Below are 57,671 nucleotides of genomic sequence, written 5' to 3' on the forward strand. Positions count from 1 at the left end.
TTTAATAACAAAATTATTATTTTAATAAAGAGTTGATAAGATCTCAAAGCATTAAAAAGCCGAGAATATTCGAATTCTCATTGAAATTTTAGTTTCATGACACTGTGATAGAAAATCACAGTATTTTAACGGACCCTAATAACTAAGGTAGTAATAATAACTTTTTTTACCAAATTAAAAATTTTCTTCCCAGTCTAAATGCCATAAATTTGTAGGTAACCGACCAATAAATTTCATGAATAAACGCGCTTTTCTGAAATCTCTGGGACTCTTAGCTGGGGCTGCTCCCCTTTTGTCCTGGAGTACTTCTCAACTTAATTTTGACCCAAAAACTCTTTTGCCAAAGGCTTTAATAAAAGGAGATCTAGTAGGGCTTATCAGTCCATCGGCTGCCACTTCAGATCGAATGCAATTCACTTTCGCGAAGGAGGCATTGGAAGCGCTGGGTTTTCAGGTGAAGTTGGGAGAAAATCTCCAAAACCGTCGTGGGCATTTGGCAGGAACGGATAAGGAACGGGCAAAAGATCTTAACGAGATGTTTGCAGACCAAAATGTGAAAGCAATAATCTGCATCCGTGGAGGTTCTGGAGCCGCTCGAATCCTCCCGATGATTGATTACAACTTGATCAAGAAGAATCCAAAACCTATCATGGGCTATTCTGACATCACGGCTTTGCATTGCGCAATTCACTCCCAAACCGGCTTAATCACTTTTCATGGACCAAATGGCACAGGGAGCTGGAATAGTTTCAATGTAAATCAGTTTGAGCAAATCTTCTTTGAGAAGGCTTTGGTCAACTATCAAAATGAGCAGCCAAAAGGAGATGATTTAGTAATAAAAGCAAATCGAATTCAAACTCTGAAAGATGGCGTAGCAGAAGGGAAAATTCTTGGTGGAAATTTGACTGTTTTAACTTCTTTGTCAGGCACTCCTTACTATCCGGATTTCAAAAATTCAATTTTATTTATCGAAGATATTGGAGAGGATCCCTATAAAGTCGATCGAATGATGAGTACCCTCAAGCTGAACGGAACCTTAGCTCAGATCAAAGGGTTTATTTTTGGTCAGTGCTCTGACTGCGAACCTGGAGGTGGCTATGGCTCACTCAGTGTAGATCAGGTGATGGATGATTACATTTTGCCTTTGAATATCCCTGCTTACACGGGAGCGATGATCGGTCATATCTCGAAGCAATTTATTATTCCCATTGGGGCAAGGGTCAAAATGGATGCTTCAACAGGCACATTTCAATTAATTGAACCAATTTTCCAATCATAAATTATAAATGAAAAGTTTATTAGCACTACTCGTAATGATGAGCTTTTTAGCCTGCTCAAATTCAGACTCAACTAGCAAAATGGGAGACAAAGAAAGACCTTTAAAATATTTAGCATTGGGAGACAGCTATACCATCGGAGAGGGAGTTCCAGAAAATGATCGCTACCCAAACCAATTGGTTAAGCGATTAAATGAGGAATTGGAGATAGGTATGAACGATCCAGTTATTATTGCCAAAACAGGCTGGACTGTAGATGAATTGGAAGAAGGGATTAATAAATCCAAGAACATTGCTCCGCCTTATGACTTGGTGACGCTTCTCATTGGAGTGAACAATCAATATAGAGGAAGATCAGTAGAAGAATTCAAAATTGAGTTTAAGCAAGTCCTTCTCCGAGCAATCGGCTTTGCAGGAAATCTTCCAAACCATGTTGTCGTTCTATCCATTCCTGATTGGGGAGTTACTCCTTTCGCAACAGAAAAAGGATCGGATAAATTAAAAGTGGCTTCAGAAATCGATGCATATAACGCTGCTAAAAAAGAAATTTGTAAGCAATTCGGTGTTTTCTTTATCGATATTACTGAACATTACAGAGCCGTAGGTGCACAAACCGAGATGGTTGTGGAGGATAAACTTCATCCAAGTGGATTAGTCTATTCGTATTGGGCAGATAAATTGTTTGAACAAGTGAAAGCTTTAAACTTAAAAGATTGAAAATTACCCTAATCTTCACTTTGCTAAGTTTACTAGGATTGGTTAACTGTACTGATTACAAGGAAAATCTTATCGTCGAGACTTGGTGGATCAATAGCTCCAAATTTGACTGCACTGGAGTTGCCCCAATGTCTTGTTTACAAATCCAAAAAGGGGAAATTATTGATTCTGAAAAGTGGGAATTTTTCTATTCTACCATTGAAGGCTTTGAATACCAACCTGGTTACATATACCAAATTAATGTTAGTGTGGAAGATCGACCAGCGCCGGTCCCGGCTGATGCATCTTCAAAAACCTTTAAATTAATAGAAGTGATAAGTAAGGAAATTGATAAAAGTTTAAGAATTACAAATATCTGGAAAGTGGTGGAAGTCGGTGAAATCAAAAATCCTGTCAGTTTCAAATCAAAGGAAGCATTGATATTCGAATTCAACGCAACTGCCAAAACTTATTTTGGAGATGCAGGATGTAATTCGATTCGTGGCTCAATTAAAGAAAATGATGGGGAAAAATTGCTTCTAGGCCCTGGAGCTACCACCATGATGGCCTGTCCGGATATGTCTGTAGAGCAAGCAATTGGCAAAGCGTTAACTGATTGCCGCAAATACCAGATAGAGAATAATCATCTCCTACTTCTAAATGAAGAGGGTAAAGTGCTGATGAAATTTATGGCAGTTGATTAAATCCGAAAAGTCTCAGTTTCTTTTTATCAACTTATTTCTAAGAACAAACCCATCTTTTGATATCTTTTCAAAATAACATTAACTTGATCATGAATTTATAACTATTTGATTATGAAAGCATATCACTATTTTTTGATTTATGGGATTCTAATTTTCACAAGTTGTAAGGAATCAGAATCACCAAAAACAACAGAGGAAACTTTTTGGGTTTGGACGTCGAGAATCCCTTGTGATTTCGATACCACGATTCGATGTCTTTACGTTCTCAAAGAAAATACGCTAGACTATAACCTCAATAATTGGATACGCTTGGATGAAAAATACATTCTTAGTGATTTTGATTATCAGTCAGATTATTTTTATCAGCTAAAAGTAGAAATACCAGAAGCAAACTCCCAAAATCCTTTTGAGTATAAGGTGATTGATGTAATCCAAAAAGTAAAAGACTTCAGTACGGAATTAAACGCTGGATGGGATATTTTACAAATCAATTCTTTTAAAGTGCCAGAGGATAAGTTTGCCTATTTTAAGATTAATTTTGAGGGTTGGAGAAGAATAATTTCTGCAAATACCGAATGTAAATTCTATAGTGGGAACCTTGGAAAGGTAGGAGAATCTGAATTTTCAGTCTTTTCTTTGTCAATAGATTATTTTACGGAAAATACAGAATGCGATGATTTCGGCTTGAAAGATGCTATACTGACAAGTAAATCATATAATTTGATAAACTCTGATTCTTTGATTTTAAAAGACCAAAACCAAAAAATCACCCTAATTTTAAAAAGATTACCAGGCTATAATCCCTACGGTCCAGGAAAAAAATGAAAATTATTTGCATTGGCCGAAACTATGCGGCACATATTGAGGAGTTAAAGAATGAAACTCCAGGAAATCCAGTAGTTTTTCTCAAGCCAGACACGGCTTTATTAAAAAACGGGAGTCCCTTTTATTACCCTGATTTCTCAAAAAACATTCATCATGAAGCCGAATTAGTTTTGAAAATTTGCAAGGAAGGCAAATACATTCAAAAGCAATTTGCGCATCGCTATTTCGAAGAGATTGGATTGGGGATAGACTTTACTGCTCGTGATTTACAAGACCAATGCAAAGCCAAAGGGCTTCCTTGGGAAATAGCAAAAGGATTCAACGGAGCTGCTCCGATTGGTGATTTTATGCCTGTTACAGAATTCAGTGATTTGAAGAATATTGATTTCGATCTGACCATCAATGGAGAGCTCAGGCAAAAAGGAAATACGGCTTTGATGCTTTTTGATTTCGGAACGATCATCGAATATGTTTCCCAATTTTTCACTTTGAAAAAAGGTGATTTGATCTACACAGGAACACCAGCCGGAGTTGGACCTGTTGCTGTTGGCGATCGATTGGAAGGATTTATTGGCTCTAAAAAAATGCTCGATTTTGAAGTTAAATAGATTCCACTGCCAGTTATTCCTATTCATTTTTTTTATTCCTTTAATTACTCTTTCTCAGGGGGTTGAGAAAGGTTACTTCAGGTCACCAGTGAAGCCTGGAGCGCGCAATTATCTTTCGGGAAACTTCTCTGAACTACGACCTAACCACTTTCATACGGGTTTGGATTTCAAGTTTGGAGGTCAGGAGGGCGAACCAATCTATGCTGCTGCAGATGGTTGGGTTCATCGTATTAAGGTATCCACTTTTGGGTATGGAAATGTCATTTATTTGAAGCACCCGTCTGGGCATATCACACTCTATGGACACCTGAGAAATTTCAATCCAAAGCTTGCTTCCTACATCCGAAAGAAAATGTATGAAGCCAAGGCAAATGATCTGGAAGTTTATCCAGAACCAGGAGAATTATCAGTAAAAAAAGGAGAACAAATCGCTAATGGAGGAAATACCGGATCGTCAGGAGGTCCGCATTTACATTTCGAGATCAGAGATAGTCTAGACCGCGCCATGGATCCGCTTTTATTTGGATTTCCGGAGATTATAGACAACACCCCTCCTACTCCTCAAAAAATCGCTATCGTCCCACTTGACATAGATTCTCGTGTTAATGGGAAATTTCAACGACTTGAAATCACCCCTATCGCTGCTGGTTCATCCTACAAGCTTCCAGCTACAGTAAAAGTCACCGGAAAAGTTGGGATTGAGATCCAAAGTTTTGATCAATTGGATGGAGCCAGCAATCGAAACGGTTTCCCCACTTTTATATTAAAAGAAAACGACAGCATTGTTTTTAAGCAAGTAGTGGATAAAGTAGATTTCAATTACAGCAGGCATTTTTTACTTTATACCCACCAGAACCGCTTCAGTAAATTGTACTTTCAGGAAAATCTGAAATTTGATTTTATTCATCCACAGCAATCAAATTCAGGTCATTTGGAATTAGAGCCAAAAGAGAAAAAATCATATACCCTTTCCCTGGTTGATGCCTATGGAAACGAACGTAAAATCAGTTTCACACTTCAGGGTCAAGACTTAGAGCACAATGTCAATGATGGCGGAGCTCCTGCAAGATCAACGGTTTACTATCTGGATGATATTTTAAAAATCAAAGCACCGATCTCACCGAATGGAGGATTGGCCAAATTTTACGTAGGTGCCAATTCCTTTGAAATGTTGCCAGCATATCAAGATGCACAAAGCAGGACTTATCTCTGGGATATGAATTTTGGAATTCCTGAGGAAATCGATGTTTGCTCTGAAGTAATTATCCTTCCAATAAAAGCAAAAATCCCCTTTGGAAAAGAGCATTACTTCGCAGATTCAAAGGTTCAGATCAAGTTTGATAAAGAGTCTGTATTAGACGATTTATTTTTGAGAATCAAGCATGAGGATTCCCCCTCGAATCCTAAACTTGAGATTAACGATGTATCAGATAACCTTTGGAATTCTATTGAAATCAATTGGGATCTTTCAGGATTTCCGGGTAATAAAACTGCCTATCAGGTATATCAACAAGCTACTAATGGAGGGAAATCATATGTTGGGGGAACTTGGGAAGGCAATTCCATCCGGTTCAAAACCAGAAATTTTGGTACTTTTGTTTTAGGCCAGGATTTACAAAAGCCAACTATCTCACCAGTACGAGTCACACCATCAGAACTCAGGTTTATCATCAAGGATGATTTATCAGGAATCCAAAGCTTTGAGGCAATGGTAAATGGAAAATGGGTTTTGATGCGATACGAGCACAAACAGTCGGTTATATGGTCAGAAAAATTAGATGAACAACCGTTTAAAGGGCCTGTTATTCTAAAAGTAACCGACCAAGCCGGGAATATTACTGAGTGGAAGGGAACACTTTAAATTATTATTCAATTGAAAAAATAACTAATATGTCGTTAGAAGTAGGCCAAAAGGCACCAGAATTCGAAGCAAAAATTGAAACGGGAGAAACTATCAAACTCTCAGACTACCTGGGCAAAAAGGTGGTCCTTTATTTTTACCCAAAAGACGCTACTCCGGGATGTACAGCTCAAGCCTGCAATCTGAGAGATAATTACGAAGCCTTGCAAAAAGCAGGATACATTGTTTTGGGAATCAGCTCTGACGCTGAAAAATCCCACGTAAAATTCATTGAAAAGCAATCACTTCCTTTTTCATTGATCGCAGATACAGACTTGAAAGTCCATGAAGCTTATGGCACATGGGTAGAAAAATCCATGTATGGCAGAAAATACATGGGCACAGCCCGAACGACTTTTATCATCGATGAGAAAGGCATAATCGCAGAGATCATCGAAAAAGTAAATACCAAAGATCACACAGCACAAATTTTAAAATAACCCAGCCCTAATGGAAAAACAATCAATCGAACAACTCCAGAAAATCGCTACTCAACTCAGAAGAGATGTGTTGAGAATGGTGCATGCAGTTCAATCTGGACATCCTGGTGCGCCACTTGGCTGTGCTGAATTCTTTGTAGCACTTTATTTTGACCAGTTGAGACACAACACAGATTTCAAAATGGATGGAAAAGGTGAAGATCTTTTCTTTCTTTCAAACGGTCACTTATCTGCAGGTTGGTATTCAGTCTTAGCCAGAAGCGGATATTTCCCAGTAGAAGAATTAAAAACCTTTAGAAAGTTGAATTCCAGACTTCAGGGCCACCCGGCTACAGAAGAACATCTCCCAGGTGTCAGAATAGCCTCAGGGTCATTGGGACAGGGACTGTCTGTGGCTCTTGGAGCTGCGCAAGCTAAAAAAATCGACGGCGATGATAAGCTAGTCTATGTCATGATGGGAGATGGAGAGCTTCAGGAAGGACAAGTTTGGGAAGCCGCAATGTATGCAGCGCATTATGGAGTTGATAATTTGATTGCCACAGTGGATTTTAACGGTCAGCAGATCGATGGTCCAACTCGGGAAATCATGGGCTTGAGGAGCTTAAGAGATAAGTTTGAGGCTTTTGGATGGGAAGTGATGGAGACTCCAAATGGAAACGATATGGAATCTGTATTGATAGGTCTGGAAAAGGCAAAAAACCTGACTCGCGAAGGCAAACCGGTAATGAACCTTTTGCATACCGAAATGGGCTATGGCGTAGACTTCATGGTTGGGACGCATAAGTGGCACGGTTCCCCACCAAATGACGAGCAACTTGCCAAAGCTTTGGCACAGCTTGAAGAAACCCTTGGTGATTATTAATTCCATTTTCCAAATTGACAAAAGATGAGCTTAGACTTAAAATATACTTACACAGAAAAAAAAGATACCCGTTCCGGATTTGGTGATGGATTTTTGGAAGCAGGAAGAAGAAATCCCAATGTAGTCGGACTATGTGCTGATTTGATCGGATCATTGAAAATGGGGGATTTCCAAAAGGAATTTCCTGAACGTTTCTTCCAGACAGGTATTGCAGAGGCAAATATGATTGGTCTTTCTGCCGGCTTGGCTTTGGGAGGGAAAATCCCATTTGCAGGAACATTCGCCAACTTTGCTACCGGGAGAGTTTATGATCAAATCCGCCAATCCGTAGCCTATTCCGAAAAAAATGTCAAAATCTGTGCTTCACATGCCGGCTTGACCTTAGGAGAAGATGGAGCTACCCACCAGATTTTGGAAGATCTTGGAATGATGAAAATGCTTCCAAACATGACAGTCATCAATCCTTGCGATTACAATCAGACCAAGGCTGCTACTTTAGCAATTGCAGAATATGAGGGCCCGGTTTATTTGAGATTTGGAAGACCAAGCTGGCCAATCTTCACTCCTGCTGATCAGAAGTTTGAAATTGGAAAAGCTTGGAAAATGATTGATGGCAAAGATGTAACCATTTTTGCAACTGGTCATTTGGTATGGGAAGCGGTAGTAGCCGAGGCGATGCTTCGCGAAGAAGGCATTTATGCCGAAGTGATCAATATCCACACCATTAAGCCTTTGGATGAGGAAGCTATTTTGGAGTCGGTGAAAAAAACCGGCTGTGCTGTTTCTGCTGAAGAGCATCAGATCAATGGAGGTTTAGGCGACAGTATCGCTCAGACTTTGACTCGAAATCATCCAGCTCCTCTCGAATATGTAGGTGTAAATGACAGCTTTGGTGAGTCAGGAACACCTGCTCAATTGCTTGAAAAATATGGCTTGAATGCGGAAAATATCGTGAAAGCAGCTAAAAAAGCTTTGGCAAGGAAATAGAAATAAAATCATTTGTTGCTTTGAAAACCACAGCTAAAAGGCTGTGGTTTTTTATTGTTTTCTATCTTACGCTTAGATTCAAATTTCAATGATTTACATTAATTCTAAGCTTTCACTCCGGCCTATTAAAATTGAGGATCAACCAATCCTTTTTACGCTAATGCAAGAGGTCTATACCTCTGCGTATCAGGATTTTTGGGAAAATGACTGTTCTTGGTATTTGGATCTTTGCTTTTCTACCAAAAATTTAAACAAAGAACTCAGCAGGGATACCTCACATTATTTTTTCATCGAATACAACGGATTGAAAGCGGGGATTTTGAAATACGATTTCCCATTTTCTCCCAAGCAAATCGAGATCCCAAATGCCATGAAACTTCATCGGCTTTATCTACATGAAGATTTACATGGAACGGGAGTTGCAAAGGCATTGATGGATTGGTTAGAAAAAATTGCTATTGAAGCTAAACTCGATTCAATCTGGCTCGAAGCGATGGAGCAAAAACCACAGGCTAGAAGATTCTATGAAAAAATAAGCTATGAATTAGTTTATTCGTATCAACTGGAATTTGAGCTACTAAAGCCTGAATACAGAGGTATTCAGGTTTATCAAAAGAAAATTACTGCGTAAAACCTTAAATTAGAAGTACTCTTATTGACTAAATTCTAAGACTATGAAGCCGAGATTTATTCTTTTTTTATTTTTTTCCGGATTGATTAATTCAGGCTGCGACTTCAGTTCAAAGCAAAATGTCACATCTGAGATCATAAAACTCCAAGCTGGTTTAATAAATGAGTACAATTCGATTTCAAACACCAAAGATGCCGAAGTAGAAGAATTAGTCGGAGTGTATTTCATGCCATCTTGGAACACCTCTCCTGACCCGGCTATTGATCGTGATAGTTTCTGGTCTTGCCTCCAAGATCCCGCCAATTGCTCGAGCCTACAAAACCCTGGAATCTGGGGACCAAAAGGCAGAATTTACAATGCCAAGTATCCCTATGAAGGCCCTTACCTCGACCGAAAGCCAATTGCCGAATTAAAAGGCTTCTATAAAAGAGATGACCCCGAAGTGATTCGGAAGCAACTTCAAATGATGAAAAGCTATGGCATTGATTTCTTTGCCTACAACTGGTTTTATGGAAGAAATTATTATTATCATTTATACTTTGGCCCTCAATCAAAAATCTACTATCCAGAAGGATGGAAAATAGATGCAAATCGCGACGGACGCGTAGCTGTTCCCGGACTTGAAGAATGGAGTGACCAGCTGAAAGTAATGCTGGAAGTGAATTCCAGCTTACCCGAAAAAGACCAAATGAAATGGGTGATCAACTGGTGCGATGACAGTCATGAGCGTTGGATGGCTTGGCTAAAAATCGGGTCTCCGGATGAAATGGCAAGAAAAGCGAACTATGAGGGAGAAAAACCAGACAAAGCACTTTATCTAAAAGTCCATGAGAAAATCACAAGACAATGGACTGATAATTATTTCAAGAGAAAGGACTATTTAAAGGCTCCTGATGGGCGGCCAATTATCTATTTCTATTTCCCACAAGACGCAGAATCACGGGCAGCCTATTATGGATTAACCTTAAAAAACCTCTTAGACCTTTCGCAGGAAGTCGCCAAAAAGCAAGGTTTTCCTGGGATCAAATTCATAGCTATCACAGCAGGTCCAATGATGCCTAACGAAAAAGCTTATGGTCTTCCTACCAAATGGGTAGCTAAAAACCCTCAAAGACCTTGGGAAGGTGGAGAATACAGGAATAAGCAATTACTACAAGAATACGTGCCTCGATTGAAAGGAATGGGCTTTGAAGGGATGACGGGGTATGTTTACCATAACTTCATGGAGAAGTCAAATAAATCCTTTGCCGATATGCGTGAGACCTACAAAGGGCATTGGAACATGTGGTCAGAGAAGTTTAAAGATGATTCGAACTTCGAATACCAGGTCCCTGTAGCTATGGGTTGGGATATGAGACCTGCTGGCGGCACTTGGCCACAGCAAAGCGGATTCCCCAGCGAACCTCAAAAGGATCGAGTTCACTCCGATAAAACTTCTTTTTCGGCAAAACTTCGTGATGCACAAGCTGTATCCAGAAAATACAGAAACTCCAACGGCAATACCGTGATGATTTGCTGCTGGAATGAATACCTGGAAGGTAATTACATTGAACCCACCGAAGGCCACGGATTTGATTATTTGGAGGCTATTAGAGAAACCTTCAAAAAATAAAAAATGGTCCTGAGCTTTATTCAGGACCATTATCATTTACATATTCTCAGAAAGCTCTTTCCTGATCTCTACCAATTTTTCTTTCAGTTCTTTTTCTGTTTTCTGATCACCGAGAGTGTGTAGCAGACAGTCAAAATGTTCTAATTCCGCCTGTTTTTGACCAAGAGTTCCCGCTTTTTTCCAAAGAAATTCATATGCTTCGGAAACTCTTTTATGGACTGTTGCGGTCCCTTCTATCAGCATTTGTGTAAGCAGAATATTTGCTTTTCCAGCTATATCCCAATAGGAACTTTTTGGGCTATAGCTATTCTCGAACTTATCAAGTAATTCTGCCATCGCATTTCGTGCTTTTATAGGCGTAAACTTCAAACCTTTTTTACCTTCTAATTCATTTCGTACCTGAAGAAACTGAAGCCAGTTAGTCAGGGGATAGACTTCTTCCAAATTTGAAAGTTCAGAAGCCCTTTCATAGGCATTAATAACCGCAGTAAGCATTTCCTGAATTTTACCAGAATCGTTCAACTGGATCAATCTTTTGTAAGCACTACCGATTAGACTCCAACGCTCAGCAGTCTCGCTAAAACGATTTAAGCTTTCAAGATCTTTCACAACCTCAGAGATTTCCTGAATCGCCTCCTTTTTAGAAATGGTTTTTGATTTGTATCGAAGTAGGCATTCCTTCACACGGATATTGCAATATTTCTCTAATGATTGAACCGAAAATTCATTTTTCTTAGACTTCATCATCACCGAGTAGATTCGAATTGCGTCTTTGTAGAGATTCAAATTACCGTAAAGTTTGGCCAGATACTCCAAAATTGTATCATTTCGCTCCGAACCTTTGAAGATCATTTGATCAATTTCCTTTACTCGATTTATGACTTTATCAACATCATAATTAGAGGTCTCAAGTTTATGAATCAAATTCAACAATTCTATTTCAATTTCTTCCAGAAGTAAAGGACTGTTGTTTTCTGATTTTGACTGCTTCTTATCAGTCAAAGTATAGAATGGATCACCGTAGCACTGGAATGCTCCCCAAGTATTAGTTCTATTTCCATAATCCTCATAAATCTTCTTTCGAGCTCTTTTCACTGATTCTCCAAATCCTAACCCAGAGAACATAAACTGATAGAATAGCTTTGCAAAATCATAAGCGGCAGAATCATCAACAGCCCAACCCGCTACAATAACAGCTCGGACTCCATTATTTATCAACTGAGTCCCGATATTCGCTGCAAAACGATTTCTATTCTGACTTCCTTTTTCCTCTGCTGAATCCATTTGTCCTAAGTAGCAGCAATTGACAAAAACCAATTCAGGAACATCTGACATTCCTGCCAATTGTCCAGGAAGCAAAAATGTATTGTTTCCGATGACCATTCCAGAATTTTTTTCATCTCCATAGTTGAAAAGGCCATGTCCTGCAAGGTGAATTATTTTGTGCTTTTTGGTAAGAAGTTTCAAAAGCACACTTTGAGCATCGCTGAAAATAAGACTTTCCGTTTCAAACTTTTCCTGCCGAAGAAGTTCTGTTACAAGCTCTCCTTCACGTCTCGCTCCAGGCAATTGCCCCATAAAACCTTCCAAGTTTGGATCACCTATGACTAAGGCACTTTTGGAAGATACACGCGAAATAGCCCCTCGTGAATTCTCAGTTGCCAATTGACGCACCATGCCGGAATTGATACAAAGCGGGACAGAATTGATGTCCTCTTGCATCATTTCCCAAGGAAACTCTGCTGTATCCAAGTCCAGAACCCATGAAATATTATTCTGACGCTTGAGCTCCTCTTTGAATTTCAATGGAATCAACAATTCATACATTGTTTTAGCAATCTCTGCTGAAAACATATTTTTATGTGTCATCCGATTCAAAAGCACTTCCAAAACTTTGGTATTGGAAGGCATATATTCTACACGCTCACTGGCGCCAGTTGTGGCTAGAGCCATTTTTATTTTCTTTCCCCCTGGAGATTCACCACGAACTTCAAATCCACTTTCTTCACAGACTGTAATTCTGGTCCACCAATCCGTGGAGTTTTCCTGAGGAATTCGCCACTGTCTTCCAATTTTGGTCTCCATTCCTGTTCCTCGGAATACAATATTGAATTCACGACTTTGATTGGCCTCAATGTTCTTCATGGATTTCAAGATCGCCAAGGCCTTATCATGATAGAGCTCGATGATTTCTACTTCCTCTATTCCTTTTTTCAGGCCTTTATAAGTCGCTGTGATATTTTTATTTGCCTTTTGGATTCCCAGAATAATTGCCCGAACCGAGCTTTCGGTGGACAATCCTCCAAAAGAATTACCGATAGCAATAACTGAAATCCCCAAAGGCTCATCGTTTGAATAATTATCTGTTGGATTGCAAATTGTCAAATACCGAGAAATCCCCTTTTCAACAGTATTCATCAATTGGAAACTGGTCAATTCTCCGGTTTTTCCTAAGCCCACAATCACTCCTCCTTGAAAATCACCCTTGCTGCATCCCCGGTTCAAAATAATCTGATGAGTACCAATATCACCTGGATAAAGTCCCAAAGAATGCAATCGGCTAAGTTCATTATTCAGCTTTTTGTCGATGGCACTTTCACTATACAGAATAGCATCACCTTCAAAGTGTCCTGCCATAACTGGATATCTAGCGTAAATCAGATTTCCATGGGTTACTGTCACCTGAATCGGTAGATCATTCATCCAACGTTCCCCAGTTTGTCCCAAGCCAAGTAATGTGTTCTCGACATTCTCCTCACTGAGATCGAAAACTTGATTTGGCTCTGCTACAAAGTCCTTTTCTACTCCCCTCACTTGAGGAAGACTATTTTGCAACTTGCTGGTCTTACCATAAATCAGGATCTCATCGATCGCCGCAAACAATTTACTTTCAGTGGAAAGTGCTCCATGAGTAGCGTTGGCATAGAAATAATTTTTGGTACGCAGGATTTCCTTCGGAATACCCGATTCCCAAGTCACACTTTCGTCTCCGGCATTTGTAGCCTTGAAAACTAACTCCCCGTCTTCAATTTCCAGATCAGAGATCGTGAATTTATCTTTTCGACTTTGACCCGCGATATAGCTCACGTTGGAGTAATCCAATCGATCTGCCTCAGCCAAGACTTTTTCTTGATACTTCCCAAATTCATCGAGGTACTTCTGATCTGGGATCGGCCAGGATTGGTCTCCAAATGCTGTCCGTAGTTTTTTCCAAAATTCCCGGTCAGAAAAATCATGTTTTCCTAATCGATTAATTGGAAGAAGATTCAGAATTCCAGGGAAATTCGTGAAATAATTAAGAAGTCCTTTTGTGGAATTTTTTATATCAATTTTTCCCAGCAATTGAATAATATCATCCTTGCCAAAAAGTACATACGGAATTCGATAAGATCCGCCCAAAGGTGATCCTAAAAATAAGGTTCTGAAGCCAGGAGTGTCATTCAGTTGCTTCCAAGTATCAGGGAAATAAATCGCAAAATCCCTTACTAGAACTCCCCCCATACTGTGACCAATTATCTTTATTGGTTGGTTGAAAGCTAATAGTTCTGTAATCTTTTGATTCAGTCGCTTTGCTGTTTCCGGAAGGGGTGAGCGCCAATCAAACTCAAAGGTCACCACATCGTAATTTCGTTCGAGATTCTTTCCCAGCCCTTTATAGGAAGTACCTATCAAAGAATCTGCTTGTACCTTCTCTGTACTATTCACATAATCCAATCGAGTAAGTTCTCCCTTTAGAAACCGTATGTAATTGATCCAAATTTGATTGGAACCTACCTGAAGGTTGGAACCCATGATACCCGGAAGTAAGATTGCAATTGGTCGCTTTCCTTTGGCCTGATCGCGCTTGTATTCTCCTCCTTCAATTCCAAATACACCACGGTCCTTCTGTCCTATGGTTGATTTGGAAACCAGTTCAAATTTGCGAGGAACGGAAGATCCATCTGATTCCAGTCCAAAGCGAATGGCCTCACGAGTACTCTCAGTAATAAAATATTTAAGGTGATCAATCTGACCACTGGCCTCAATAAATGCAGAAACCTTTCCTTCTTCACGAGCTCCACCCCAATACATACTCTCCGTATCAACTACCAAGTCATTTTTTCCCATGAAGAAAAACTTCCCAACCAATACCACCAAGCTTTTCCATTTCAAGCTCAACTCACTACTTCCGCCGACAACATAGAGCGGTGCTTGAATTTTGATTTCAGTGCCCTGAAAATTCAGTACTTCCACAAAAGGTGACTTGGGATTCATAGATTCCAATCCGGGCAATACATCTGTATTATCCTTGCTTTCAACAGCAGCCATGATCAACTCCTTGAAAGAGATAAAAATCGGATTTCCGATCTGTCCACTGGCTAATCCCAATAAATTAAAAGTGACATTGAGGAAGAGGTTCAATCTAGATGAGGCAAGCGTGGTACCATTCGCTGGACAAGCGACACGCACCATCTTTCGAATGCTTATGTTTTTTGATTTGATTTCTTTTTCGATAGCCTTGATAAGTTCAAGATCTTTGACCCGATCCTTTTCTTCCAAAACAGATCGCTCATATTCATCAAAACCTTTGGAATCTGATTCGGGCACGCAAAACCTCGCCAAGGTATCCGCTACTAATCCACCACGAGAGTGACTGACCAAATCAAGAGCTATCCCATTTGGGAGAGATTTGACCAACGCCAGCACATTCTCCAAAGGGCTACAGGTAAGAGTTCTATGCTGAAAAGCAATGATGGAATTTCGTGGATATCCCAAAACTATATTTTTCCAATCTTCGGAATCCTTCAAATCCAAAAAAGAACCTAACGTGGAGGAACCAGTCCCATGCAGAAAAAGCAAATGTGGCTTGGATCCATCCAGGCTTTCAGCCCTTTTCAATTCAAACTGTGGGGAGCAATACAGTAATACTCCTGAACCAACATTTTGAAAGTCGATTCCATCGATGGATAATTGTTTGTCTTCAAGCTTTTTTGCCAAGTCCTTTACCAATGGAAAAACAACCTCACGCTTGGAGAAAATCTTTAAAATCTTAATTCCTATTTTGCTGACTACTCCTCTGTTTTGCGCATCAACTTCGATTTCATCCGGAAGAAACAACTCATCACCCTCTCCAGACCTTTTGAATTGTGATGGGAAAAGCTCACGAAGAGTCTCATTATCCCCCAACCAGACTGTGTCATCTGATAAATTGAGTTCGATAAGTTGATCATCCCTGATCTCAAAAGATTGCTCGGGTACGTCTCCCCGAGTAGGGCTGAGCACAGAAAAGGCTTTATTCAGCTGGTAAAATTCAAAACCCTGATCCTCTCCAGTAACAAAGGCTGCCTGATCTTGACCTTTTAATTTGATTTTTAGATTGGCCATTTTTTTAAAAATTTAAAACGGTTGATGGATAAATGATTTGGAACAAAGCTCCAGATCCTATAAAAGCTGTTAAACTATCTGCCCACTTATCAGAAAAATCTGCTAAACAGAATCATTAAAATAGGTATTTATGAGAGGATTTTCAATAATTAAAGGGATTAAAACTATTTTGAAATAGGAAATCTCCACTGCATTAATTCCCATTCGTTTTTAGATTAAAAACCATGAAAAATGTGAAAGTCAAGAAATACAGGAATTTTTAGAAATTCGCCTGGCATCAATAAAGACAGGAAGAGTACGCCATATATTTGAAAGATCAGTCTTACCAAGAAAGTATTCAAGCCGGAAAAAAATGAGAATTAGAATCCTGGCATCCTAAAGGACAATCATAGAATATTTTACAATCGGTTGGTTTAGCTTTTTCATTTGACCTATTTTTAAGAAACACTTTTCCGATCAATTATGAAATCAAGCATGACCAAAAAGTCACACACCGGAATGTCCCGAAAGCTTTCGGGATAACCAAGCGAGATTCCATGTGACCATTAATAATCAAATTATAAACAGATGAAAAAACTCTTTACCACCTCCCTCCTTCTTGGAATTGCCTTTTCGGCATTTTCCCAAGGAACCCAGCTTCTCCGACAACCCACGCTCAGCCAATCAGAAATTGTCTTTGTCTATGCCAATGACCTCTGGAAAGCTCCAATAGCGGGTGGAAATGCGATTCGAATGACCAGTAATGACGGTGAAGAAAGTCTTCCGCACTTTTCTCCAGATGGAAATTGGATAGCATTTACAGGTGAATACGATGGTAATACCGATGTCTATTTGATCCCTTCTATAGGTGGCGAGCCAAAGCGATTAACTTGGCATCCCGGAGCTGATCTAGTGACCGGCTGGAGTCCTGATGGATCTAAAGTGATTTTTTCCTCTGGAAGAGAAGGTCATGCGACCCAAGAGTCCAAGTTTTTTGAAGTGAGTGTGAATGGCGGCATGCCAAGCCCTATTATAGTCCCGCGAGCAGTAAACGGAGAGATTTCTTCAGATGGCAAGCATATGGCCTATCAGCAAATTTCTTTTTGGGATCCAGAATGGCGAAATCACCGCGGTGGACAAGCGAAGCCCATTTGGATACTCGACCTTAAAGATTACTCACTTCAGATGACTCCTCAGACAGATAATGAGCGCCATACTGATCCAGTTTGGTTTGGCAACAAAGTCTTTTACATCTCTGAGCGAGATAATTTGGCTAATCTTTGGTCGTATGATCCTGGTACCAAACAAGAAAAGCAGGAGACCTTTTTGAAAGATTTCGATATCAAAAGCATCGATGCTGGCCCCGAAGCGATCATAATTGAGCAAGGAGGATTTCTCCACCTTTATAATCCGAGCACTGGAAATTTGACTCAGGTCAACATCACTGTAAATGGTGATTTTCACTGGGCTCGTGAGCGTTGGACAGATGTATCTGCCAACCAGCTCCAAAATCCACAGCTCTCACCTACTGGACAACGAGCAATCTTTGAGTATAGAGGAGAGATCCTGACTTTCCCTAAAGAAAATGGTGCAGGAAGAAACCTGACGAATACCTCCAGGTCAGCTGAGCGTTCTCCTGTTTGGTCGCCAGATGGGAAAAACGTCGCGTATTTCTCTGATGCTTCAGGGGAATATCAATTGATCATAGCAGATCAAGCAGGTATGGTTTCGAAGAAAATCGCTATTCCTGATCCAAGCTTTTTCTTTAAGCCTGAGTGGTCTAGTGATAATGTACACATCGCCTATACAGATACCGATTACAATATCTGGGTCACCAATGTGGCTTCAGGAACAAGCAAAATCGCAGATACGGATCGATTTGCCCATCCTAATCGAAGCATGAATCCAGTTTGGTCTCCTGATGGGAAATGGATCGCCTATTCCCGATTGATGGATAATCAGTTAAAATCAATTTTTGTCTATGAAGTGGCTACAGGAAAGAAAATCCAAGTGACTGACACCATGGCTGATGCAATTTCTCCTATCTGGGATGCTTCTGGCAAATACCTCTATTTCTTGGCAAGCACTGATTTCGGATTGAATACAGGATGGCTGGATATGAGTAGCTACGATCATCCTGTGACTCGTGCGCTTTACTTTACAGTGTTAAATGCTGCTGATTCTTCCCCACTCCTTCCTCAAAGTGACGAAGAAAAAGAAAAGACAGAAGAAAAAAAGAAAGAAGAGAAAGCAACTGTGACGGTAACGATCACCGAAGCAGGTATTCAGCAGCGGATAGTGGCCATCGATATCCCGACCCGAAACTATTCTGCGTTAGCTCCTGCTCCAGAGAATCAGATCTTTTACATGGAAGTGATTCAAAATGAAGGGACGACGATGAAAAAATATGATTTGACTAAGCGGAAGTCTGAAGATTTCCTGCCTAAGGTGAATCAAGTGGTGATTTCAAATGATCGAAAATCCCTGCTATACCAGTCTGGAAATACTTGGGGAATCATTGAAACTTCCGGAAATGGAAAAAAAGTAGGAGACGGAGCTTTGAAAAGTATTGCATCTATGAAAGTTAAAGTTGATCCGATGGCAGAATGGCAGCAGATCTACCGGGAAGGCTGGCGCTATCAGCGGGATTTTCTCTACGTAGAGAATGTTCACGGTGCACCTTGGAATGAAATCTTCGAATGGTACAAGCCATGGGTAGCTTCAGTTCGTCATCGAACAGATATGAATTACATCATTGACATTATTGGTGGTGAAGTCGCAGTTGGACATAGCTACACTCGAGGTGGTGACTTTCCAGATATTGATAGAGTTCCTATCGGGTTGCTAGGAGCAGATTTTGAATTGGATAATGGAAATTTCAAAATCAAAAAAATCTATACAGGCGAAGATTGGAATCCTGGTTTGGATGCTCCTTTAGCTCAAGTTGGTGCTCAAGCCAAAGTTGGAGAATACCTTGTTGGGGTGAATGGAAAAGCTATTGAAAAAGGAATTAACCTCTACACCTATTTTGAAGGATCTGCCAATGTTCCAACTAAAATTCATCTGAATTCAAAACCGGGATTGGAAGGCTCTCGCAGCATTTTGGTGCTTCCGGTTAGCAATGAAAATCAGTTACGAAACATCGCTTGGATAGAAGGGAACCGTCGAAAAGTAGATCAACTTTCCGATGGAAAACTAGCCTATGTTTATCTTCCAAATACGGGTCAACCTGGCTATACTTCCTTCAATCGCTATTATTTTGCGCAGCAGGATAAGAAAGGTGCTGTCATCGATGAGCGAAACAATGGAGGTGGATCAGCAGCCGACTATATGGTAGATATTATGAATCGAAAATTAACCGGCTACTTCAACTCACGGGCTAATGACCATAAACCTTTCACCCAACCGATGTCTGGCATCTGGGGACCAAAAGTCATGCTGATCAATGAGCGTGCGGGCTCAGGTGGAGACCTTCTACCCTACCTTTTTAACAAAATGGAAATCGGTCCATTGATCGGCACAAAAACTTGGGGAGGACTTGTTGGTACTTGGGATACGCCACCATTCGTAGATGGAGGTAGAATGGTAGCTCCTAGAGGTGGATTCTATGATACCGATGGAGAATGGGCTGTAGAGGGGGTTGGTATTTCTCCTGATATCCCTGTAGAGCAATTGCCTAAAGAGGTCATCGCCGGTAAAGATCCACAATTGGAACGAGCAGTTCAGGTTGCATTGGAATTGCTGAAAACCGAAGGAATAGAATTGAAACCTGAGCCAAAAGCTCCGATTCGATATTTCAGACCGAAAGGAAATTGATTTAGCGTTTATAATTTAGAGGTATATACGCAATTACGCCAGTATGGAAATTTCATTTGGCTTTTTGGCCGTTAAATCAAGTTACTTGTAAGAAAGTAGATAATCATAATAATTTATATCCCAATTGGTCCAAGTCTCTCGACTTGGACCTTTTTTTAGACACATCCCTTGTGCAGGTAGCAGAAGGGAACTTAATAAGAAAGAATTTCTATTTTTTGAAAAAGAGGAACTTGAATTTGACTAATCAGGAATCTCCTCAAAAGGAGGTTCTTCAAAAGGGTTCGGTCTGAATGGATCCTCAAGTCGATCGATGATCACCTTCCCTTTTTCATTGAAATGAAATAGGTGAACCTCTCCATCTTTTGCCACCTCAACAAAATAATGTGGTGCGCCATTTATTTCCCTCACCTCTGTCACTTCATATAAAAATCCTTCACGGAATTGGTCCTGAATGTATTGAGATGCTGCGGGCGGTAAATTTTGAGTTTCGGGTTTCATAATTAGAGATTTTAAATTATTCAATGGTACCTTTTATCAAAGAGGAAAGTACTTCATCAATTTGAATGTATCCATGATCCCCGTCATCAATACGGATAACATCCATCACCTTCCGAAAAACGTCAACTCAAAGAGCGAAAATAAATCTTCCAAATACTTCCCGATACTAGACTTTGGAAAGAGACTCAAACACTCAACAGAGAATGTTTACCAACTAAAATAGAGACTTAATCAATAAACGGAGAGTGTTTATTACTCAAAATAAAGGCTTCAATACTCAATCGAGAGTCTTTACAACTCAAAATAGAGACTTAATCACTCAACAGAGAGTGTTTACAACTCAAAATAGAGACTTAATCACTAAATCGAGAGTGTTTATTACTCAAAATAAAGGCTTCAATACTCAATCGAGAGTCTTTACCGCTCAAAATAGAGACTTAATCACTCAACAGAGAGTGTTTATTACTCAAATGAGAGGCTTATTCACTATACTATAAATTTTTGAATGCCTTAATAAAGCCTCTGAAAATATTGAAGCCTTCCATTTGTTAAAAAATTATTGAAATCAGTTTGGTTGATTTTATAGATCTCAGAGATTTTTGAGCATAGATTTCAAGATGTTTTATTAGTTATTAACTACCTCTAAAGATTAAAACTTTATTATTTTTTTTTAAACCCCAGACTTTGGCGATTTTTAAGGACACTAAAATCAAAATCGTATGTTAGATCAATTGTTAAAACTAGCCGATGGTCCCCTTCAGGAGATGCTTTCCGGAATGAATCAAAATCAGCCAAACCAATCTGCAATCGCTATGAAGGAAAGTGTTTTTTCCTCCCTTCAAACCCAAATCAGTTCTGGAAATCTAGATGCTGTCAAAGAAATGTTTTCAGGTACGGAGACCTCTCCAGATGCTCCGGTGATTCAGAATCTTCAAGGTGGAGTAGCTGATGATCTCATGGGCAAACTCGGTATTTCAAGAGAGCAAGCAATGGGTATTGCTGCTGCTGCGCTACCGATGATTATGAACTTTTTCAACAAGCGAGTGAATGATGCTCCGCAGGCGAATGGAGATATTATGTCTTCAATCGTCGATTCTTTACAAGGAAAATCGGGTAAAATTGATACCAGCGATTTGATGGGATCATTGCTTGGAGGCGGAAAAAGTGGCGGAATGGACTTAGGAGGCCTTATGGACTTAGGGAAAGGGCTCTTCAATTAAAATGTCGGACTGCTTAGGGTATTGAAAAAAAGATAATAAGACCCTATTTTAGGAATATCAATAAAGTCAATCACATTTTATATAGAAGATTATGAATTACTCAAAAATCACATTTCTTATACTTTTCCTTTTTATAGGAGGCTACACAGTTCAAGCGCAATCACTGAAAGTTCCTAAAATGGATATGTCCTCCCAGCTTCTCGGAATATTAGATAAAGGTGCAGATGGGCTGTCACTTAGCAGCGATCAAAAAGGAAAGCTAACCACTGATAATAAAAGCTTCGTGGACAAATTGATGAAAATCCAAAATGGATCAGGTTCGGACGATGAGAAAAAGGAAGGGTTTTTAAATCTGAAAAACTCCAGAACAAAATTTCTTACAGATCTATTGGGCAGTGGTTTATTTCAGAAATATTCCGGAAATATCTTAAAATCTATTAATCCACTAAAGTCAAAACTTGGATTGGCAGCGCTGGCTTTTTAGCCTTTGAAAATTATAAATATGGAGGCCGTGGACTTTTTGTTCATGGCTTTTTTTTATTTTTCGCCATGCTTAAGCAATACCTTTTCCTTCTTGCCTGTGGCTTCATGGCCATTTCTTGTAACCAGCCTTCCAAAGAAGTTGAGTTTTGGATGACCGATCCAAGTCAAGACATCAAGTTTCAACTTCAGGATTCACTTGTTTTTCAGATGGGAAAATCCTCTGAAAGTCAACCGCTTTTTATACAACTCAATCCTGAAAACAGCTATCAGGAAATGGATGGCTTCGGTTTTACCCTTTCCCAAGGCAGTGCCCTTCACCTTTTGGGAATGAGCGAATCAGCTAGAAAAGCTTTGTTGGAAGAACTCTTTGGGACTGATGCAAATCAAATTGGGATCTCTTATTTACGACTGGCAGTAGCTGCTTCAGATTTGAATGAGTATCCTTTTTCATATGATGATTTGGAAGATTCATTGGCAACAGATCTGGAACTTGAAAAATTTGATCTGGGTCCAGATCGAAACGATGTTATTCCGATTCTCAAAGAAATTCTAGCCATCAATCCTGATATCAAATTAATGGCTTCGCCTTGGTCTCCACCTGCATGGATGAAGGATAATAGGGATACTCGTGGTGGATCACTTTTAGAGGAATATGAACCAGTATATGCCCAGTATTTAGTGAAATACATCCAGCAAATGAAAGCGGAGGGAATCATAATCGATGCACTGACGATTCAGAATGAGCCACTTCATCCCGGAAATAACCCTTCTTTATTAATGCTTTCAGAGCAGCAAGCTAGATTTATTGGATTGCATCTTGGCCCAGCTTTTCGCGATGCGGGAATAGACACCAAGATTCTCATTTATGATCACAATGCCGATCGACCGGACTATCCCATTACGGTACTTCAAGATTCCTTGGCAAATCCATTTATAGCTGGTTCGGCTTTTCACCTCTATGGAGGACAAATCGATGCACTTTCAGATGTACATCAGGCTTTCCCAGATAAGCATATCTATTTCACCGAACAGTGGATTGGCGCACCTGGAAATCTAGCGGGTGATTTGCCTTGGCACATCAAAAATCTGATTATTGGAGCGACCAGAAATTGGGCAAAGACGGTTTTAGAATGGAATCTCACCTCCAATCCTACCCTAACGCCATTTACTGATCGTGGTGGATGTGATCGCTGTCTGGGTGCAGTGACGATTGAGGGTGATTCGGTAATCCGAAATCCTGCTTACTATGTAATTGCGCACGCCAGTAAATTTGTAGTCCCGGGTTCTATGAGAATTGACAGCAATGAAATTGAGGGACTTGCAAATGTGGCTTTCCAGCGTCCAGATGGGAAATTGGTTTTAATCGTCTTGAATGAAGGAAATGAGCCAAAACTATTTTCAGCTGGACCAAGCGAGAAATCTTTCCAAGCCAGTTTGAATCCCGGTGCCGTTGGGACTTTTATTTGGAAGTAAAGTCAAATAAAATCAGTTGGAATAATTATAACCTCATGGGGAGATCGAAGCGATCTTTAAAAAATAGAGAATCAGATCGATTCATCGATTCTCTTTTTTAAGACGAGAGGGATCTCTAGGGGATAACATTTTAGGATTTAATTCTGATAGATATTCAACTCCCTAGACTACAATTATTAAATTGAATTTTCTCTTTTTCAATTTTTAATACCTCAAGAAATGAAAAACACCTTCATATTGATCGCTTCATTAATATTCTTAGCTTCCTGCAATCAACAACCCATAGAAAAATATTTAATCTCATTGGAGGAATTGGAGTGGGTTGATCTAACTCATTCATTTGATAGCAGCACCTTATATTGGCCCAATAATCCAACTGATTTTGAGCATGATACGGATGCTTATGGAACCACCGATCTTGGCTATTTCTACTCCTCTTATTCTCTTTCTACACCAGAGCATGGAGGTACACATTTGGATGCACCCATTCATTTTTCTGAAGGAAAGCTAACTTCTGATCAGATTCCCCTGAGTAGTTTAATAGGCAAAGCAATTGTAATAGATGTGTCTGAAAAAGCGTTGAAGGACAGAGATTATTTGATTTCAGAGGAAGATGTAAAACAATGGGAAAGCACCCATGGTCAAATAGATCCAAATCAAATTGTGCTCTTTAAAACTGGTTATGGAAAATTTTACCCTGATCGGGAAAGTTATTTTGGGACCGCAAAAAAAGGAGACGAAGCGATTCCTGAATTGCATTTTCCTGGAATTTCAGCGGCTTGCGCAACATGGCTTGTCTCAGAACGAAAAATCAAAGCAATAGGTCTAGACACACCTAGTTTGGATTATGGCCAATCCAAAGCCTTTGAAGCCCATCAAGTATTTATGGGAGCAAATATTCCTGGTTTTGAAAATGTGGCAAACCTTGAAAACCTGCCTGCAAAAGACTTTTACATCATGGCGCTTCCAATGAAAATCAAAGACGGAAGTGGTGGTCCATTGCGTATCATTGCAGGCCTTCCTTCAAAGTAATTCCCCTTATTTCAAGAGCCGCATCAATTCCCGGGCAGTTAACTCACCTTTCTTTCGAATCAACTCCCGAGGGGTATTATCGCCTACTTCAAAAGTCATGGACTCGGCTCCATGAACAAAGAAAAAGTAGCTATTGGAAGTTACACTTCGCTCGTTCGTTTCGGTTGGTCGGATATTTGGATCATAGCCGGGAATCCGTTTCGATGATCGCTTGATCAGTTTAGGAATCAGTCCTGGGAAATTTCCTTCCAAATCTTCATTGATCGTGTAAAAAATATCTTCCCAAGTCGCATGAAAGTCTGCAGCAAAAACAAACTTACCACCTGAATCAGCTACTTTCTTTTCCATAAATGCTGATAAAGCTTTGGTCTCCGGTTGATTGAAATTAACCCAATCTCTATTCAAGTCTATTCCTCCCACATTATGTCTCCAATGTCCGTTGGACACCCCATCTGGATTCATCTGAGGCATAACGTAAAGATTAAACTTGCTTCTAAACTTTCTAGCTTCCGGTGAATCTTCACAAATAGTTTCGACAAAGGCTTTCATCGCCAAATAACCTGGCACTTCAGGGGGATGCTGCATAGAGATCGCCATCAGCATTTTTTGGTCATCAGCAGTTCCAATCTTCAAAACCTCTAAAGTTCTTCCATTGGTACTTTGACCTATTTCGATTTTTTCTACAAAATCCAACTTCAACAGTTCTGCTTTCCAATCAGTCACATGTTGAGTCCCCACCAAATCCTGAGCTGCAACCCAAAGGGTATCCGGAGAACTTGAAACCTTTAAAAAAGCTTCAGTCGGTCTTCCTTCTGCTACAGTAGGCAATACAAAATCAGCAGAATCTGCATTAGAATAAGCATAGCCATCCTGACTGATCTTTGGGTAATAGCGGTGAAAACCCTTATCTGAATAGGTAAACTTCACCCAGAAGGTTTGTGGACTAGCAGACCAGATTTTAAAGGCATACCAAGGACTGGGATTGATGGGTTCATTCTCCGGTAAAATGGTAATGGAAATCAAGCTGTCATTGATTCGCTTGGCATCATGGAGCCGAGCACCTTCAAATTGATTAGAAAAGTAAACTCTATTTTCTAAATCAAAGGTTTTTTTCTCTTGAAGATCAATGGGTTTACTTTCTGTAGGGACGATCTGAATGGGACCTTGACCTTCCCATTTGGCGGTGGACTTACAGGAAAAAATTAAAACCAAAAGAAAGAGACTGAGAATTGGGTGGAGAATTTTCATATAGGAAAGTTAAAATAAAAAGCCCTCCAAATCGCTTCGGAGGGCTTGTAAATCATGTTTTATAAATCTTAAATTCAAGAGTTTGTTTCGCTTCACTCGCAAAGACGCTATACCTTCGGAACTTGCCATCCATTATGGTAATGGGCTTTCATCAAGTCATTGGCAGCAGAAGAAGTGAACTGATTTTTGGCTGCATTCCAATATACTTTCTCTCCGGTTTTGTAAGCAATATTTCCCATTTGTGCATTAATCGCAGCAACCGAACCAGTTTGAATCGCGCAGTTTAATAGTTTAGGGTCATTTGCTTTTACTGCCTCAGAGAAATTAACAGCATGGAGATCCAATGCATTTCCATTTGGTTTGACATGTGCTACTTCCTCCACTTTATTGGTTCGCACTCCATCTTTGGTTTCGGTTTCCGGAATCACTTTCCAACCACCACGATTCACGACCAGTGTCGCATTATTTCCGATAAAGGCAATTCCTTCTGTCGTACCATAATTTCCTCCATCGATGCCGGTGGCATGTTCCCAAAGCATATTGAAGCCCTCGTATTCATATACAGTTTGAAGGGTATCCGGAGTCTCGGAAGCATCGTCTGGGTAGGCAAACTTCCCTCCGGAAGCCATCACAGACTTTGGCGCAGATACACCCATTGCAAATAAAGCGATATCAATCTCATGCACTCCCCAGTCCGTCATTAATCCTCCTGCATAATCCCAGAACCAGCGAAAATTAAAATGAAAGCGATTCGGATTAAATTCTCTCGAAGGTGCAGGACCCAGCCACATTTTGTAATCAACGCCAGCTGGTGGAGCTTGATTCGGAAGCACAGGCACTGGTTTCATCCAACCCTGATAAGCCCAACATTTAACGAGTCGAATCTGCCCAAGCTTTCCGGACTTTACGTAATCAATTGCTTCTGCATATTGGGAACCTGAACGCTGCCACTGTCCTACCTGCACGATTTTCCCATAGCGCTCTTGGGCTTTTACCATGATCTGGCATTCTTCAATAGTATTGGCAATTGGTTTTTCCACATAGACATTTTTCCCGGCAGAGACCGCATCCACCATATTAAGGCAATGCCAATGATCCGGTGTTCCGATAATGACTACATCGATATTCGGATCCTCGAGCATCTTTCGGTAATCGGTGTACTGCTTAGGGCGGGTTCCTCGCAGCTTGAAGACATCTTCGGTGCGTCTATCGAGCACAGACTGATCCACATCAGCCAAAGCCACACAATTCACATGCGGCATCTTAAGATGTGCGTTCATATTGGACCAACCCATTCCATTACAGCCGATGACTCCATAATTGAGTTGGTCTGAGGGAGATACTTTACGGGTAAAAGCTCCGAAATCAGCAGCCGTCAGAATTTGAGGCATGCTTAAACCCGCTCCAAGGAGCATGGTATTTTGTATAAATTTTCTTCTTGAGGACATTTTGGGGAAGTTTAAATGGTTGAAGGGTTCAAAAGTTTTAGAGTTGTCGTCATTGCGAGGAATTTGAGGATTTATACCCTTTAGGAAAGTTTACAAGTCCGAAGCAATCTGTTTTATATAAAACTCACAAGTACAATCGTAAATCAAAGCGGTCTCACCCAGATATTCCGAAAGCGAACTGGGTTGCCATGATCCTGAAGTTTGATTGGTAGTTCTTCTGCGTGAGCTTTATAGTTTGGAATTCCGATGTATTCCGTAGGACCTTTTATAATCACATTATTCTGTACCAACACTCCATTAATCAAAACCGTAACCGTAGCCGGAGAAGTCAGCATCCCATTTTTGTCAAATCGAGGAGCTTTGAAAATTATATCGTAGTAATTCCATTCTCCCGGAGGACGGAGGGGATTTACCAATGGCGGATGTTGCTTGTAAATACTTCCGGCTTGACCATTGGTGTAGGTTTTACTTTCATAGCTATCAAGCACTTGAACTTCATACAAACCCATCAGGAAAAAACCTGAATTACCACGACCTTGGCCTTCACCGACAATCTCCGTAGGAGCAGACCATTCTACATGATATTGGGCATCCCCAAATGCTAATTTACTTTGGATATCTCCTTTTCCTTTTTGGACGATTACCGCACCATCTTCGATTTTCCACTCAGCCGGCGAGCTACCATCTTTTGCACTGACGAAAGCATTTAAACTTGATCCATCAAAAAGGACGATCGCATCCGAGGGAGGAAGGTTATTCTGAGTGCCTGGAGTGATCTTTGGAGGAACTGGGGTGTAAAATTCCGTAGCCTCAGGCCTCATGGGTGGTGGTGTTTTCTCTTGGGCAAAAGTTGCAGTACACATCAAACTTAGTCCTGCTAAAAGCAATAGTCTTTTCGTATTCATACTAGTTTATTTAGGGTTGAGATGTTAATGTTTTAAATTAGCTCAAATTGCCCTGAATCAAAAAACCATTTATGGATTTTTGATTTCAGACGCCAATCTTTTTCTTAATTTTCAACAAAATACAACTTATGCAAAAATCACTACTCCTACTATTCACCTGTTTTTTGTTGAGTTCTACTGCTTTTCCGCAGTCAGATTATTTTTTCCCCGGAGAAAAATTTGATTCGACAATTCCATCTCCTGAAGAATTCCTAGGCTACCCGATTGGAGATTGGCATACCCGGTACGATTTGATTGTCAAGTATTTTGAAAAGCTGGATCAACTCAGTCCAAATGCTCAAATCAGCACCATAGGCTATACCCATGAACAGAGGCCAAAAGTGATTTTGACGATTGCCTCTAGTACTAATCTCTCCAATCTGGAGGACATTCGAATCAAGCAGGTTCAATTGGCAGATCCCACACAACCCAAACCCGATGTCAGCCAGATGCCATCCATCATCCATCTCGGATATGGAGTCCATGGAAATGAACCATCCTCCGCAGAAGCGGCCATGCTATCTGCTTATTGGCTTTTAGCTTCGCAAAGTGAGCTAGCCCAAAATCTTAGAGCGAATGCTGTGGTTCACATCGATCCCACAGTAAATCCTGACGGAAGAGATCGTCACAGTCTTTGGGCCAATAGCAATAAAGGCTTACCACCTGTAGCTGATCCACTCGATCGTGAGCACAATGAAGCTTGGCCTGGGGGACGCACCAATCATTACTGGTTTGATTTGAATCGGGATTGGTTGCCTTTGGCACATCCAGAATCTCAATCAAAAATTGAGTGGTATCATCAGTGGTATCCCAATGTGACTACAGATTTTCATGAAATGGGAACCAATAGCACTTATTTCTTTGAACCAACCAAGCCATTTGGAAGTGAGAACCCGGTTGTCCCAAGAAAAAATTACGATGATATTAATGTTCGATTTGCCAAATACTTCGCAGAATATCTAGACGAAATAGGAAGCCTTTATTGGTCCAAAGAAGTATTTGACAATAGCTATCCGGGCTACGGTTCCACTTACCCTGATATCAATGGCGGTTTGGGATTAGTATTTGAGCAGGCAAGTAGTAGAGGACATTTACAATCCAGCCAGCGAGGAGATATCAGTTTTGCTTTTACCATCAGAAACCACGTCCGCAGCTCTCTTGCAACCATGGAAGCTGCACAGGACAATAGGGTTTTCATGCATGACTATTTGAGAGAATTTTTCGAATCAGCCGTTTCAGAAGGATCAAAAGATCCTGCAAAAAACTACCTTTTCGGAGATGAGTATGATCAAAGCAGAACCAAACTATTTGTAAAATTCCTCATGGATCATCAGATCAAGGTCTATGAAAATACGAGTGATTTAAACCTTGGAGGCTATTCCTTTAAAAAAGAAAAATCTTACCTCGTCCCAACTGCCCAACCTCAATATCGCATGGTCCGAACTATGTTTGAAGAGGTTAAAGAATTTGCAGATTCAGTTTTCTATGATGCCTCGGCCTGGACCATGGCTCATGCCTATGGGATGCCTTTTGCAAAAGCTCCAAGTGTGAAAACCGGTGGTCAAATATCGGTCTCGGCAGTTGAAGTCAATGATTTCCCTACTGAAAAAGCCTATGCCTATTTGATCGATTGGTCAGATTATTACGCACCAAAGTTCCTTTATGAATTGCAGAAAGCTGGAATTCATGTGGAGCAAGTGAATCGTCCTTTCAGCTCGGAGACACAAGTTGGAGCAAAAGATTTCCCTGCGGGCACACTGATGATTCCTATGGGTTTTCAGAGTATGGATAGTGAAAAAGTTGTTGAATTAATTCAAAAACATGCGAAGGCAAGTAATCAGCAAGTGTTTGCAGTAAAAACAGGCATGAATCTAAAGGGAATTGATTTAGGTTCGAATCTAGTGGGTGCAGTTACCAAACCAAAAGCAATCATGGTTGTCGGCCCGGGAGTTTCATCCTATGAAGCTGGTGAAATCTGGTATTTACTGGACAGTCAGTTAGGAATGCCAATCACTAAAGTGAACTCCGATCAAATGGCTCGGGTCAATCTCTTTGATTACAATACGCTGATCCTACCCTCTGGGAATTACGGTGATTTTTCAGACCGTACTGTCGCGCACTTGAAAGATTGGGCCAACCGTGGCGGAACCATCATCTCCATGAAAAATGCCAGTCTCTGGTTGAATCGAATTGAGCTGACGAAAGAAAGCGCCGTTACCATGGAAGCAGAAGTGAAGGATCCAAGCAAATTACCTTTTGAGGATCGAAGTGCATTTGAAGGAGCGAAGGAAGTGGGCGGAAGTATCTATCTGGCGAAGCTTGATTTGACACATCCGATCGCCTATGGCTATCAACGCGAAACACTTCCTGTCTATAGAAATACCAGCATCTTTATCAAACCAAGTGCGGACAAGTATTTGACTCCAATAACTTATACTGAGAATCCACATCTTGGTGGCTATATTTCGAAATCTAACTTGGAAAAGTTAAAGCAAAGTGCCAGCGTGATCATCTCTAAAACAGGCCAAGGCCGTGTGATTCATTTCTTTGACAGCCCGAATTTCAGAGGAACTTGGTTTGGAACCAACAAGCTGTTTTTGAATGCTTTGTTCTTTGGTAATCAAATGGACTAGAAAAGGTTAAGAGTTCAACATTGAAAAGTTTAAAGACTTGAAACTAAATACAAAAGAAAATCCGATAAGTCGCTTATCGGATTTTCTTTTGTATTAGCGAATAGCCTATTTCAAAAAGACACTCTAGAGACTGATTCTTAAAAGTAAAAACCTCAATTCACAGCTTTAAAAAACTGGTTACTGTGAACTGTAAACTGCCTCCTGGCTACTGATTTACTTCTTATAGGTCAAAGTAATTGTCCCGGCAATATTTCCCAGTGGACTTTCCATTTTCACATCATTGGAAGTAATCAGTTGAGCTTCGTCCAATGCAACAATGGTATAGACTACCTCATTCTTGGCTTCATCAGTCATCAACAGATCGTCTCCTTTTACTTTCCAAGTACCCTTGCTATTCATCATATCTTCGGGGCTTGTGATAATGTATGTTCCTGTAGCTTCCAGAATCAGCTTCCCATCCATATGTAATCCCTTGCCTCCCTCAACCATTGCTGCTAGATCAGGACCTTCAGTTTGGTCAAATTTGAAGTCCGTACCTGACCAAGTTCCGACCAGCAATTCTTCTGTACTTTTTCCGCAGGAAGAGAAAACAGCAAGGATAAAAGCGAAAATGAAAAGGTTTTTAAATGAGCTAAGAATTAGATGTTTCATATTGAATTGGAATTAGGACCGAAAGATAAATAAATAATGATCTATGTATTCTTAAAAAGATTAAGAATAAACCTCTTCAAAAGCTAGAATCAAGATTGAAGAATTAGATTTTGAATATAAATTCGAGAAGTTCTTCATGAATTTCCCGAGCCAATACTTAACTTAATCAAATGGATAAAATCAGATTGTGGCTTATTTCCAGATACCAGCTTATTGTCTCAAGCATCGCTTTTTTACCGGGAGTTCTTAGTATTTCTTTTTTGATTTTAGCTGGGGCTCTCTTCCTCTTTGATGTTTCTGAGACTGGTCAACAATTTAAAATTGATTTTCCTTGGCTAAATATCAAAGACCCTTCTACAGCAAGAAGCATTTTGGGAGCAATAGCTGGAGGAGTGATTTCCCTTACAGTATTCAGTTTCTCGATGGTGATGATTGTACTTAATCAAGCTGCTTCACAGATGAGTAATCGGATTTTGGATAAGTTGATCGGAAATAGATTTCAACAAATCGTACTAGGAGTCTATATCGGCACGATAGTCTATACTTTTTTCATGTTCAGTACGATTAGAGATACAGGTAATTCATTTCAAATCCCTTCATTGAGCATTTTTATTCTTACCGTAATCACGGTATTCGATATTTTTATTTTCATCTACTTTCTTCATTTTATCACGCAATCCGTTAAATATGACGTCATTATAGATCGAATCGAGTCTGCTACATTTGAAGGAATGAAGCGTTTTTGCAATGCTGAAACCGAGGTGAAAGAGGATGCCAAATTTGTTTACCACACCGTAATTAGAGCCTCCAAGTCTGGTGTTTTTGAAGGATTTGACACCAAAGAAATCATGGATTTCTGCGAAGAAAATGAATGCAGTATTTTGGCAATATATCCAATGGGTACTTTTATAATTCGCGGACAACCGATTTTAAAGTGCAGTCAAAAACTTTCAGAAATTCAAATGGAAAATGCACTCCAAGGAGTGATTCTAAGTAGACAAGAATCGGTGATCCGAAACTATGAATACGGATTAAGACAACTCTCCGAAATAGCCTTGAAAGCACTAAGCCCTGGAATCAACGATCCCGGAACAGCGATCATCAGTTTTAGAGCAATAATTGATTTATTTGGGTTTCGGGCAGCTCACTTCCCTCCATCTACACAGAATCGAGGTGGAAATTCTTATATGCTTTATCGAAATGAACATAGTTTTGATGCGCTTTTCGAACGAGTAGTCTATCCAATCTGGGACTATGGAAAAGAAGATCGGATGCTCCGAAATGAGTTTAAATTACTATTGGAACAACTTGCTTTGATTATTGCTTCCCCTCCACTATTTAAGCTTTTAGAACTTGTGGATAAAAAAATCGCAAGTGAATCTCCAAATTAAAGCACTTAAATTTCTACCTAAAAAGTCAAAAAAAAGCCACAGAAAACCCTGTGGCTAATCATTAAGTTGGTTTAGTTTATAATTTAAACATCACTGGCAATACCATTTGAGTTGCTACTGCTTTTCCATCTTTGATTCCTGGAGTCCAAGTGCCTGAATTTGCAACCATTCGCATAGCCTCTTCATCACAACCTCCACCGATACCCCGAATAATTTCTGGATTTTCTATACTCCCATCCGGTTTTACTACGAAACTGACAAATACCTTTCCCTCTATTTTGTTTTCCTTCGCTGAGGCTGGATATTTCAGGTTTTCGATCATATACTTTGTAAATCCTTCCATCCCTCCAGGAGGAACTGGCATCTGATCCACTTCTTTATGTATTTCCTGCTGAGTTTGTGCCATAGCTTCTGATGTTTCTAGGAATGCTGAAAAGGCGAACAAGGCAAGGCTGGCAACGCCAATTTTTAATGAAATTTTCATGTTAGTGTTAGGTTTTGTTTTTTGTTGAATTCGATATTTTAAATTGAATTTTCGAGTTTAAATCGTACGGGAATTCGCATTCGAGTGACAACTGCTTCTCCTTTAAGTTTTCCAGGCTGCCACTTTTCCATAGATTTTATCAGACGAATAGCTTCCTCGTCACAATATCCACCTATACCTCGTAGCAGTTCCACATCAGTTATTGAACCGTCTTTTTGAACCAAGAAAGTAGCTACAACTGTACCTTCTATTCCTTGCTCTTTCGCTAGGTCAGGATATTTCATGTTTTTACCAAAGTACTCATACATCCCATCCATTCCTCCGCGAGGCAAGGGTCGTTCATCTACCTCAGTCATTACGCCTGGTTCCATAGCTGAACTTTGGGCTTTTGATTCTGGAGGAAGAGCTAGAAAGCTAAAGCTCAAAAAAGCCACACATGTCCATATTTTAGTGATTCGATTTTTCATTTTCATCCTGTTTAAGTTGATTATCCAAAAAGGCAAACAGTAGTACCGAATGCCTTTTTGAAAAGAAATCATACCTTATTTAAACTAATTTTTAATTGGAATTTCGATCATCTCTTCAAACCCAGGATTAATCTCCACTTTCGAATCATTAGCTAGTTTGAATCGAATCGGAAGCCTCATTCGAGTATTTATAACCCTTCCTCTTTGCTGACCAGGTTCCCAATTAGGTGCATTTTCCACGACGCGAATCGACTCTTCATCTGCTCCTCCTCCAATACCACGAAGGATTTCCACATCTGAAATAGACCCATCAGAATTGACAATAAATACTACAATCACTGTTCCTTCTATCCCCATACTTTTTGCTTCTGCCGGATATTTGAGATTAGAAGCAAGATATTGATTCCATCCTTGCATTCCTCCTTGAGGATTTGGCTGAGTTTCTACCACATCAAAAATCTCTTTACCATCTTTTCCAACGCTTTTTATTCTCGCAGTGATACTAGATGGTCCTATTTGAGTCCCTTTTTCACCCATTTGAGTTGGACCTTCGATTTCAGGTTCTGGCGTGATTTCACAGGAGAACACAAAGAATAATAATGCTACTAAAGGCAAAGCAAAAAGGAATTTGCTTTTCTCCCGATTTTCAGATTTTGGTTTGCTCATCATGATAATGCGTTTTTTGGTTTGAAATTGATTGAAGTTATTCATGAACTGCCAGCCTTGTCCTCTACTGATCATCTGAAGCAGAAGGCCAGAATATTCTTTTCTGGAAAAAGTAAAGGTGACACCTTGGTCTGCCTGGAACTCATGGATTTCCCGAAGTGATTTTTCAAATTGATAGATCATTGGGTTAAACCAGAAGATGATTTTGGCAAACTGAATCAAGAGTAAATCCCAACTATGCTTTAAGCGAACATGCATGGACTCATGAAGAATAATCTGTCGCTGCTCTGGTTGATCCGGGTCAAAATCCGGGAGAAGAATATATTCAAAAAAAGATGCAGGAATGAATTTTGGATGAATAGCAATCCAGTGATTTTGATATTTAATCAATTGAGCTTTGCCAAGCAATCGTTGCGATACAAAATACCCTAGCAACAAATGTATAAAAGTGAACAGCGCACCTAGTACATATACCAAACTGATGATCTCGATGATAGAAATAGTTTTTTGGGTGTTTTCAACATTTTGCCCAACAATAAACTCAGGCAAGGCAATCTCCTGTAAGCCTGTAGCACTTACTTTGATCAACTCAAATGAAAGCAAAGGGAAAATCCCAGAGATCAAAAGCATTACCAACAGAACCGCCCGATTGATTTTGAAAAACGTCAACTCGCTCAGTACATATTTGTAAAACAAAAGGCAAATAGCCAGACAAATACTGGCTTCGATCAGATAAACGACGAGTGAGTTCATTTTTCTTCTGGCTTGTCCATGTCATCAATCAACTTTTGTAAATCCTCAATCTCCTTATCAGAGATTTTATTTTCTTTTACCATAAAGGATAGAAAATTACCCACTGAGCCTTCAAAATAATTCTTAACCAAACTGTTGACACTCTTCCGACTATAGTCTTCCTGAGTGATTTTGGGTGAATAAAGGTAAGTGGAACCGTAAGCCCTGTACTTCACAAAGCCTTTCTTCTCTAAAGACTTTACCGTAGAAGCCAATGTAGTATAGGGAGGCTGAGGTTCAGGTAAGGCTTCCAAGATATCTCTAACTAAAGCCTCTCCTTTGCTCCAAATAATGCGCATGACGCGCTCTTCGTTTTGTGTTAGTTCTTTCATAGAAACTAATGTAGAAAGTTTGATTTATTAATCCTACGATTTTTTCGTATATCTACGAAAAAAAAATATCCGCTTCAATAAAATCAGTGGAAATTCTTAGCTACAGAAGAAAAGACATAAAAAAGTTCAGCTCCTATTTGTCTAGACCTCTCCAAATATTTTTGGGATTCAAGAGGAGTATTATCAAATGCTTTTGGGTCTTCAAACCGAACCGGAATCCTGATAGCAGCACCTGGAATAAAGGGACAGTTTTCATCTGCGTGATCACAAGTCATTATAGCAGCAAAGTCAGATTCAGGATTCACGGGATCATTGTACAATTTTGAAAAAGTGATCAATTGGTTTTCACCAAAGACAAAACTATAATGAGGATTTTCTAGACCTTTTACCATCACCTCAAAGCCATCCTCTAACAGCGTTGCAACAGCGCGAGGATTGAAAGCTGTCACCTCGACTCCTCCGGAGTAACACTTAATCGGTAGCTTGAAATAATCTGCTAAAGCCTGTCCCCAAACTTGAGACAGTTGACTTCTCCTACTATTATGGGTACAGATAAAATTCAATTTAGCTTCTCCTCTCTCTTTAAGTTTTTCTACCAAATAAATTGCTAATTCATCGAGCAAAGATTTTCTATCCTCAGAAATAAGGGATTTTGAAAAAGTAGAAATAGTATTGAGTAAAACTTTATTCACAGCTTAAAAAAATCAACAGCATCCTGATTGTGGAGTACAAGCACTTTTATCTGAAACACCAGTTGAAGAAAGTCTGATTTTTGGTTTTTCAGAAGGAATTCCGCAGTTATCTTTTGCAAGACAATCGGTCTGCATTCTAGTTAAATGAAATGCTTTACCGCCAAACTTCAATCCATATTTTGAAATAGTATCGCCTTGGTATTCCACTTCGATTTCAGAATCGGATAGCTCAAGAACTCGTTCTGATAGATCTATGATGCTCAAAAGTTTTTTAGCCCCAAGTCGATGGTCAAAATCCCCATCTTCCCAAAGTTGAAAGTTTACTTTTTGCTCATTTCTAAGAGTTACCCCGCAATCGATAAACTGCTTATTGATTTTTCCAATTTCAGTTACGTGAAAATGTGCAGGAACTGAGTCGCCGTTTGGAAGGATAAATTGAAGCTCCTCGAGCTGTTTTAGATATTCTTTAATTTCAGATAAAGTCATATTTTTCAGATTTATGATTTTCAGTCACAACATCTCAACTTGCTATTTTCAAAGTCATTGAAAAAAGAATTTAGATGATGTTTTAATTCTTCAAATTTTACTGGATTAATGCAATAAGAGACTGAAACACCTTCAATAGTACCCTGCACAAGACCTATTTCCTTAAGTGCTTTCAGATGTTGAGAAATAGTTGCTTGGGCAAGTCCGATTTCCTGTACCAGCGTGCCGTTGACACATTGATTAGTCTCAATCAAGTATTGTAGAATTGCTATCCGGGCAGGATGCGCCAAGACTTTGGCAAAATCTGCAAGTTCAATTTGCTCTTTTGAAAATAGATTGTTTTTAGTAAGCCCCATATCAATCGTAATATTACGATTAATACTGGAAGTAAAAAAAATTATTCTCTAATTACCACAAATTCTGTCAGGATCGGTGACACTAAGAAATACCCCAAAACTTCACTATCTCCTCTGATTACCTGAATATTTGTATCTGGATTTTGAGGTGGCGGGCTAAACAATCCTCCGTCTGTAAATAATAGACCTAATAATTGATTGAGGTAATTATAAGGCTCAACCGTCATCCGATAAAGAATTAACCGAACACGATCACCCGGTTCAAAAGCATATCCCAACTCCAAGCCATTCTCAAAAAATGTAAAACCGAATGTGTCATCAAACAAGAAATAATCTTCTGCATCATTTTTTAAAGTATCATTTTCGATGATTTGAATTCGGTAATAATTATTCTCTTCAAAAGGGATTTTTCCATAAGCTTTAATATAATATCCCTCATCTCGAAAAGGTCTCTCCTCTTCATATTGATAGGTAAGACTATCTAACGTTGGAGCTTCCAACATCAGCCCCTCAGCATAAAAGCTGTTTTCATTCCAATCGATTAAAAGTTCATAAGTCTCTCCAACATTGGCTACCAAACTTCCATTTACTGGCTTATAAGACCGAGTGTCTCTATTATAAAAAAAAGGAAATGTCGTCTCAGTCCCCTGCTTCCTAATTACCACTTCTGCATCCGTGATCGGACTAAATGCAGTGGTATCCAAATAGTTCTTGGCCAAAGAGATTTTCACTTCATTGAAAATTGAATTATCAGTCCAGATAGCTTCAATCACAGGAATATCTCCTTCAATCTCTCCTAAAGGCAGATCCACCTCTATTTGGCAGGAAACTATAAAAAACAGTAAAGCAATTATCCAGCTATTTTTCATCTTAAAACTCAAAATTATAGGTAATCGATGGCAGGAAAGTAAACAAGTAAGTCATGATAATACCAGGTCTGACAGAAGTGACAGGACCATCAGTTTCAGAATCGTAATTGATATCATTATTGACCACATCTTCAAAACTATAAGCAAAGGGGTTTTTCCTTCCGTAGAGATTATAAATACTGGCATTCCAGCTGCCTCTCCACTTGCGCCCCTTATTCGGATTTTTCCAGGTAATCGACGCATCCATTCGGTGGTAGTTTGGGAATCGATCCTCATTCCTAAAATCACTGTAATAAGGCACATTCTGCCTATCTGTTGAATACTGTCCGATTGGGAAAGATACGGCTTGACCAGTGGTATATACGAAAGTCAATCCCGCAGACCACGCAGGAGAAAACTCATGATTCAAAACCAAAGTGATGTCATTTGGGCGGTCATATCTTGGATTATACTTTTGCCCTCTGGAGATTCCTTCGATTTCTCGCCATGTTCTGGAATAAGTATATGCAAGCCATCCTGTTGTTTTACCTTGATTTTTTCGAAGCAAAAACTCCGCTCCATAAGCCCATCCCCGTCCTGTCAGTAATTCTGTCTCGACATTATCAGTGAATAAGACACTCGCACCATTTCTCAGATCGATGATATTTTGAAAGTCCTTGTAATAGGTCTCCACCGAAAACTCCCATTTATTATTATCAAAATTATGAAAAAGGCCTATTGAAACCTGATCTGATCGGATTGGAGGCACGTATGTTCCAGCTAGAATCCATCGGTCTATCGGCAATCCAGCCGATGAATTAGAAGCAATTTGAACGTATTGAAAATTTCGATTATAGGCAGTTTTGATTGAAAACTTTTCATTGATCAAATACCTGAAAGCAATCCTAGGCTCAAGCCCTTGATAGAATTTTATATTTTCCAATGTAGAATAGCTTGTTGTATCAATAATGTCTATTTCTGGACCCGGCACTCCACCTTCATACATGTAATCCACTCCTTTACCGATCTGATTAAAAATCCCCCATCGCAAACCTGCTTCAGTACTGAGCTTTGGAGTGATTTCATAAGTCATTCCTGCGAAAATATTATTCAAAACTCCATTCTTAGGGTTGGTATCCAGCTGCTGTATATTACTATCCGGAGCAGGAATCAGGGCTATTGGTGCAAAATGATAGAATTGAGAATGTACCCCCCAGTAGGTCTGTAAGTTTTCTCCGCGGAGCCAAGTCCATTGCGCCTTTAGTCCAGTTTCCGAAAGTTTGTTTTTCCACTCAAAGCCATTCTCAGGATCATCAAATTCGATCTTATAATTATATACTGAATGGTAAGCATCAAGATCAAAATACGCATCTTTCGAAATGGTGTGATTCCACTTCATGGAGTTAACAAAATTGCTCCAACCTAAACCGAATGATCGCTCTAGTCCTAAAAAATCACTTCCCTGATAGGTAGAGAAAGTTAGTTTATCCTTGTCACCTAACAAAAAAGCAAACTTAGCGCTGAGGTCATGAAAATTGAGGCGATTTTCTCGAATATCAGGATTCGATGAAAGTGCCAAAAACACATCTGCATAAGTTCTCCTAGCGGATATGGCAAATGTGGATTTTTCCGAAAACAAGGGGCCATCTAAGGTAAATCTCGAGGAGATCGTTCCGATTCCGCCCTCACCTCTCAGTTGTTTGTTATTTCCTTCTCGAAGAGATACATCAATTAAAGAAGAAAGCCTGCCTCCAAAAGAAGCTGGCATATTCCCTTTATATAAATCTACCTTTTCCAGGGCATCTGGATTGAAGACTGAGAAAAACCCAAAAAAGTGAGAAGCATTATAAACGGGAGCTCCATCGATTTGAACCAAATTTTGATCTGCCGATCCACCCCTTACAAATAATCCACCAGTCCCTTCTCCTGCGGTTTGCACCCCCGGTAATAACTGAAGACTTCGAAGTAGATCTACCTCTCCAAAAAGGGCAGGAATATTTTTAATTGTAGCGATTGGCATGGTCGCTTTACCGGTCTCAAGATTTCGAACTTGCTCATCTGGTCTCCTTTCCTGAATGATTATCTCCTCGAGGGACATCTCTTCCGGGTTTAAAAAAAACTTCAGCCCTTTTTCAAAATCTTTTTGATTGATTACCCGAATGGATTTTTCATAACCAATAAAAGAAATTAAAAGCCTCCTGGGAAAACTCCCAACTTTTATTTCAAAAAAACCATCCAAGTCAGATACGACTCCTGTCGAAATATCATCTTCCCAATAAACGCTAGCTCCGGGAAGCGGGGAAGAATTGGTTGCATCCACTATTTGACCCTTTAAAAAAGTGGCTTCCTGAGCCATCAGTGTAAATAATGGGAAAATAAAAAGGAATACTCCAGCGAATATGCTCCTCATGTAAATCGAACCTTTGATTAATTTTTTGATTGAAAACCTCAAAGCTAGACGATTCAGAAGGATTAATGTTTGTTAATTTTTTAAAAACATTCACTTTTTAGACTTTCTCTTATCAGAAATAGCCTTTCAAAGTAATCTTTATTTTATAATTTCAGCCCATGATTTGGGCTTACCCGGACGTTAGACTCACCCTATTGCTCGCAGGAATATTCTGCCTGCTGTATTTTATTTACTTATCCCGCTATTGGGCTATCAATCGACGCTTGAAAGTGGAGAAGAGAAGACTATTTACCAAAATAGTGATTCGAACATGCTATTTCATTCTTTTCCTGATAGCATTCGCAGGTCCTTCCATTGGAACAGCGATGAAGGAAATTCAAGAAGAGGGGAAAGATATTTTTATTGCAGTGGATCTCTCACAATCTATGAATGCTTCCGACATAGGCCCTAGCCGACTTCAGCGGATAAAATTTGAACTTAAAAACCTTACGAAAAGCTTCCCATCAGATCGAATTGGGTTGATTATTTTCAGTTCAGAGGCCTTTCTTCAATGCCCACTGACTTTTGACCAGAGTGTATTGCAATTGTACATTGATGGTTTGAATACAGGTTTAGTCCCAAATTTCGGCACTGATTTGAATGCTCCTTTAAGACTTGCCTTGGAGCGATTTGAAAGTGATGAAAGCCAAGAGATAAAATCAAAATCTATTATTTTGATCTCTGATGGCGAGAATTTCGGTGATGAACTAGACAACATTGGGGCAAGTTTAAATGATCTGGGGGTAAAAGTATTTTCCCTTGGAATTGGTACAGAATCAGGAAGCAGCATTCCCAGAGGAAATGGATTAGTCATTGATCCTCAAACAGGTCGGCCAGCACAGACTGTTTTAGATCCTGCACCACTTCAGCAGATTGCCGCAGAAACCAACGGTCAATACTTTGAGATTTCTGACCAAGTGCAAGAGGCAGGGAATTTAATCGGAGCATTGGAACGTCTTGAAGGCGGCGTAACTGGTTCGCGAGTTGTAGAAGCCTCAGCTAACAAGTATTTTTACTTTCTGCTTGCAGGCCTGATCCTTTCCCTTTTGGATATGATTTTACCTATCAAAACAATCAAACTTTAGATGAGCTGGGGCAAGATCTTTTTAGGAATTCTACTTTTTCTTCCTGCATCCTGGACAAAGGTTTCGAGGATGAATGCAGCTATTGATTTAGCTGCTGAGAGTTACGCCAAAACTGAATACGAGCAAGCTATCACCGATCACCTTGCATTGATGGAGGGCTTTGGATATGTGGGAACTGAATTGGATTTTGACTTGGGATTAAGTCATCAATATGCCGAAAAGCCAGATGAAGCTTTAGGTTTTTATGATAAAGCCAGTATTAGTGCAGATAAAATCTTAGCTTCATTTGCATTCAATCAAAGTGGTGTAATTCAAGGAAATAAAGAAGAATACGAAGTAGCGCTAAGCAAATTCAAATCGGCTTTGATCAAAGACCCCTTCAACGAAGTAGCACGTCACAATTATGAATTACTCGCTCGATGGATGCAGCGGGATAAAGAGCGAAAGGAACAAGATCAGAATAAACCAGAACCTTCGGATTTTGCGAAGCGCAAAAAGGCAGAAGCAGATCGATTGGTTGAGCAGTTTAGATTTAAAGATGCCCTAACTGTCATGCAGGAGGCTTTAGCACAAGATGAAACTGTTGCGGCTTATCAGGAGTTTATAAAGAGTCTAGAAGAAATCATAGAAATCGATGAGAAATAAACTGATCTACATAGGAATACTTGTTTTCACGTTGGGACTTACTCCAGGATTTTCACAGAACTCTGGAGATTATTTCAACCGTGCAGCAAGATCCTATGTCAAAACTGAAAAAGATCAAGCACTTACAACGGTAAATGAGGGCTTATCTAAATTTCCCGGTGATTCGAAACTTCAAGCTTTAAAAGAAAAATTAGAACAAGAGCAGGAGAAAGACAAAGAAGAACAAGAGCAGAAGGATCAAGAACAGCAAAATCAGGAACAACAGCAGCAAAAAGAGCAAAGTCAAGACGAAAAAGGCGAACAACAGGAATCTAAAGATCAAGGCGAAAAAACAGAAGAAGATAAAGCCAAAGAATCTCAAAAAGGTGATCCGAGTGACCAAAGTCAAGATCCTGCAAGTGAAAATGCGAATGATCAAATGGACGCAAAATTAGAGGATCGCCAAAAAGCAATGGAGGAGTTTAAAGAAAAGCTAAAAGCGATGAACCTTACTCCGGAACAAGCAGCCCAAATACTGGAAAGTATGAATGCAGCTGAATTGCGATACATCCAACAAAACAAGAAAAAACCTACTGAAAGACCTAAAAGAGGGATTCCTGACTGGTAAAAAAATAAAGTATCAAGCTAGAAGACCGATGAAAGAACCTTCGGTCTTTTGACTTTTAATTTAAACCCAAATAATAATGATCAAAGAAGTATATATCGTTTCTGCAGTCAGAACTCCTCTAGGAAGTTTTGGAGGCAAGCTTTCAGGACTCACTGCTATTGAGCTAGGCAGCACAGCCATCAAAGGTGCATTGTCCAAAGCTGGAGTGGACTCTAAAGAGGTCCAAGAAGTATTTATGGGGAACGTAATCTCTGCCAATTTAGGTCAGGCTCCGGCGAGGCAAGCTGCCATCGGAGCAGGTATCGGATACGAAGTACCATGTACAACTATAAATAAAGTCTGTGCTTCAGGTATGAAAGCAGTAATGTTTGGAGCTCAGTCCATCATGCTCGGAATAAATGATGTCGTAGTAGCAGGTGGAATGGAAAGCATGTCAAATGTCCCATTCTATGTTCCAAAAGCTCGTTTTGGCTATAAATACGGAAATGCAGAATTTGTAGACGGATTGGTAAAAGACGGACTTTTCGAGGTGTATTATAAATTTCCGATGGGTAACTGCGCAGATAATACTGCTAAAGAGATGAATATCTCACGGGAAGCCCAGGACACTTATGCAATTCAGTCTTATCAGAGATCTGCAGATGCTTGGGCTAAAGGATATTTTAAAGATGAAGTAATCCCTGTTGAGATGAAAGGTCGAAAAGGGGAAACGATTCTGATCGATGAGGATGAGGAATACAAGAATGTAATGTTTGACAAAATACCTTCCCTCCGACCTGTTTTTGATAAAGAAGGAACAGTAACAGCTGCGAATGCATCAACTATGAATGATGGTGCGTCAGCTTTGGTTTTGGTAAGTAAAGAAAAAGCCGAAGAACTAGGATTAAAGCCATTGGCAAAAATCAGAGGTTTTGCTGATGCTGCGACAGATCCTCTATGGTTTACGACTGCACCAGCTTTGGCTATTCCAAAAGCTATCAAGCACGCAGGGCTAACAGCCGAAGACATTGATTTCTATGAAATCAATGAGGCTTTTGCAGCAGTTGCATTAGCCAACCAAAAGGAGCTAAACCTTGATAATGATAAGATCAATGTTTTTGGTGGAGCTGTGTCTTTGGGGCATCCACTTGGGGCTTCAGGAGCAAGGATTATCACTACATTGAATTCTGTTTTACATCAGAAATCCGGACAAATAGGTGTAGCGGGAATATGCAATGGAGGCGGAGGAGCTTCAGCGCTAGTAATTGAAAAAATGTAAATTCTAACCTATAAAAACCGCAAAGCTATTCGCTTTGCGGTTTTTTTATTCCAATGAGATTAATTTCTATTCTCTTCTTTCTTTGTTTCTGCACCCAATTATCCTTTGGGCAGGATACCGTACGGACTTTTTACGATGAAGAAGAAACCATTCTAAAAGAAATCTATTTCAGAGTAAATGGAAAAGCAGAAGGAGAAGTGCGACTTTTTGATCCTGAAGGGAATTTGATACAACTTGGATTTTTGAAGAACAATCAAAAAGAGGGTCTCTTTGTAGACCTTAGTCCAAAGACGGGTGACACCATCAGAATTACCCCTTACGTGGCTGATAAGCGAGATGGAAAAGTAATCAGCTTCTTCTCAAACGGCAAAATCGAACAGGAGTCTTTTTACCAAAATAATCAGATCAACGGAGAAGTCACTTCTTATTATCCTTCAGGAAATATTAAGGACAAAACGCTTTTCATAAACAATAAGCCAAACGGTGAAAGCTTAAGCTACTTCGAATCTGGAAAGCTTGAATCAAAAAAGAACTTTTTAAACGGTAGCTATGAAGGTACTTATTCGGAATATGACGAAAATGGACAACTCCTCTTGGAAGCAAATTATTCCGAGGGAAAATTAAATGGGATAGAAAAAACAATTTATCCAGAGGGTATAATTCAATCGATCAGAGAGTTTTCTGATGGGGAACTCGACGGGATTTATGAGTTAAATTTTCCGAATGGAAAACCTGAGCGAAGGGGGAAATACAAAAAAGGATTACCGGAAGGTGAATTTTTAGAATATTACGAAGACGGAAGCATCCGGTCTCAGATCGCTTATAAAAAAGGAATTCCAACAACACCCTTAAGGATTTACCATCCGAATGGGAAAATCTCTTTAGATAGGGAGTTTTTATCAGGGACCGAATTACTAGCGAAAGAGTCAACTTATTTCCCCAATGGACAAATAATCTTGCAAGTGAATTATAAAAATGGATTGGCAAATGGTGAGGTGAGGGTTTATCGGGAAGACGGAAGTTTACAGGAAATCAGGAATTTCAAAAATGACAAACTTCATGGCTCCCGAAGTTACTTTGATGAAAAGGGTACACTGATCAGGACAGAAAATTATTTCGAAGGGAAAATTCAATAAATAATTAGAATTCAAAAAGAATAAAGTCACGGCTTTTATATTTTTGTCAAAACAATGAATGAATGACTAACGCAATCAAAGAGACAAACTTCAAGTTTCCTGGTCAAAAGGGATTCTACAAAGGAAAAGTAAGAGACGTCTATATTTTTGAAAATGAATTGATCGTAGTTGCATCAGACCGTATTTCGGCCTTCGATGTGGTATTGCCAAAACCAATCCCTTACAAAGGGCAAGTTCTCAATCAGATTGCTGCTAAATTCTTAAAAGCGACCTCCGATATTGTTCCAAATTGGGTCACCTCGACACCAGATCCAAATGTAACAATCGGTAAGCGATGCGAACCTTTCAAAGTGGAGATGGTAATTCGAGGTTATCTAGCGGGGCATGCAGCAAGAGAGTATAAAACCGGTAAAAGAATTCTTTGTGGAGTAGCGATGCCTGAAGGAATGAAGGAAAACGATGCTTTCCCTGAGCCTATCATCACCCCTACTACCAAAGCCGACCAAGGACACGACGAGGACATATCAAAAGAAGCAATACTTTCACAAGGAATAGTAAGTTCAGAGGACTATGCGATTTTGGAAAAATATACCAGAGCATTGTTCCAGAGAGGGCAGGAAATGGCGGCTGAAATGGGTTTGATTCTGGTTGATACCAAATATGAATTTGGAAAATTTGGAGATCAAATTCTGTTAATTGATGAAATTCATACCCCTGATTCTTCACGTTATTTTTATGCTGAAGGGTATGTAGAAAATCAAAAAAACAATCTTCCTCAAAAACAGCTATCAAAAGAGTTTGTTAGACAATGGTTGATTTCGAACGGATTTCAGGGAAAGGAAGGACAATCTGTCCCGGAAATGACTCATGAAATTGTAGAAAGCATCTCTGATCGCTATATTGAGCTTTTCGAAAAAATCACCGGAGAAGTATTTCAGAAAGCTGATACCTCAATCATTGAAAAACGAATAGAAAAAGCAATCCTTAATCACCTTAAATAAGTAACTCTACCGACTATGAAATATACAATTGATAAGAAAGAACAGTATGTCATCTTCACTCCTATGGAGGAAAAACTTGACTCACTTCTTGCTCCAGTCCTAAAATCCGAACTATTAACAATCCATGCCGAAGGTTTTACCAATTTGGTTTTGGATATGAGCCAAGTAAAATATGTTGATTCTTCAGGGCTTAGTGCACTCCTTGTTGGAGATCGTGAGTTTGGGAAAAATGGTGGAATTTTCCTGATTTCAGGAATACAGGATCATGTAATGAAGCTTCTTAAAATCTCTATGCTAGACAAGAAACTGAATTTGGTGACAAATTTGGAGGAAGCGGGAGAAGCTATCTTCATGCATGAAATTGAAAATGGTGAAGAAGAGGAGGAAGAAGGTTGATACCAGATTTTGACGTCACAATTCTAGGTAATACTTCTTCTATTCCAGTACACGGAAGAAATCATACTGCCCAAATCATCCGATTTGGGCAGCATTGTTTATTGTTGGATTGTGGGGAAGGTATGCAGATTCAAGCAAGAAAGTTTAAAATCAAAACATCCCGAATCAATCATGTCTTCATAAGCCATTTGCATGGAGATCATTATTTGGGATTAGTGGGCTTATTATCAAGCTATCACCTCGCAAAAAGGCAAAGTCCGCTTACAATATTCGGACCTAAAGGATTGGATGAAATCATCACCACACATTTCAGATGGAGTGATACAAAACTAAGCTACCCAATCACTTTTATCCAAACCAATAATGATTCTATGAATCTATTGCTTGATGAAAAACTTTTTCAAGTTTACAGTTTCCCACTCAAGCATAGAATTCCAACAACTGGTTTTCTGATTCGTGAAAAATATGGTCTTCGCAGTCTCATCAAACAAAAGCTCGAGGAAAAAGAACTAAGTATTGAAGCTATTAAATCCCTGCGATCAGGCATCGATTATTATTCTCAAGAAGGCGAGGTATTTAAGGTGAAAGAATTTACATACCCACTTCCACCACTTAGATCTTATGCCTTTTGTTCGGACACGATTTTTGATCCAGAGTTAAAAAAATACATCGCCAATGTAGATTTGCTTTATCACGAATCTACTTTTATGGAGCAAGACAAAGAAAGAGCTAATTTAACTTTTCATAGCACTGCCAAACAAGCTGCGGAAATTGCTAAATCTTCTAATGCTAAAAAGCTTTTACTTGGACACTTCTCCTCTCGCTACGCAGATTTGGAAGAGATGCTCATCGAAGCTCAATCCGTATTTCCTGATTCTATCTTAAGTGAAGAAGGTCAAAGCTATATTATATGAACGAAGCCAAGCACTCCCGAAAAACCAATCTTTTCATTATTCTCGGAAGCATCTTTCTCACTAATGCGATCCTTGCGGAAGTAATTGGAGTTAAAATTTTTTCAGCTGAAAAAACCCTGGGATTCACCCCTGTGAACTGGAATTTCTTTGGGGAATATATTCTTGATTTTAATCTGACTGCCGGAGCTGTAATCTGGCCTGTCGTCTTTATTACTACTGATATCATCAATGAATATTTTGGGAAAAAGGGAGTTAGAAAAATCAGCTTTATAACCGCAGGACTGATTGCCTATGTTTTTTTGGTGATTAGTTTGGTCACGGTTCTCGTTCCTGCAGATTTCTGGCTTGATGTAAATGCAACTACTCCAGATGGAGAGAGCTTTAACATTAGCTATGCTTTCAACACCATTTTCAGGCAAGGATTAGGAATTATCCTTGGCTCTTTGACAGCATTCCTACTCGGTCAATTGATTGATGTGTATGTCTTTCAAAAATTAAGAGCTATCACAGGTGAGAAAATGATCTGGCTAAGAGCAACTGGATCCACCTTTGTTTCCCAATTCATAGATTCTTTTGTGGTATTGGGAATTGCATTTTATGTATTTGGAAATTGGGAATTAAGCCAAGTATTAGCCGTTGGCATCATCAATTATATTTACAAGTTCACAGTCGCAATAGCACTGACACCCTTACTTTACGTCGGGCATAATATCATTGACCGATATCTGGGCAAAGACCTTGCATCAGAAATGATGGAAGAAGCCAGCGAGGACAAAGCATTCATTTAAAAAGGTTGATGATGATTAATATATATCCAACCGGTTAGATCGGTAGAGAGAAATACGCTAAAAGAATTTGGGGGTAAATCTGAATTTGATTCGCAACTCCCCCTTTTTTCAGGAAGACAAGAAGAGTTCTGAGGTTATTCCAGATAATCACCTAACTTATTTTTGAAATGGCATTCCATTCAATACGATAAAAAATCCTGCAAAAGCCATTTCTAGCGATCCGAACAAAATATATTTTGCCCAAATCACAGTTTCTATTAAGAATATTCTAAATACTTTTATATGATGTTTGGTTTTCAAAATATAATAGCATACTTTTGCACCGTCAATAAGACGTAGAACATTTTTCTGTGCCGTGAAATCCTTACTGTCGCTTGTCTGGGATAATCATTAGGAGTACATGGCAAGAAAAGTAAGGAAACATCATGGAAAACACACTCAAGTTCTCTGACTTGGGAATTTCTAACGAAATTCTTAAGTCTGTGGAAGAGATGGGCTATACCCAACCTTCCGAAATTCAAACTCAAGCTATACCTTTCCTTCTTCAAGGAAGAGATGTCATTGGACAGGCTCAAACTGGTACAGGTAAAACTGCTGCATTTGCAATCCCAATTATCGACCTAGTCGATCCGGATATGAATCAGCCACAAGCAATAATCCTCTGCCCTACTCGTGAACTTGCAGTTCAGGTAGAAGGCGAGATTCAGAAGCTTGCAAAATTTCACCGAAGAATCAACTCTGTTGCAATCTACGGTGGCGAATCTATCGATAGACAAATCAGAGTACTTCGTAGAGGTGTTCAGATTGTGGTCGGAACTCCAGGTCGTGTACAGGATCATATCAACCGTGGCACCCTTAAGTTGGATGGCGCTGGTATCATCGTTCTTGATGAAGCAGATGAGATGCTTGACATGGGCTTTAGAGACGATATCGAAGCTATTCTCCAGGAAATGCCTTCAGAAAGACAAACTGTCTTTTTCTCTGCCACAATGGCAAAACCAATCATGGATTTGACTCGGAAGTATCAAAAAAATCCAGAGATCATCAAGGTTGCTAAAAAAGAATTGACTGTTGATTTAATCGAGCAGGTTTATTACGAAGTTAAAAATTCATTGAAAATGGATTTGATGGCTCGTCTGATGACCGTTAATAATTATGCACTAAGCGTGGTATTCTGTAATACAAAACGTATGACAGATGAAGTGACTGAAACTTTGGGTTCTAAAGGAATTCTTGCTGAAGCACTACATGGTGATCTTTCTCAAGCACAGCGTGATAAAGTAATGGGCAAGTTCAGAAAAGGACTTTGTACCGTTCTAGTTGCAACTGATGTAGCTGCAAGAGGAATCGACGTAGACAATGTGGAAGCCGTATTCAACTACGATCTACCTTTAGATGAGGAGTACTATGTACACCGAATCGGTAGAACAGGACGTGCTGGTAAATCAGGAACAGCAATCAACTTTGTATCAGGAAGAAGAGATGCAATGAAAGTTCGTGATTTGGAGCGCTTCACTAAGGCGACTATCAATAAAATGTCTCCTCCATCTGTTGCTGACTTGATCGAATTGAAAAAAGCTCAACTTGTAAAAGATGTGGCAGCACAAGTGGCTAAACCAGGAGACAATCAAATATTTGAGGCTTCTATCGGTCAAATGCTTGCTGAAGGCATGACGCTTGACCAAGTAGCAATAGGCCTTATCAAACTAGTGATGGGTGACACGGTAAAAGAGCTTAGCGAACAAAACTTCAGCATAGACTCATTCGGTGGAGATCGCAGAAGAGAAGGTGGACGTGATAGCCGAGATGGCGGAAGAGACCGTGAGCGTGGTGGAAGATTTGATCGCAATGAGCGATTCTCTCCACGAGGTGAGCGAAGTGAGCGTGGAGATCGTAGCGAAAGAGGTCCAAGACGAGAATTTGCTGGTAGAGATGGAGGAAGCAGAGACGGAGGAACTAGACCTGAGCGAGTTCGCGAAGCAAACATGACTCGTTTATTCTTAAATCTTGGTAAAAAAGACAGAATTCGACCAAATGATATCGTTGGAGCCATTGCTGGTGAAACTGGTATCTCAGGAAAAAATATCGGTGGAATTGACATCTATGATAACTTCTCTTTTGTAGATGTACCTACAAGAGATGCTGAACAAGTAATCAACGGTATGAAAAACAACACCATAAAAGGTAAAAGTGTAAACATGGAGATATCCAAAGGATAATTTCCCAACCTTAATAATTTCAAAAGCACATTTCTTCAGGAAATGTGCTTTTTTTGTTTTTATAAACTGAAAAGTCCATGCAGCTATTCTTTCAAGAAAATTCCCAGCCACCTGAGATCGAATTTGATTCTGAAGAATCCAAGCATCTTACCCGTGTTCTTAGAAAAAAAAATGGAGACTTGGTTTCGGTAACAAATGGAGAAGGAAAGCTTTTCGATTGTATTATCACTGACGCAAATCCGAAGAAAACGAAACTTTCAGTACAAAAAGTAACAGAAATTCCTGAAGATGAATTTTACATCCATTTGGCAATAGCTCCAACCAAAAGTCCTGATCGAATGGAGTGGATGATTGAAAAAATAACTGAAATCGGCTTTCATGAATTATCATTGATCCAAACCTCAAATTCTGAGCGATCATTTTTAAAAACAGATAGACTTCAGAAAAAAATTATTTCTGCCTGCAAACAAAGTTTGAAGTATCGAATTCCAAAGCTAAACCCTATTCAATCACTTAAAGAATTGATTGAATCTAATAAACAATTAGAAAATCAGCGATTTATCGCTTATGTTGATGAAAATCATCAGAACCATTTTATGGATGTCGCTAAAGCGAAAGGTAATTATTTGATTTTAATTGGACCTGAAGGCGACTTCTCTGAAGAGGAGATTCAAATGGCAATCAAAGAAAACTTCCTTCCTGTATCACTTGGGAAAAGTAGACTTCGTACAGAAACCGCCGGTTTAGTAGCAGTCGATATCCTTCAACTTTTGAATCGATAATTTATTTCTGTTTATAGTTTACTGAAGCTTAGCAAAGTATTGCATTTTCATTAATTTAGAGTTTAAGCCAATTTTAACCGTGCCATACAAAGAGCGAGACATAGAGAAAAAGTATTATTCTATCGGAGAGGTAGCTACCATGTTCAAGGTAGCACCATCATTGATTCGATATTGGGAAGGTGAGTTTGATATCATTAATCCAAAAAAAGACCGAAAGGGAAATCGAAGATATACTAAGCCTGATATTCAAAAGATAAAATACATTTACCATTTGGTAAAGGAAAAAGGATATACCCTTCAAGGAGCTCAAGAAGTGATAAAGGCGGGTACAGATCAAGGTTTTGACAAGGTTGTTGCCGTTCAGAAACTTCAAGAAATTAAAGACTTTTTAATCTCTATCCGTGACCAATACAACGCAAAGTCCCAATCCTGAGGAATTACGCTACTTCATTGCACTTTCGCTTGCTCCTAAGATTGGGCCTGGCATCTTTAAAGCTATTATAGCTTATGCCGGATCAGCTCAAAACTTTTTCAGTCTCCCGAAAGGAAAAGTTTTAAAAACTCCTAAAGTCGGGTCCAAATTACTTGAGCTTAGAAATCAGGAACAGGAATTACTAAGAAAAGCAGATGAACTGATTTCAAGCTGTGCGAAATCAGGCTATCGGATTTTCACATCTTTGGATTCGGATTTCCCGACTCGACTCAAGGTTCAAGAGGATAGCCCTGTTTTGTTTTTTGCCAAAGGCTCCGGAAGTTTAAATTTTGACAGATCTGTTGGAATAGTAGGCACACGAAGCGCCACCACCTATGGAAAAAGTGCCACTCGGAAAATCATCGAAGACTTAGCGATCTATCAACCGGCAATCATTTCAGGCTTGGCCTATGGAATAGATATAGAAGCTCATCGAGCCGCATTGGCTGTGGGATTACCAACTGTAGCAGTGATGGGATCTCCAATTAATCAAATTTACCCTGCTGTCCATCGAAAAACAGCTGAGTCAATTTTAGAAACAGGTCTGGTAATGAGTGAATATGCACCCGGATCTAAAATGACTCCGGGGAATTTCCCAGCAAGAAACCGAATCATTGCCAGTCTTTCGGATGCTTTAATCGTCGTAGAAGCAGCGGAAAAAGGTGGTGCTTTGATTACTGCCGAAATTGCCTATAGCTATGATAAGGATGTTTTTGCTGTTCCGGGAAATCTACAATCACCTTTCAGCGAAGGCTGTAATCAATTGATCAAGAAAATGAAGGCTAATATCTATACCGGCCCGGGAGATATTGCTGAGGCACTTTTTTGGGTAAAACCCGGAGAAAAAGAAGTTAAAAAACCTGCTTTAGATCTTAGCAATAGAAATTCTGATGAAAAAATCGTCCTAGAATTCCTGATGGATAAAAATGAATCAGAAATAGATCAAATCTGCTATGGCACAGAAATACCACTGGGTCCTCTTGCGTCATTACTTTTGAGTCTGGAATTTGAAGGTCTTATTAAGTCACTCCCCGGAAAGAAATATAAACTATTGGGATATTAATTCGAGACTTTATTTACCCTTTCGGGAAATATAGAGCTTCAAGTGATCATAATACCAGTCCAGGTAAAATTACATCGGGCTTATTTCTTTACTTTTTCAATTTAATCCACTAGTATAGAGGAAACTCTATCCCATCACATTTGATCAGTTTTCTCCTGTTAAATCCAGTATTTTAATTTAAACGATTATTAGAAATGCCAAACTACAAACTTGAAATAAACGAAAAGACCTATGAAGTTGTAGCTGAAGAAGGCACATCTTTGCTTTGGGTGATTCGTGAGCATTTAGGGTTAACGGGTACAAAGTATGGTTGCGGAATTGCTCAATGTGGTGCTTGTACTATTCACGTAGATAATGTCCCGATGAGAGCTTGTGTCTTACAAGTAGAAAATTTTTCTGATGGCCAAAAGATAAAAACTATTGAGGGATTAGCTGAGAATAGCGACCATCCACTACAAAAGGCTTGGATTGAAGCCCAAGCTCCTCAATGCGGCTATTGTCAATCCGGGCAAATTATGCAGGCTGCCGCTCTATTAAACGAAAACCCCAATCCTAGTCGAGACGAGATAAAGTCTAAAATGAATGGAATTCTATGTCGATGCGGCACCTATCTCAGGATTATAAAAGCGATTGAAATTGCGGCTTCTAACGAAATAAAGGCAAAAGGTTAATATCATGAAAGAATTAAAATCAGGCTTTAGTCGGAGAGATTTTTTGAAGTCAACAGGTGGAGTAGCACTCTTTGTTGGGGTTTCAGGTATTTTGCCTCAACTAGTCTCATGCTCCAGTCCGGAAAAAATCAAAGAGGTACTTGCTAAGCATCCCATCACAGCTTGGGTAAAACTTACCGAAAATGGTGATATCACTATTTTTAACCCTGCTTCAGAAATGGGACAGGGTTCGATGACTTCTTTACCCTTACTTTTTGCAGAAGAAATGGATGCCGACTGGTCAAAGGTCTCTGTGGAATTTTCTCCACAGGAATCAGAAATCTATGGATCTCCAGGTTGGTCACCAGGAAGTAAATTGATGTTTACCGTGGGCAGTCGAACAACCAATAGTTATTACATGACCATGCGCCAAGCCGGAGCGCAAGCCAGATATGTGCTTTTAGCCAGCGTTTCAAAAAAGTGGAATGTTCCTATTTCTGAGCTTTCTACCTCAAAGAGCATAGTAATCCATGAGAACAGTAATAGGCAAATTGAATATGGCGAGATAGTTTCTTTCCTTCAAATGCCTGAGAATCTACCGGATTTTGCTGAGGATAAATTGAAAAACCCTAAAGACTTTGAATGGGTAGGTAAAAAAATCAACCGAACCGATATCCCTGATAAAGTTAACGGGAAAGCGAAATTTTCAATAGATATCAGATTACCTGATATGGTTTATGGAGTAATTGAAAGAGGTAATGTTCATGGTTCCAAACCCACTCTTCTGAATGAAACTCAAGTCTTGGCTTCTCGAGGTGTTTTAAAGCTAATTAGTTTGGAATATGGAATTGGGATAGTTGCAAGCTCGATTGAAGATGCCTTAGCGGCAAAAAAAATCCTTTCAATTGATTGGAGCGATTCAAAAGCTTCAGGTCATAATTCGCAAGAAATATATTCTGAGTATGAGAAAATTGCATCCAGTAGCAAACAGGGTCAAGTTCTGGAAGAAAAAGGGAATGTAAAACAGGCAAAGAAAATTGCAAGTAAAACTTACCAGGCAGATTTCAAAAATGACTACATCTACCATGCACAAATGGAACCTCTCAATGCTGTTGTGAAAATTTCTGAAGACTTGTCCGCAGCGGATGTTTGGGTGGGAAGTCAGCAGGGATTTGATACCAAATTAGGTGTGCCAGCTATACTGGGTATTGATCCAAAAAAAGTAACAGTACACTTGCAGTATTTGGGGGGTGGATTCGGCAGAAGAAGTATGAATGACTTTGTAGAAGAATGTGCAACGCTTGCAAAAGAAATGGCTCCCTTGCCAGTCAAATTAATTTGGACGCGAGAGGATGATCTTACTTATGGGGCTTACCGACCATTATCCTTGCAAAGAATAGAAGCTAATACTGATCAAGACGGAAATGTGTCGGGATTTTCTCACCTAGTGGTAGGTGATGGAGGGAATCTTGTAGCAAGTGGAACTAACAATTCACATTACAACATTCCCAATCAATTTGTAGAATGGAGAGAGGCTAGTAACGGGATTCGATTAAAACACTGGAGATCTGTAGGACATGGGCCAAACAAATTTGCGATTGAATGTATGCTGGATGAGATCGCCCATGATCAGGGAAAAGACCCGATTCAGTTTAGAAAAAGTCTCCTATCGAATTCACCCCGCGCTTTGGCTACACTGGAGAAAGTCGAGCAGATTTCAAATTGGAATACACCATCAGAATCAGGTCGAGCTAAGGGAGTTGCCTTTGTGGAGCACGGTTCACTAGGTTCAGGTGTATGTGAGATTTCACTGAATCGGGAATCCGGGAAAATTAGCGTCCATAATTTTTGGGTTGCTTTGGATGCCGGAGTAATCGTCCATCCTGATAATGTCAAAGCTCAAATGGAAGGAGGAATCATGATGGGAATTAGCAGTGCACTTAAAGAACAAATCACGATTGTTGATGGAAAAGTGCAGCAATCTAATTTTCATGATTATCAATTATTGAGAATGGAAGATATTCCAGATCAAATTGAAACAGAATTGATCGCTTCAGATATGCATCCGGAGGGTGTTGGAGAAACTGCCACTCCTATGGTCGCTTGTGCTATCGCGAATGCTTTTTTAGCATTAACCGGAAAGAAATTGAGGCATTTACCTTTTACTCCTGAAAGAGTTTTAGAGGCTTTAAAAAGCTGAAGATTTAATAGAATTTCAATTATTCAGAGGGAGTATTTATAGCGGAACATCACTAATATGTATCTATTTTCTCAACAATTAAATTTTTATTAATGGACCATTTAAACTTAGATTTTTTACACAATCAAATCTTCATCTTACGGATAACTTTAGGGAAATACCATAAATAGAAACCGCTAAAACTCATCAAAATCAATCCAAACGCAGTCAAGGTTGAATAAATCAATTTGGAGGTTTCAGTTCCGCCAAAGTAAAAATCCACTATACTTCCATCATGGACTTTTTCAATCCAATCCGAATGGCGAGTTTCGATGGAAAGCACTTCTCCCGAAAAGCCATCCAATTGTACTTCTGTAAAATGCGTCTGAAAAGTCACTTTAGCAATTCCTTTATCGGGTCTGATATCGATTCGATCCACCAAACTCGATTGTTTCATGGAATCCATTTTTTCCATTGCTATTTCTACCATTTGACTTGGAGAAATCCAGTCTTCCTTGGACTCGACTTTTGTTTTTAAAGTAGGCGGAAGCAATTCTGCTTTCTTTTTCCAAGCTAATAAAATGGACGTAATGCCAATGACGAAGAAAAAAAGGACCAAAGGAATTCCTAACCAGCGATGTAAAACCCGAAGTAATCGAAGGGATTTAACCTTTTGTTGAACTTCCTTATTTGCCATCAGATAGCTGGATTAAAGACGTAATTGGCCAGTTTCATCGCTTCAGCCAATTCTATTTTATTTAGCTCAAGCTTTTCACCTGAAGCCTCCAAAGTATCAATCATTACTTCAGTCGCCATATTACCTACTAATTCATCTTTTGCCATTGGGCAACCTCCAAAGCCTTTCAAAGCTCCATCGAATCGCATACATCCTCCAGCAAGACCAGCAAGAACTTTCTCCGGAATAGTATCTCTAGTCGAGTGAAGATGCGCACCAAACTCAATATGAGGGAACGAGGAAACATTGATTTCAAATAAGCTGCGAATGGATTCAGGGTTGGCAACTCCTATGGTATCAGAAAGCGAGATGATTTTGATTCCAATTTCATCCAATTGTTGGACAAATTCCGCGACCAATTCAGGAGAATACAGGTCTCCATAAGGATTCCCAAACCCCATACTTAGGTAAGTTACCAAGGTCTTTCCTTTGATTTCACAGCGATTTTGAATCTCTTCTACAGTTTCCAAAGCTTGAGCAATAGAAGCATTGGTATTACGCTGCTGGAAAGTCTCTGATAAAGAAAGGGGGAAACCCAAGTAATCAATCTCAGGAAAGGTAAGTGCATCCTCCGCCCCACGTACATTTGCCACGATGGCCAGAAGCTTACTTTTCGAATTATGCAGATCCAAAAGACTTAAAACCTCTGCTGTATCCCGCATTTGTGGAATAGCTTTCGGACTCACAAAGCTCCCAAAATCAATCGTATCAAAACCTACTTCCAATAATTGGTTGATATATGCCGCCTTGATTGCAGTATCAATAAAATCAGGAAGACCCTGCATAGCATCGCGGGGACATTCAATCAGTTTAATCATGTTTGAATTTAGATATAATAATGAAGCTCAAAAACGAGAATTATATAAGCAGTGAATTTTGAGACCTAAAATCTCAAATTAGCTTATATGGTGAAGATTAAATTTTTTAGCTCAATTTAATTCGTGAAGAATATTCTATCGTTGTAAAAACAAAAATTAAGACTTAGGCTAAAGGGAATAAAATACTGGAAAAGAGAATTTTACGTATCCTTCTGATTGCACTAAAAAAGTAAATACGATCGAATTATAAAAACTCGATCGTACTTTAAATTAGTTTACAGATCTCTAGAAGATCTCCTTCGCAATCTTATAAGTGGTATCTGCCTTACTCATGGTATAGAAGTGAAGTGAAGGAACTCCTCTTTCAACCAATTCTTTGCACTGCGCAATGGACCATTCAATACCCACTTCTTTCACTTCCTGATTGGTTTTACATTTTTCCAACTCATCCATCAAATCATCTGGCAAATCCAAGAAAAAGGTTCGGGGAAGCATGGTGATTTGTCCCAAAGTAGTAATCGGTTTGATTCCAGGAATAATGGGAACAGTAATTCCTGCTGCCCTAACATCCTCTACAAACTTGAAAAACTTCTCATTATCAAAAAACATCTGAGTTACGATATATTCT

Annotated in this window: 50 protein-coding genes and 2 pseudogenes (1 of these 52 running past the window's edge); 33 read left to right on the top strand and 19 right to left on the bottom strand. The window is 39.5% G+C overall.

All coding sequences use genetic code 11. The features are described 5' to 3' along the window. Positions 1–235: 235 nt before the first annotated feature. The 11 genes from BVC88_RS10525 to BVC88_RS10575 all read left to right on the top strand — a co-directional run bounded on the left by BVC88_RS10525 (position 236) and on the right by BVC88_RS10575 (position 10,542). Positions 236–1,279 (top strand): S66 peptidase family protein, encoded by a 1,044-nt coding sequence (locus BVC88_RS10525; RefSeq protein WP_075350655.1) that lies wholly within the window; start codon positions 236–238, stop codon positions 1,277–1,279. A gap of 7 nt (positions 1,280–1,286) precedes the next feature. Continuing rightward, positions 1,287–1,994, top strand: a complete 708-nt coding sequence (locus BVC88_RS10530; RefSeq protein ID WP_075350656.1) for an SGNH/GDSL hydrolase family protein — start codon at positions 1,287–1,289, stop codon at positions 1,992–1,994. Beyond that, complete coding sequence (locus tag BVC88_RS10535) at positions 1,991–2,677, top strand: DUF4377 domain-containing protein (RefSeq protein WP_075350657.1); 687 nt, start codon at positions 1,991–1,993, stop codon at positions 2,675–2,677. Before BVC88_RS10530 ends, BVC88_RS10535 begins: the two co-directional genes overlap by 4 nt. A 111-nt stretch (positions 2,678–2,788) precedes the next feature. Next, on the top strand, positions 2,789–3,502 hold the full coding sequence (locus BVC88_RS10540) for a hypothetical protein (protein ID WP_075350658.1): 714 nt from the start codon (positions 2,789–2,791) through the stop codon (positions 3,500–3,502). Then, complete coding sequence (locus tag BVC88_RS10545) at positions 3,499–4,110, top strand: fumarylacetoacetate hydrolase family protein (RefSeq protein WP_075350659.1); 612 nt, start codon at positions 3,499–3,501, stop codon at positions 4,108–4,110. The genes BVC88_RS10540 and BVC88_RS10545 overlap by 4 nt, the downstream gene beginning before the upstream one ends. Positions 4,111–4,270: 160 nt before the next feature. Further along, on the top strand, positions 4,271–5,971 hold the full coding sequence (locus BVC88_RS10550) for a M23 family metallopeptidase (protein ID WP_245803631.1): 1,701 nt from the start codon (positions 4,271–4,273) through the stop codon (positions 5,969–5,971). Positions 5,972–6,000: 29 nt separating this feature from the next. After that, positions 6,001–6,450 carry a thioredoxin-dependent thiol peroxidase gene (bcp, locus tag BVC88_RS10555; RefSeq protein WP_075350661.1) on the top strand — a complete coding sequence of 150 codons (450 nt, stop codon included), beginning with the start codon at positions 6,001–6,003 and terminating at the stop codon, positions 6,448–6,450. Between the two features lie 10 nt (positions 6,451–6,460). After that, positions 6,461–7,312: a transketolase gene (locus tag BVC88_RS10560; RefSeq protein WP_075350662.1), complete on the top strand. Its 852-nt coding sequence runs from the start codon at positions 6,461–6,463 to the stop codon at positions 7,310–7,312. A 24-nt stretch (positions 7,313–7,336) separates the two neighbouring features. Then, positions 7,337–8,299 carry a transketolase family protein gene (locus BVC88_RS10565; RefSeq protein ID WP_075350663.1) on the top strand — a complete coding sequence of 321 codons (963 nt, stop codon included), beginning with the start codon at positions 7,337–7,339 and terminating at the stop codon, positions 8,297–8,299. Between the two features lie 88 nt (positions 8,300–8,387). Further along, positions 8,388–8,930: a GNAT family N-acetyltransferase gene (locus BVC88_RS10570; RefSeq protein WP_075350664.1), complete on the top strand. Its 543-nt coding sequence runs from the start codon at positions 8,388–8,390 to the stop codon at positions 8,928–8,930. Between the two features lie 43 nt (positions 8,931–8,973). Next, complete coding sequence (locus BVC88_RS10575) at positions 8,974–10,542, top strand: glycoside hydrolase family 99-like domain-containing protein (RefSeq protein ID WP_075350665.1); 1,569 nt, start codon at positions 8,974–8,976, stop codon at positions 10,540–10,542. A 36-nt stretch (positions 10,543–10,578) separates the two neighbouring features. On the opposite strand, the gene BVC88_RS10580 is transcribed toward BVC88_RS10575, so the two are convergent. Next, the gene (locus BVC88_RS10580) at positions 10,579–15,906 is read right to left on the bottom strand and encodes a DUF7379 domain-containing protein (RefSeq protein WP_075350666.1); all 5,328 of its coding nucleotides are present in this window, start codon (positions 15,904–15,906) and stop codon (positions 10,579–10,581) included. A 567-nt stretch (positions 15,907–16,473) separates the two neighbouring features. Here BVC88_RS10580 and BVC88_RS10585 point away from each other — a divergent pair. Further along, positions 16,474–19,701 (top strand): S41 family peptidase, encoded by a 3,228-nt coding sequence (locus BVC88_RS10585; RefSeq protein ID WP_075350667.1) that lies wholly within the window; start codon positions 16,474–16,476, stop codon positions 19,699–19,701. A 240-nt stretch (positions 19,702–19,941) separates the two neighbouring features. On the opposite strand, the gene BVC88_RS10590 is transcribed toward BVC88_RS10585, so the two are convergent. After that, positions 19,942–20,199: a hypothetical protein gene (locus BVC88_RS10590; protein WP_075350668.1), complete on the bottom strand. Its 258-nt coding sequence runs from the start codon at positions 20,197–20,199 to the stop codon at positions 19,942–19,944. 719 nt (positions 20,200–20,918) lie between these two features. Between BVC88_RS10590 and BVC88_RS10595 the strand changes: the two genes are divergently transcribed. From BVC88_RS10595 to BVC88_RS10610, 4 genes are all read left to right on the top strand, one after another. Continuing rightward, positions 20,919–21,419 (top strand): DUF937 domain-containing protein, encoded by a 501-nt coding sequence (locus tag BVC88_RS10595; protein WP_075350669.1) that lies wholly within the window; start codon positions 20,919–20,921, stop codon positions 21,417–21,419. Positions 21,420–21,510: 91 nt separating this feature from the next. After that, complete coding sequence (locus BVC88_RS10600) at positions 21,511–21,903, top strand: hypothetical protein (protein ID WP_075350670.1); 393 nt, start codon at positions 21,511–21,513, stop codon at positions 21,901–21,903. 65 nt (positions 21,904–21,968) lie between these two features. Further along, positions 21,969–23,375, top strand: a complete 1,407-nt coding sequence (locus tag BVC88_RS10605) for a glycoside hydrolase family 30 protein (protein WP_075350671.1) — start codon at positions 21,969–21,971, stop codon at positions 23,373–23,375. Positions 23,376–23,594: 219 nt separating this feature from the next. Continuing rightward, positions 23,595–24,407 carry a cyclase family protein gene (locus tag BVC88_RS10610; RefSeq protein ID WP_075350672.1) on the top strand — a complete coding sequence of 271 codons (813 nt, stop codon included), beginning with the start codon at positions 23,595–23,597 and terminating at the stop codon, positions 24,405–24,407. A gap of 6 nt (positions 24,408–24,413) precedes the next feature. Here the strand turns inward: BVC88_RS10610 and BVC88_RS10615 are convergent, their stop codons facing one another. The 3 genes from BVC88_RS10615 to BVC88_RS10625 form a co-directional block, all read right to left on the bottom strand. Further along, positions 24,414–25,655: a M14 family metallopeptidase gene (locus tag BVC88_RS10615; RefSeq protein ID WP_075350673.1), complete on the bottom strand. Its 1,242-nt coding sequence runs from the start codon at positions 25,653–25,655 to the stop codon at positions 24,414–24,416. 107 nt (positions 25,656–25,762) lie between these two features. Continuing rightward, entirely contained in the window at positions 25,763–27,103 is a 1,341-nt protein-coding gene (locus BVC88_RS10620; protein ID WP_075350674.1) for a Gfo/Idh/MocA family protein, read from the bottom strand. A 143-nt stretch (positions 27,104–27,246) separates the two neighbouring features. Beyond that, on the bottom strand, positions 27,247–28,008 hold the full coding sequence (locus BVC88_RS10625) for a 3-keto-disaccharide hydrolase (protein ID WP_075350675.1): 762 nt from the start codon (positions 28,006–28,008) through the stop codon (positions 27,247–27,249). 128 nt (positions 28,009–28,136) lie between these two features. On the opposite strand from BVC88_RS10625, the gene BVC88_RS10630 reads away from it, so the two are divergent. Beyond that, positions 28,137–30,680, top strand: coding sequence for a M14 metallopeptidase family protein (locus tag BVC88_RS10630; RefSeq protein WP_075350676.1), 2,544 nt, complete (start codon positions 28,137–28,139; stop codon positions 30,678–30,680). A 213-nt stretch (positions 30,681–30,893) separates the two neighbouring features. On the opposite strand, the gene BVC88_RS10635 is transcribed toward BVC88_RS10630, so the two are convergent. Continuing rightward, positions 30,894–31,331, bottom strand: a complete 438-nt coding sequence (locus BVC88_RS10635; RefSeq protein WP_075350677.1) for a hypothetical protein — start codon at positions 31,329–31,331, stop codon at positions 30,894–30,896. A 170-nt stretch (positions 31,332–31,501) separates the two neighbouring features. On the opposite strand from BVC88_RS10635, the gene BVC88_RS10640 reads away from it, so the two are divergent. Further along, positions 31,502–32,722: a DUF2254 domain-containing protein gene (locus BVC88_RS10640; protein ID WP_075350678.1), complete on the top strand. Its 1,221-nt coding sequence runs from the start codon at positions 31,502–31,504 to the stop codon at positions 32,720–32,722. A gap of 76 nt (positions 32,723–32,798) precedes the next feature. On the opposite strand, the gene BVC88_RS10645 is transcribed toward BVC88_RS10640, so the two are convergent. The 10 genes and pseudogenes from BVC88_RS10645 to BVC88_RS10690 all read right to left on the bottom strand — a co-directional run bounded on the left by BVC88_RS10645 (position 32,799) and on the right by BVC88_RS10690 (position 40,255). Beyond that, positions 32,799–33,206 (bottom strand): energy transducer TonB, encoded by a 408-nt coding sequence (locus BVC88_RS10645; RefSeq protein WP_075350679.1) that lies wholly within the window; start codon positions 33,204–33,206, stop codon positions 32,799–32,801. A gap of 38 nt (positions 33,207–33,244) precedes the next feature. Further along, on the bottom strand, positions 33,245–33,673 hold the full coding sequence (locus BVC88_RS10650) for an energy transducer TonB (protein ID WP_175574405.1): 429 nt from the start codon (positions 33,671–33,673) through the stop codon (positions 33,245–33,247). 153 nt (positions 33,674–33,826) lie between these two features. Continuing rightward, positions 33,827–34,135: pseudogene (locus BVC88_RS21560) on the bottom strand (energy transducer TonB); the annotation flags it as partial. Positions 34,136–34,351: 216 nt separating this feature from the next. Beyond that, positions 34,352–35,092 (bottom strand): annotated as a pseudogene (locus tag BVC88_RS21565) (M56 family metallopeptidase); the annotation flags it as partial. After that, positions 35,089–35,463 carry a BlaI/MecI/CopY family transcriptional regulator gene (locus tag BVC88_RS10665; protein WP_075350681.1) on the bottom strand — a complete coding sequence of 125 codons (375 nt, stop codon included), beginning with the start codon at positions 35,461–35,463 and terminating at the stop codon, positions 35,089–35,091. The gene BVC88_RS10665 and the pseudogene BVC88_RS21565, both read right to left, overlap by 4 nt. Before the next feature lie 83 nt (positions 35,464–35,546). Then, positions 35,547–36,155 carry a low molecular weight phosphatase family protein gene (locus BVC88_RS10670; RefSeq protein WP_075350682.1) on the bottom strand — a complete coding sequence of 203 codons (609 nt, stop codon included), beginning with the start codon at positions 36,153–36,155 and terminating at the stop codon, positions 35,547–35,549. A 12-nt stretch (positions 36,156–36,167) separates the two neighbouring features. Beyond that, complete coding sequence (locus BVC88_RS10675) at positions 36,168–36,641, bottom strand: DUF6428 family protein (RefSeq protein ID WP_075350683.1); 474 nt, start codon at positions 36,639–36,641, stop codon at positions 36,168–36,170. A 20-nt stretch (positions 36,642–36,661) separates the two neighbouring features. Next, on the bottom strand, positions 36,662–36,997 hold the full coding sequence (locus BVC88_RS10680; RefSeq protein WP_075350684.1) for an ArsR/SmtB family transcription factor: 336 nt from the start codon (positions 36,995–36,997) through the stop codon (positions 36,662–36,664). Between the two features lie 41 nt (positions 36,998–37,038). After that, positions 37,039–37,866: a DUF4249 family protein gene (locus BVC88_RS10685; RefSeq protein ID WP_075350685.1), complete on the bottom strand. Its 828-nt coding sequence runs from the start codon at positions 37,864–37,866 to the stop codon at positions 37,039–37,041. A 1-nt stretch (position 37,867) separates the two neighbouring features. Next, a complete protein-coding gene (locus tag BVC88_RS10690; protein WP_075350686.1) occupies positions 37,868–40,255 on the bottom strand; it encodes a TonB-dependent receptor in 2,388 nt (795 codons plus the stop codon). Positions 40,256–40,413: 158 nt separating this feature from the next. Here BVC88_RS10690 and BVC88_RS10695 point away from each other — a divergent pair, with 158 nt between their 5' ends. From BVC88_RS10695 to BVC88_RS10765, 15 genes are all read left to right on the top strand, one after another. Then, positions 40,414–41,379 (top strand): VWA domain-containing protein, encoded by a 966-nt coding sequence (locus BVC88_RS10695; protein WP_075350687.1) that lies wholly within the window; start codon positions 40,414–40,416, stop codon positions 41,377–41,379. Continuing rightward, a complete protein-coding gene (locus tag BVC88_RS10700; RefSeq protein WP_075350688.1) occupies positions 41,380–42,024 on the top strand; it encodes a hypothetical protein in 645 nt (214 codons plus the stop codon). After that, positions 42,014–42,631 (top strand): hypothetical protein, encoded by a 618-nt coding sequence (locus BVC88_RS21330; protein ID WP_075350689.1) that lies wholly within the window; start codon positions 42,014–42,016, stop codon positions 42,629–42,631. Before BVC88_RS10700 ends, BVC88_RS21330 begins: the two co-directional genes overlap by 11 nt. Before the next feature lie 79 nt (positions 42,632–42,710). Continuing rightward, the gene (locus BVC88_RS10710) at positions 42,711–43,889 is read left to right on the top strand and encodes an acetyl-CoA C-acyltransferase (protein WP_075350936.1); all 1,179 of its coding nucleotides are present in this window, start codon (positions 42,711–42,713) and stop codon (positions 43,887–43,889) included. A 53-nt stretch (positions 43,890–43,942) separates the two neighbouring features. Beyond that, positions 43,943–45,025: a toxin-antitoxin system YwqK family antitoxin gene (locus tag BVC88_RS10715; protein ID WP_075350690.1), complete on the top strand. Its 1,083-nt coding sequence runs from the start codon at positions 43,943–43,945 to the stop codon at positions 45,023–45,025. A gap of 62 nt (positions 45,026–45,087) precedes the next feature. After that, a complete protein-coding gene (locus BVC88_RS10720; RefSeq protein ID WP_075350691.1) occupies positions 45,088–46,026 on the top strand; it encodes a phosphoribosylaminoimidazolesuccinocarboxamide synthase in 939 nt (312 codons plus the stop codon). Positions 46,027–46,041: 15 nt separating this feature from the next. Next, positions 46,042–46,422, top strand: a complete 381-nt coding sequence (locus BVC88_RS10725; protein WP_075350692.1) for an STAS domain-containing protein — start codon at positions 46,042–46,044, stop codon at positions 46,420–46,422. Then, positions 46,419–47,336: a ribonuclease Z gene (locus BVC88_RS10730; RefSeq protein WP_075350693.1), complete on the top strand. Its 918-nt coding sequence runs from the start codon at positions 46,419–46,421 to the stop codon at positions 47,334–47,336. Before BVC88_RS10725 ends, BVC88_RS10730 begins: the two co-directional genes overlap by 4 nt. Next, on the top strand, positions 47,333–48,124 hold the full coding sequence (locus BVC88_RS10735) for a queuosine precursor transporter (protein ID WP_075350694.1): 792 nt from the start codon (positions 47,333–47,335) through the stop codon (positions 48,122–48,124). The genes BVC88_RS10730 and BVC88_RS10735 overlap by 4 nt, the downstream gene beginning before the upstream one ends. A 425-nt stretch (positions 48,125–48,549) precedes the next feature. Then, positions 48,550–50,343, top strand: a complete 1,794-nt coding sequence (locus tag BVC88_RS10740) for a DEAD/DEAH box helicase (RefSeq protein WP_075350695.1) — start codon at positions 48,550–48,552, stop codon at positions 50,341–50,343. A gap of 77 nt (positions 50,344–50,420) precedes the next feature. Further along, the gene (locus BVC88_RS10745; RefSeq protein ID WP_075350696.1) at positions 50,421–51,125 is read left to right on the top strand and encodes a 16S rRNA (uracil(1498)-N(3))-methyltransferase; all 705 of its coding nucleotides are present in this window, start codon (positions 50,421–50,423) and stop codon (positions 51,123–51,125) included. 79 nt (positions 51,126–51,204) lie between these two features. Further along, the gene (locus tag BVC88_RS10750) at positions 51,205–51,558 is read left to right on the top strand and encodes a MerR family transcriptional regulator (protein WP_075350697.1); all 354 of its coding nucleotides are present in this window, start codon (positions 51,205–51,207) and stop codon (positions 51,556–51,558) included. Continuing rightward, the gene (dprA, locus tag BVC88_RS10755; protein ID WP_075350698.1) at positions 51,527–52,660 is read left to right on the top strand and encodes a DNA-processing protein DprA; all 1,134 of its coding nucleotides are present in this window, start codon (positions 51,527–51,529) and stop codon (positions 52,658–52,660) included. The genes BVC88_RS10750 and dprA overlap by 32 nt, the downstream gene beginning before the upstream one ends. Positions 52,661–52,854: 194 nt before the next feature. Further along, on the top strand, positions 52,855–53,331 hold the full coding sequence (locus BVC88_RS10760; protein ID WP_075350699.1) for a (2Fe-2S)-binding protein: 477 nt from the start codon (positions 52,855–52,857) through the stop codon (positions 53,329–53,331). 4 nt (positions 53,332–53,335) lie between these two features. Continuing rightward, a complete protein-coding gene (locus BVC88_RS10765; protein ID WP_075350700.1) occupies positions 53,336–55,510 on the top strand; it encodes a xanthine dehydrogenase family protein molybdopterin-binding subunit in 2,175 nt (724 codons plus the stop codon). A 124-nt stretch (positions 55,511–55,634) separates the two neighbouring features. On the opposite strand, the gene BVC88_RS10770 is transcribed toward BVC88_RS10765, so the two are convergent. The 3 genes from BVC88_RS10770 to metF all read right to left on the bottom strand — a co-directional run. Continuing rightward, a complete protein-coding gene (locus BVC88_RS10770) occupies positions 55,635–56,186 on the bottom strand; it encodes a PepSY-associated TM helix domain-containing protein (protein WP_075350701.1) in 552 nt (183 codons plus the stop codon). Continuing rightward, on the bottom strand, positions 56,186–57,043 hold the full coding sequence (locus tag BVC88_RS10775; RefSeq protein ID WP_075350702.1) for a hydroxymethylglutaryl-CoA lyase: 858 nt from the start codon (positions 57,041–57,043) through the stop codon (positions 56,186–56,188). Before BVC88_RS10775 ends, BVC88_RS10770 begins: the two co-directional genes overlap by 1 nt. A gap of 285 nt (positions 57,044–57,328) precedes the next feature. Beyond that, a protein-coding gene (gene metF / locus BVC88_RS10780; protein WP_075350703.1) for a methylenetetrahydrofolate reductase [NAD(P)H] crosses the window boundary here: on the bottom strand, positions 57,329–57,671 show its 3' portion. Its footprint extends 611 nt past the window's final position; only the last 343 of its 954 coding nucleotides appear in the window; the start codon falls outside the window, past its right edge; its stop codon occupies positions 57,329–57,331.

The organism is Algoriphagus marinus, assembly GCF_001936475.1.
Lineage (GTDB): Bacteria > Bacteroidota > Bacteroidia > Cytophagales > Cyclobacteriaceae > Algoriphagus > Algoriphagus marinus.

Coding starts and splice junctions, on each gene's coding strand:
- BVC88_RS10525 (WP_075350655.1), top strand. CDS start 236: ATGAATAAACGCGCTTTTCTGAAATCTCTGGGACTCTTAGCTGGGGCT.
- BVC88_RS10530 (WP_075350656.1), top strand. CDS start 1,287: ATGAAAAGTTTATTAGCACTACTCGTAATGATGAGCTTTTTAGCCTGC.
- BVC88_RS10540 (WP_075350658.1), top strand. CDS start 2,789: ATGAAAGCATATCACTATTTTTTGATTTATGGGATTCTAATTTTCACA.
- BVC88_RS10545 (WP_075350659.1), top strand. CDS start 3,499: ATGAAAATTATTTGCATTGGCCGAAACTATGCGGCACATATTGAGGAG.
- bcp (WP_075350661.1), top strand. CDS start 6,001: ATGTCGTTAGAAGTAGGCCAAAAGGCACCAGAATTCGAAGCAAAAATT.
- BVC88_RS10560 (WP_075350662.1), top strand. CDS start 6,461: ATGGAAAAACAATCAATCGAACAACTCCAGAAAATCGCTACTCAACTC.
- BVC88_RS10565 (WP_075350663.1), top strand. CDS start 7,337: ATGAGCTTAGACTTAAAATATACTTACACAGAAAAAAAAGATACCCGT.
- BVC88_RS10570 (WP_075350664.1), top strand. CDS start 8,388: ATGATTTACATTAATTCTAAGCTTTCACTCCGGCCTATTAAAATTGAG.
- BVC88_RS10575 (WP_075350665.1), top strand. CDS start 8,974: ATGAAGCCGAGATTTATTCTTTTTTTATTTTTTTCCGGATTGATTAAT.
- BVC88_RS10580 (WP_075350666.1), bottom strand. CDS start 15,906: ATGGCCAATCTAAAAATCAAATTAAAAGGTCAAGATCAGGCAGCCTTT.
- BVC88_RS10585 (WP_075350667.1), top strand. CDS start 16,474: ATGAAAAAACTCTTTACCACCTCCCTCCTTCTTGGAATTGCCTTTTCG.
- BVC88_RS10590 (WP_075350668.1), bottom strand. CDS start 20,199: ATGAAACCCGAAACTCAAAATTTACCGCCCGCAGCATCTCAATACATT.
- BVC88_RS10595 (WP_075350669.1), top strand. CDS start 20,919: ATGTTAGATCAATTGTTAAAACTAGCCGATGGTCCCCTTCAGGAGATG.
- BVC88_RS10600 (WP_075350670.1), top strand. CDS start 21,511: ATGAATTACTCAAAAATCACATTTCTTATACTTTTCCTTTTTATAGGA.
- BVC88_RS10605 (WP_075350671.1), top strand. CDS start 21,969: ATGCTTAAGCAATACCTTTTCCTTCTTGCCTGTGGCTTCATGGCCATT.
- BVC88_RS10610 (WP_075350672.1), top strand. CDS start 23,595: ATGAAAAACACCTTCATATTGATCGCTTCATTAATATTCTTAGCTTCC.
- BVC88_RS10615 (WP_075350673.1), bottom strand. CDS start 25,655: ATGAAAATTCTCCACCCAATTCTCAGTCTCTTTCTTTTGGTTTTAATT.
- BVC88_RS10620 (WP_075350674.1), bottom strand. CDS start 27,103: ATGTCCTCAAGAAGAAAATTTATACAAAATACCATGCTCCTTGGAGCG.
- BVC88_RS10625 (WP_075350675.1), bottom strand. CDS start 28,008: ATGAATACGAAAAGACTATTGCTTTTAGCAGGACTAAGTTTGATGTGT.
- BVC88_RS10630 (WP_075350676.1), top strand. CDS start 28,137: ATGCAAAAATCACTACTCCTACTATTCACCTGTTTTTTGTTGAGTTCT.
- BVC88_RS10635 (WP_075350677.1), bottom strand. CDS start 31,331: ATGAAACATCTAATTCTTAGCTCATTTAAAAACCTTTTCATTTTCGCT.
- BVC88_RS10640 (WP_075350678.1), top strand. CDS start 31,502: ATGGATAAAATCAGATTGTGGCTTATTTCCAGATACCAGCTTATTGTC.
- BVC88_RS10645 (WP_075350679.1), bottom strand. CDS start 33,206: ATGAAAATTTCATTAAAAATTGGCGTTGCCAGCCTTGCCTTGTTCGCC.
- BVC88_RS10650 (WP_175574405.1), bottom strand. CDS start 33,673: ATGAAAAATCGAATCACTAAAATATGGACATGTGTGGCTTTTTTGAGC.
- BVC88_RS10665 (WP_075350681.1), bottom strand. CDS start 35,463: ATGAAAGAACTAACACAAAACGAAGAGCGCGTCATGCGCATTATTTGG.
- BVC88_RS10675 (WP_075350683.1), bottom strand. CDS start 36,641: ATGACTTTATCTGAAATTAAAGAATATCTAAAACAGCTCGAGGAGCTT.
- BVC88_RS10680 (WP_075350684.1), bottom strand. CDS start 36,997: ATGGGGCTTACTAAAAACAATCTATTTTCAAAAGAGCAAATTGAACTT.
- BVC88_RS10685 (WP_075350685.1), bottom strand. CDS start 37,866: ATGAAAAATAGCTGGATAATTGCTTTACTGTTTTTTATAGTTTCCTGC.
- BVC88_RS10690 (WP_075350686.1), bottom strand. CDS start 40,255: ATGAGGAGCATATTCGCTGGAGTATTCCTTTTTATTTTCCCATTATTT.
- BVC88_RS10695 (WP_075350687.1), top strand. CDS start 40,414: ATGATTTGGGCTTACCCGGACGTTAGACTCACCCTATTGCTCGCAGGA.
- BVC88_RS10700 (WP_075350688.1), top strand. CDS start 41,380: ATGAGCTGGGGCAAGATCTTTTTAGGAATTCTACTTTTTCTTCCTGCA.
- BVC88_RS21330 (WP_075350689.1), top strand. CDS start 42,014: ATGAGAAATAAACTGATCTACATAGGAATACTTGTTTTCACGTTGGGA.
- BVC88_RS10715 (WP_075350690.1), top strand. CDS start 43,943: ATGAGATTAATTTCTATTCTCTTCTTTCTTTGTTTCTGCACCCAATTA.
- BVC88_RS10720 (WP_075350691.1), top strand. CDS start 45,088: ATGACTAACGCAATCAAAGAGACAAACTTCAAGTTTCCTGGTCAAAAG.
- BVC88_RS10725 (WP_075350692.1), top strand. CDS start 46,042: ATGAAATATACAATTGATAAGAAAGAACAGTATGTCATCTTCACTCCT.
- BVC88_RS10735 (WP_075350694.1), top strand. CDS start 47,333: ATGAACGAAGCCAAGCACTCCCGAAAAACCAATCTTTTCATTATTCTC.
- BVC88_RS10740 (WP_075350695.1), top strand. CDS start 48,550: ATGGAAAACACACTCAAGTTCTCTGACTTGGGAATTTCTAACGAAATT.
- BVC88_RS10745 (WP_075350696.1), top strand. CDS start 50,421: ATGCAGCTATTCTTTCAAGAAAATTCCCAGCCACCTGAGATCGAATTT.
- BVC88_RS10760 (WP_075350699.1), top strand. CDS start 52,855: ATGCCAAACTACAAACTTGAAATAAACGAAAAGACCTATGAAGTTGTA.
- BVC88_RS10765 (WP_075350700.1), top strand. CDS start 53,336: ATGAAAGAATTAAAATCAGGCTTTAGTCGGAGAGATTTTTTGAAGTCA.
- BVC88_RS10770 (WP_075350701.1), bottom strand. CDS start 56,186: ATGGCAAATAAGGAAGTTCAACAAAAGGTTAAATCCCTTCGATTACTT.
- BVC88_RS10775 (WP_075350702.1), bottom strand. CDS start 57,043: ATGATTAAACTGATTGAATGTCCCCGCGATGCTATGCAGGGTCTTCCT.